This is a genomic window from Tamlana sedimenti (assembly GCF_038148895.1).
In the GTDB taxonomy this organism is placed as follows: Bacteria; Bacteroidota; Bacteroidia; order Flavobacteriales; family Flavobacteriaceae; genus Tamlana.
The window spans coordinates 287,640-345,310 of sequence record NZ_JBBVGQ010000001.1 but is presented as its reverse complement, the minus strand read 5'-3'; the positions used below and the strand labels follow the sequence as shown (position 1 = coordinate 345,310).

The 57,671-nt window shown below is 36.9% G+C and carries 43 protein-coding genes and 2 tRNA genes (2 of these 45 cut by a window edge); 26 read left to right on the top strand and 19 right to left on the bottom strand.

Annotated elements, in window-relative coordinates; translation table 11 throughout:
• From WJN01_RS01510 to WJN01_RS01470, 9 genes are all read left to right on the top strand, one after another.
• Positions 1-786: the 3' portion of an energy transducer TonB gene (locus WJN01_RS01510; protein ID WP_445195390.1), read on the top strand. It extends 69 nt beyond the left edge of the window; 786 of the gene's 855 nt are visible here — the last part of the coding sequence; the start codon falls outside the window, past its left edge; the stop codon is at positions 784-786.
• Positions 787-791: 5 nt separating this feature from the next.
• Complete coding sequence (locus WJN01_RS01505; RefSeq protein WP_445195389.1) at positions 792-2,009, top strand: bifunctional folylpolyglutamate synthase/dihydrofolate synthase; 1,218 nt, start codon at positions 792-794, stop codon at positions 2,007-2,009.
• A gap of 61 nt (positions 2,010-2,070) precedes the next feature.
• Positions 2,071-2,145 (top strand) — tRNA-Val (locus WJN01_RS01500).
• Positions 2,146-2,218: 73 nt separating this feature from the next.
• Positions 2,219-2,293 (top strand) — tRNA-Val (locus WJN01_RS01495).
• An 83-nt stretch (positions 2,294-2,376) separates the two neighbouring features.
• Positions 2,377-3,147 carry a LuxR C-terminal-related transcriptional regulator gene (locus WJN01_RS01490; RefSeq protein ID WP_445195388.1) on the top strand — a complete coding sequence of 257 codons (771 nt, stop codon included), beginning with the start codon at positions 2,377-2,379 and terminating at the stop codon, positions 3,145-3,147.
• A gap of 548 nt (positions 3,148-3,695) precedes the next feature.
• Entirely contained in the window at positions 3,696-4,178 is a 483-nt protein-coding gene (locus tag WJN01_RS01485) for a T9SS type A sorting domain-containing protein (RefSeq protein ID WP_445195387.1), read from the top strand.
• A 6-nt stretch (positions 4,179-4,184) separates the two neighbouring features.
• A complete protein-coding gene (locus tag WJN01_RS01480) occupies positions 4,185-4,916 on the top strand; it encodes a DUF8740 domain-containing protein (RefSeq protein WP_445195386.1) in 732 nt (243 codons plus the stop codon).
• A 30-nt stretch (positions 4,917-4,946) separates the two neighbouring features.
• On the top strand, positions 4,947-6,527 hold the full coding sequence (locus WJN01_RS01475) for a hypothetical protein (protein ID WP_445195385.1): 1,581 nt from the start codon (positions 4,947-4,949) through the stop codon (positions 6,525-6,527).
• A 243-nt stretch (positions 6,528-6,770) separates the two neighbouring features.
• A complete protein-coding gene (locus WJN01_RS01470; RefSeq protein ID WP_445195384.1) occupies positions 6,771-12,794 on the top strand; it encodes a BspA family leucine-rich repeat surface protein in 6,024 nt (2,007 codons plus the stop codon).
• Between the two features lie 50 nt (positions 12,795-12,844).
• Here the strand turns inward: WJN01_RS01470 and WJN01_RS01465 are convergent, their stop codons facing one another.
• A complete protein-coding gene (locus WJN01_RS01465; protein WP_445195383.1) occupies positions 12,845-14,128 on the bottom strand; it encodes a UDP-N-acetylmuramoyl-tripeptide--D-alanyl-D-alanine ligase in 1,284 nt (427 codons plus the stop codon).
• A gap of 88 nt (positions 14,129-14,216) precedes the next feature.
• On the bottom strand, positions 14,217-15,911 hold the full coding sequence (gene gldJ / locus WJN01_RS01460) for a gliding motility lipoprotein GldJ (protein ID WP_445195382.1): 1,695 nt from the start codon (positions 15,909-15,911) through the stop codon (positions 14,217-14,219).
• Positions 15,912-16,173: 262 nt separating this feature from the next.
• Here gldJ and porU point away from each other — a divergent pair, with 262 nt between their 5' ends.
• From porU to WJN01_RS01415, 9 genes are all read left to right on the top strand, one after another.
• Positions 16,174-20,058: a type IX secretion system sortase PorU gene (gene porU, locus WJN01_RS01455; protein ID WP_445195381.1), complete on the top strand. Its 3,885-nt coding sequence runs from the start codon at positions 16,174-16,176 to the stop codon at positions 20,056-20,058.
• Positions 20,059-20,092: 34 nt separating this feature from the next.
• A complete protein-coding gene (gene porV / locus WJN01_RS01450) occupies positions 20,093-21,301 on the top strand; it encodes a type IX secretion system outer membrane channel protein PorV (RefSeq protein ID WP_445195380.1) in 1,209 nt (402 codons plus the stop codon).
• 95 nt (positions 21,302-21,396) lie between these two features.
• Positions 21,397-21,879 (top strand): cytidine deaminase, encoded by a 483-nt coding sequence (gene cdd / locus WJN01_RS01445; RefSeq protein WP_445195379.1) that lies wholly within the window; start codon positions 21,397-21,399, stop codon positions 21,877-21,879.
• A 199-nt stretch (positions 21,880-22,078) separates the two neighbouring features.
• A complete protein-coding gene (pdhA, locus tag WJN01_RS01440) occupies positions 22,079-23,077 on the top strand; it encodes a pyruvate dehydrogenase (acetyl-transferring) E1 component subunit alpha (protein ID WP_445195378.1) in 999 nt (332 codons plus the stop codon).
• Between the two features lie 3 nt (positions 23,078-23,080).
• Entirely contained in the window at positions 23,081-24,724 is a 1,644-nt protein-coding gene (locus tag WJN01_RS01435; protein WP_445195377.1) for a pyruvate dehydrogenase complex dihydrolipoamide acetyltransferase, read from the top strand.
• 87 nt (positions 24,725-24,811) lie between these two features.
• Positions 24,812-25,294 (top strand): hypothetical protein, encoded by a 483-nt coding sequence (locus WJN01_RS01430; protein ID WP_445195376.1) that lies wholly within the window; start codon positions 24,812-24,814, stop codon positions 25,292-25,294.
• Between the two features lie 10 nt (positions 25,295-25,304).
• Entirely contained in the window at positions 25,305-26,270 is a 966-nt protein-coding gene (locus tag WJN01_RS01425) for a M28 family metallopeptidase (protein WP_445195375.1), read from the top strand.
• Positions 26,263-26,946: an SDR family NAD(P)-dependent oxidoreductase gene (locus WJN01_RS01420; RefSeq protein ID WP_445195374.1), complete on the top strand. Its 684-nt coding sequence runs from the start codon at positions 26,263-26,265 to the stop codon at positions 26,944-26,946. Before WJN01_RS01425 ends, WJN01_RS01420 begins: the two co-directional genes overlap by 8 nt.
• A 75-nt stretch (positions 26,947-27,021) precedes the next feature.
• Positions 27,022-30,264, top strand: coding sequence for an FIDD domain-containing protein (locus WJN01_RS01415; protein WP_445195373.1), 3,243 nt, complete (start codon positions 27,022-27,024; stop codon positions 30,262-30,264).
• 142 nt (positions 30,265-30,406) lie between these two features.
• Here the strand turns inward: WJN01_RS01415 and WJN01_RS01410 are convergent, their stop codons facing one another.
• Together WJN01_RS01410 and WJN01_RS01405 are read right to left on the bottom strand one after the other, a co-directional pair.
• A complete protein-coding gene (locus tag WJN01_RS01410) occupies positions 30,407-30,979 on the bottom strand; it encodes a hypothetical protein (RefSeq protein WP_445195372.1) in 573 nt (190 codons plus the stop codon).
• 71 nt (positions 30,980-31,050) lie between these two features.
• Complete coding sequence (locus WJN01_RS01405) at positions 31,051-31,689, bottom strand: YdeI/OmpD-associated family protein (protein ID WP_445195371.1); 639 nt, start codon at positions 31,687-31,689, stop codon at positions 31,051-31,053.
• Between the two features lie 92 nt (positions 31,690-31,781).
• On the opposite strand from WJN01_RS01405, the gene WJN01_RS01400 reads away from it, so the two are divergent.
• From WJN01_RS01400 to WJN01_RS01385, 4 genes are read left to right on the top strand one after another with little or no spacing between them, the layout of a single operon-like run.
• Positions 31,782-32,378 (top strand): SprT-like domain-containing protein, encoded by a 597-nt coding sequence (locus WJN01_RS01400; RefSeq protein WP_445195370.1) that lies wholly within the window; start codon positions 31,782-31,784, stop codon positions 32,376-32,378.
• A gap of 4 nt (positions 32,379-32,382) precedes the next feature.
• Complete coding sequence (locus tag WJN01_RS01395; protein ID WP_445195369.1) at positions 32,383-33,462, top strand: mannose-1-phosphate guanylyltransferase; 1,080 nt, start codon at positions 32,383-32,385, stop codon at positions 33,460-33,462.
• Positions 33,463-33,464: 2 nt separating this feature from the next.
• The gene (locus WJN01_RS01390; RefSeq protein WP_445195368.1) at positions 33,465-34,934 is read left to right on the top strand and encodes a DUF389 domain-containing protein; all 1,470 of its coding nucleotides are present in this window, start codon (positions 33,465-33,467) and stop codon (positions 34,932-34,934) included.
• Between the two features lie 3 nt (positions 34,935-34,937).
• Entirely contained in the window at positions 34,938-35,693 is a 756-nt protein-coding gene (locus WJN01_RS01385; RefSeq protein ID WP_445195367.1) for a DUF6090 family protein, read from the top strand.
• On the opposite strand, the gene WJN01_RS01380 is transcribed toward WJN01_RS01385, so the two are convergent.
• Both WJN01_RS01380 and WJN01_RS01375 read right to left on the bottom strand, forming a co-directional pair.
• Positions 35,687-36,454, bottom strand: coding sequence for an ABC transporter ATP-binding protein (locus WJN01_RS01380; RefSeq protein ID WP_445195366.1), 768 nt, complete (start codon positions 36,452-36,454; stop codon positions 35,687-35,689). The two genes, WJN01_RS01385 and WJN01_RS01380, sit on opposite strands and share 7 nt — an antisense overlap.
• Positions 36,454-37,191 (bottom strand): MlaE family ABC transporter permease, encoded by a 738-nt coding sequence (locus WJN01_RS01375; RefSeq protein ID WP_445195365.1) that lies wholly within the window; start codon positions 37,189-37,191, stop codon positions 36,454-36,456. Before WJN01_RS01375 ends, WJN01_RS01380 begins: the two co-directional genes overlap by 1 nt.
• Before the next feature lie 106 nt (positions 37,192-37,297).
• Here WJN01_RS01375 and pafA point away from each other — a divergent pair, with 106 nt between their 5' ends.
• Complete coding sequence (gene pafA / locus WJN01_RS01370; protein ID WP_445195364.1) at positions 37,298-38,971, top strand: alkaline phosphatase PafA; 1,674 nt, start codon at positions 37,298-37,300, stop codon at positions 38,969-38,971.
• 28 nt (positions 38,972-38,999) lie between these two features.
• Here the strand turns inward: pafA and WJN01_RS15440 are convergent, their stop codons facing one another.
• The 9 genes from WJN01_RS15440 to gcvP all read right to left on the bottom strand — a co-directional run bounded on the left by WJN01_RS15440 (position 39,000) and on the right by gcvP (position 50,368).
• Positions 39,000-39,092: a T9SS type A sorting domain-containing protein gene (locus WJN01_RS15440; RefSeq protein WP_508493502.1), complete on the bottom strand. Its 93-nt coding sequence runs from the start codon at positions 39,090-39,092 to the stop codon at positions 39,000-39,002.
• A gap of 16 nt (positions 39,093-39,108) precedes the next feature.
• Complete coding sequence (locus WJN01_RS01365; protein WP_445195363.1) at positions 39,109-41,250, bottom strand: rhamnogalacturonan lyase family protein; 2,142 nt, start codon at positions 41,248-41,250, stop codon at positions 39,109-39,111.
• Positions 41,251-41,569: 319 nt separating this feature from the next.
• Positions 41,570-42,688 carry a hypothetical protein gene (locus WJN01_RS01360; RefSeq protein WP_445195362.1) on the bottom strand — a complete coding sequence of 373 codons (1,119 nt, stop codon included), beginning with the start codon at positions 42,686-42,688 and terminating at the stop codon, positions 41,570-41,572.
• Positions 42,689-42,898: 210 nt separating this feature from the next.
• Positions 42,899-43,867 carry a Gfo/Idh/MocA family oxidoreductase gene (locus WJN01_RS01355; protein ID WP_445195361.1) on the bottom strand — a complete coding sequence of 323 codons (969 nt, stop codon included), beginning with the start codon at positions 43,865-43,867 and terminating at the stop codon, positions 42,899-42,901.
• A complete protein-coding gene (locus WJN01_RS01350; protein ID WP_445195360.1) occupies positions 43,864-44,451 on the bottom strand; it encodes an acyltransferase in 588 nt (195 codons plus the stop codon). The genes WJN01_RS01355 and WJN01_RS01350 overlap by 4 nt, the downstream gene beginning before the upstream one ends.
• 128 nt (positions 44,452-44,579) lie before the next feature.
• A complete protein-coding gene (locus WJN01_RS01345) occupies positions 44,580-45,761 on the bottom strand; it encodes a glycosyltransferase (RefSeq protein WP_445195359.1) in 1,182 nt (393 codons plus the stop codon).
• A 71-nt stretch (positions 45,762-45,832) separates the two neighbouring features.
• Positions 45,833-46,351, bottom strand: coding sequence for a class I SAM-dependent methyltransferase (locus WJN01_RS01340; RefSeq protein WP_370477864.1), 519 nt, complete (start codon positions 46,349-46,351; stop codon positions 45,833-45,835).
• 8 nt (positions 46,352-46,359) lie between these two features.
• On the bottom strand, positions 46,360-47,418 hold the full coding sequence (locus WJN01_RS01335; protein ID WP_445195358.1) for a 3-oxoacyl-ACP synthase III family protein: 1,059 nt from the start codon (positions 47,416-47,418) through the stop codon (positions 46,360-46,362).
• Between the two features lie 106 nt (positions 47,419-47,524).
• Positions 47,525-50,368, bottom strand: a complete 2,844-nt coding sequence (gcvP, locus tag WJN01_RS01330; RefSeq protein ID WP_445195357.1) for an aminomethyl-transferring glycine dehydrogenase — start codon at positions 50,366-50,368, stop codon at positions 47,525-47,527.
• A gap of 121 nt (positions 50,369-50,489) precedes the next feature.
• Here gcvP and WJN01_RS01325 point away from each other — a divergent pair, with 121 nt between their 5' ends.
• Positions 50,490-51,410 carry a UbiA prenyltransferase family protein gene (locus WJN01_RS01325; RefSeq protein WP_445195356.1) on the top strand — a complete coding sequence of 307 codons (921 nt, stop codon included), beginning with the start codon at positions 50,490-50,492 and terminating at the stop codon, positions 51,408-51,410.
• Between the two features lie 174 nt (positions 51,411-51,584).
• Here WJN01_RS01325 and WJN01_RS01320 read toward each other — a convergent pair whose 3' ends face one another.
• Positions 51,585-52,139, bottom strand: a complete 555-nt coding sequence (locus WJN01_RS01320; protein WP_445195355.1) for a sigma-70 family RNA polymerase sigma factor — start codon at positions 52,137-52,139, stop codon at positions 51,585-51,587.
• 261 nt (positions 52,140-52,400) lie between these two features.
• Here WJN01_RS01320 and WJN01_RS01315 point away from each other — a divergent pair, with 261 nt between their 5' ends.
• Positions 52,401-53,240: an aldo/keto reductase gene (locus tag WJN01_RS01315; protein WP_445195354.1), complete on the top strand. Its 840-nt coding sequence runs from the start codon at positions 52,401-52,403 to the stop codon at positions 53,238-53,240.
• Positions 53,241-53,266: 26 nt separating this feature from the next.
• Here the strand turns inward: WJN01_RS01315 and WJN01_RS01310 are convergent, their stop codons facing one another.
• The 3 genes from WJN01_RS01310 to WJN01_RS01300 all read right to left on the bottom strand — a co-directional run bounded on the left by WJN01_RS01310 (position 53,267) and on the right by WJN01_RS01300 (position 57,102).
• Positions 53,267-55,315 (bottom strand): M3 family metallopeptidase, encoded by a 2,049-nt coding sequence (locus WJN01_RS01310; RefSeq protein ID WP_445195353.1) that lies wholly within the window; start codon positions 55,313-55,315, stop codon positions 53,267-53,269.
• 147 nt (positions 55,316-55,462) lie between these two features.
• The gene (gene purE / locus WJN01_RS01305) at positions 55,463-55,945 is read right to left on the bottom strand and encodes a 5-(carboxyamino)imidazole ribonucleotide mutase (RefSeq protein WP_445195352.1); all 483 of its coding nucleotides are present in this window, start codon (positions 55,943-55,945) and stop codon (positions 55,463-55,465) included.
• Between the two features lie 2 nt (positions 55,946-55,947).
• Complete coding sequence (locus tag WJN01_RS01300; protein WP_445195351.1) at positions 55,948-57,102, bottom strand: 5-(carboxyamino)imidazole ribonucleotide synthase; 1,155 nt, start codon at positions 57,100-57,102, stop codon at positions 55,948-55,950.
• 140 nt (positions 57,103-57,242) lie between these two features.
• Between WJN01_RS01300 and WJN01_RS01295 the strand changes: the two genes are divergently transcribed.
• Positions 57,243-57,671, top strand: the beginning of a protein-coding gene (locus WJN01_RS01295; protein ID WP_445195350.1) for an adenylate kinase. Its footprint extends 681 nt past the window's final position; 429 of the gene's 1,110 nt are visible here — the first part of the coding sequence; it begins with the start codon at positions 57,243-57,245; its stop codon lies off the right edge, out of view.

The window sequence follows — 57,671 nt, the reverse complement described above, 5'->3', positions numbered from 1 at the left end:
TTGTTGCTTTTATTTGTTGTTGGTGCAAAATATATGGATCCACCAGAGGAATATGGTGTTGCCGTTAATTTTGGAAATTCAGATTTTGGAAGAGGTAACATACAACCTTTAAAACCCGTAAAGTCCGAACCTCGAAAGGTTGATGAACTTCCACAACCCGACATTTCTAAGGCTGAACCCGAGCCTGCCAAAACCTCAGAAGTTAAAGAGGAGGTGTTGACCGCGGACAATGCTGAAGAAATAGCCATTAAAAAACAAAAAGAAGCCGAGGCCAAAGCTAAAGCTATTGCAGAAGCTCAGGCAAAAGCAGAGGCCGAACGAATTGCCAAGGAAAAGCGTGAACAAGAGGAAAAGAAAAGGAAACTGGATGCTTTAATAGGTGGTGTAAGCAAATCTGAAGGTAGCGAAGCAGGCAGCGAGGGTAACGATAATCAATCTGGCGATAAGGGCCAATTGGATGGCAACCCTTATGCGCCGAGTTACTTTGGTGGACAAGGCACAGGTAGTGGGGGTGTTGGTTATGGTCTGGGTGGAAGAGGAACGCCATCTAGGTCCATATTCAAACAAGATTGTAATGAGTCAGGACTTGTTGTGGTTAGAATCGTGGTTAATCAAAGTGGCAATGTAATTGAAGCCATACCAGGAATAAAAGGAACCACAAACAATGCGCAATGTTTATTGGAACCTGCTAAAAAGATTGCCTTATCACATAAATGGCCGGCAGATTCAAATGCGCCGGCGCGCCAAATAGGGTTTGTTAGTGTTAATTTCCAATTAAGTCAATAAATTCAATGACTTACTTAGAGACATTGGAGTGGATGTTCGCTCAACTTCCCATGTATCAGCGCCAGGGTAGCGCAGCTTTCAAAAAGGACTTATCAAACACATTAAAATTATCGGAGCATCTTGGTTTCCCTGAAATGGATTTTAAGTCTATTCATGTTGCAGGCACAAATGGCAAAGGTTCAACCAGCCATATGCTAGCATCTATTTTACAGGACGTAGGTTATAAAGTAGGGCTATACACATCACCGCATCTAAAAGATTTTAGGGAACGAATAAAAATTAACGGAAAAGAGGTTAGTAAGCAATTCGTTATCGGTTTTATGAAGCGAAATAAACCGTTTTTTGAAAAGCACCAATTATCATTTTTTGAAATGACCGTTGGCATGGCTTTCGATTATTTTTCAAGAGAAAAAGTAGATATTGCCGTTGTTGAGGTCGGTTTGGGTGGCCGATTGGATTCTACAAATATCATCAACCCCGAAGTATCGGTTATTACCAATATTGGGTTGGACCACACACAGTTTTTGGGAGACACTTTAGAGCTAATCGCTTATGAAAAGGGCGGTATAATTAAACCTAATGTACCAGTGGTTATAGGGGAAACGCAAAAGGAAACGGAAACGGTTTTTAGGGAATTGGCACAAAAGAACCATGCTGAAATTACGTTTGCTGATGAGCAAATAAGCGAAAACTATGTCTCTGATTTGGTTGGTAGTTATCAATCAAAAAACATTAAGACCGTCGTTCAAACCACTAAAGTTCTTCAACAGAAAGGATTTCATATTCCAAAGGAAAACATAAAAGAAGGTTTACTCAATGTGGTTAAAAACACAGGTTTATTGGGGCGATGGCAGAAATTAAGCAAAGAACCCAAAGCCGTTTGTGATACGGGTCATAACAAGGAGGGTTTAACCTATGTCATAAACCAAATTAATGAAGAGCAATTTGAACAACTTCATATGGTTTTTGGGGTCGTTAACGATAAAGATATAACTTCAATAGTGGATTTATTGCCAAAGGATGCTACTTACTATTTTTGTAAACCTGATATCCCGAGGGGATTGGATGCCGTGGTTCTAAAGGAGCGATTTTCAAAGTATGGATTACTTGGTAAGGCTTATGGTTCGGTTAACGAAGCATATAATTCAGCCATTGAAAATGCAAAAAAAGATGATTTTATTTTTGTTGGTGGCAGTACGTTTGTGGTGGCAGAAATAATTTGAATTTTTATTGAAAAAGTTTTTGCAATTTTAAAAACTAGCTTATATTTGCACACCTATTTAAGGGCGCATAGCTCAGTTGGTTCAGAGCACTTGGTTTACACCCAAGGGGTCGGGGGTTCGAATCCCTCTGCGCCCACAAAAGCTTCTAGAAATGGAAGCTTTTTTATTTCCTGTGATTAAAAAATCATATATTTATTAAATCATTTATAGGGTCATTAACTCAGTTGGTTCAGAGTGTTACCTTGACAGGGTAGAAGTCACTGGTTCGAATCCAGTATGACCCACTAGTTTTGAATTAAGTTTTTAAAACTAATTCACGTTTTCGCAAGTTTTTTTATTACATTTAGTAGCGAAATCTCTCGTTCATATGACTAACGATAAAGTTAAGACTACCTACAAAGCAATATTCAAGTCATATTATAGCCCTTCTTTAGAAAAACATATTGAAAAAATAATTGAATTGGATGCCTTCCTTCCTTACAGTTCAACGTTTTTTTGCATCACCAATACCCAAGCCTTATCCTTTGAGTATGTCAGTAAAAATTTTAAGACGTGTTTAGGGTTAGATAAGAGTGAATTGGAGGTAAAGGGCATGCAATATTTTTGGAGTAGGATACACCCTGATGATTTAGAACAGTGGCTTAAAGCTTTGAATGAATTGATGAATTTTACATTGGCTGAAATTGATTTACAGGATAGGGTAAGAATGAGTTACACATGGAACTATCGGTTTAAAAATTCTAAAGACAAATACGTTAATATTATCCAAAACACAACGCCTTTAGAGTTTGATATGGATGAAAAGCCAATAATCGGGTTGGCACATTATACGGTTATTAATGCAGCATTAGAGATGCCAGTATGCGCTTCTGCAAAATTTTTAAACGATCATGATGAGTATGATACCGTTTACTACAATAATTTTTCACAAAAACTATTGGCTGATGGGATAAGTAATAGAGAACGCGATATCATTAGGTTGTTGGCATTAAATTATACCAGTAAACAAATTGCTGAGAAATTAAACATCAGTTCAAATACGGTAGATACACACAGAAGAAACATCTTGAAAAAACTCAATATCTCCTCAACAGGAGAGCTTGTAAGTATGTTAAAACTAAAAAATATGATTTTTTAGTAGAGAGCTTTTTTGCAATTCAATTCAAAAATAACCTAGTTATTTAGGGTTTTATTGAAGATAACCTTTATAAAAATGAGCGTAGTTTCTTAAGATTCCTGAATATTTGTTCTATCTCTTCTGCTTTTTTGTCCTTTTTAAAGGGCGTTTCAACGAAAAATATTAAAAAATAGCTTCAAATACTCAAATTGAGTATTGTTTTTTTGGGATTTCATCTGCAATTTTATCATGCTATTAATTAGTTCTTTGAGAGGGACCAATGATACAAGTGTCCGTTATATTGTATATGGCGGGCACTTTTTAATTAAATAAGTGTGTTTGGAATTTACTTGTGTGACTTATTTAAGTCTTATCTCTCTGATTGATTTTTTTCCAAGTTTACTTTTTACCTAACCTAGTTTCCAATTACAATAAAATCACTTTTTGTAGCTGGTGTACTTGTTGGTCAATTAACTTTTGTAAAATTTTTTAAGGTTAAGAAAAATATTAAACGGCATAATCTGCTATTTAAAAAATCAGGTTTAAATGGCAATAAAACTTTTAAGATAATGAAGTCATTTAAGCTAAATGCATTGCTTTTCTTTTTTGCAACTGGGGTATTTGCCCAACAAGCTACTTTAACTAGCGGAGGAACAGGTGTTGGAACTGGAGGAAGCTCCAATTATACCGTAGGGCAAATATTATATACTTCACAAACTGGCACAAATGGCAATAAGATCTCTGAAGGTGTTCAGCAACCCTATGAGATTTCTACTGTTTTAAGTGTTGCAGAAGCAAAAGGTATAAGTCTTGAATTTCTAGCTTATCCTAATCCTACCAGCAGTAATTTAATTGTAAAAGTGGAAAACTATACAAATCAAAATTTACAATATCAAATTTATAATGTAAATGGAAGTTTACTCCAAACTATTGAAGCTAATGGGGTTAGGGAATCGATAATTAATATGGAGAGCTATCCTAAAGCTGTTTATTTTCTAAAAGTAATAGAAGGTAAAAAAGAAATTAAGGTTTTTAAAATAATTAAAAAATAGACAAAAATGAAACGAATTTGTGCAACTGTAACGTCATTATTAATGACTTTAATATTATGGGCCCAAAGTCCAGAAATGATGAGTTATCAAGCGATAATCCGTAATGCAAGCAATGAATTGGTGGTTAATCAAGGTGTTGGTATGCAAATAAGCATTTTGCAAGGTAGCGCATCAGGAGCCGCAGTATTTGTAGAAACGCACCAAGTTAGCACCAATGGGAATGGGTTAATTACGGTTGAAATTGGGGCAGGAATAACATCTGATGATTTTTCTGCCATTAATTGGGGTGTAGGCCCTTATTTTATTAAAACAGAAACAGACCCCTCGGTTATAGGAGGTGTAAACTACACGATAACAGGGGTTAGCCGGTTACTAAGTGTGCCTTATGCCTTGCATGCTAAAACTGCTGAAGCGGTAACAGGAGTTATTGATGATGCTGATGCCGACCCTGCCAATGAAAAAATAACAAATGTTCAATTGAATGGTTCTATGTTGGAAATTACAGAAGGAGGCCAAACTTATTCTGTAGATTTAGGGTCATTAACATCTGAGGCATATAATAAGGGGTTTGCTGATGGCTATAATGCAGCTTATTCTGATGGTTATTCTGATGGATACACCGATGGTCAAATTGATGGTTATAACGATGGCTATAATGCTGCCTACGGCGGTGGCTATTCTAATGGATACAATGATGGCTATACTGATGGCTTTGTTGATGGAAGTAATAGTAATTAAACCATAATTGCGGATAAATAAATTATTGTCATGAAACCAACCAAAAAAATAATTTTAGTCTTGTTAAGCCTTGTTTTGTTTGCCTGTTCTAAAGACGAAGGAAAAGGTGAAGATAGCGGACAATTGGTTCAGGATAAGTTAACGAGGTATATAAATGAAAATAAAGAAGATAGATTAGTAAGTGAGGCCTTTGTAGCAGAAGATAATGCAACTACCTTTGTTTATGGCAAAACAGATGCCCTAGGAGAGATTGAAAGTGTTTCTTCCTTTGCCTATAGGCAAGTTAATTCTAAAGTTACCTACTACATTTTGCTGGATGATTTATCCCGTGTTACGGAAATATATTCTGAAACAGATGGGGTTAAGAATACTGAGGTTCAGGTTTTTTCATATCCGCAATATGGAATAGCCAATTCAATAGTAAAGGAACGAAATTGGTCAACAGGCGAAGAATCCATAAAACATTTCACCGCAGTTGAAATAGATGGAGACAATTTTAATGCCATTCCCATTTTAGGCAAAAGTCAATCTGCACAGGGCGTTAATTGGAATACCATAAAGGGTTGGTTGGGTATTGGGGTTGGTATTGCGGCGGCGGCAATTACTATTTATATTGCGCCAACAGTTTTGGCGGGCGTGCTGGCAGGCATATTGTTCGCTACGGCAGCATCGGCAGAAGAGCCTCCTTTAGTCAATACAAACCCTAACGCACCCATACCGCCGTTGCAGGTGGCAGACCCTTGTGTGAATTACAGTTTTAACGTTATAATTGGTGTAGACCCAGGAAACGTTCTTACCGCTATAGTTACTAATGGTAATTCTAGTAATTATACGTTTTATTGGTCAACAGGTGACAAAGCAACTACCTTAATAGGCCATACAATTACTGCCCCAGATGATAAAACATATTATGTTTTGGTTGTAGATGAAAATGGCTGTACTGCTTTTGCATCTTCACACCCATATGTTAAGCCTTTGGCTTGGTATAAAGGCACCTATACCTTAACCCCGTTCAGGACAGACGATACTGATTATTCTGAATGTGGTACACAGTTTGATGAAATCGGTCAATTTTATGTTTACCTCGCTGAGATTCAGGGTAAAAAGGAGGCTATAGTCTATTCTAAATCTATTATTGAAGGTATGCCTCATGTTTATAGCCATGCATCATATTGTTCTGATTGTACTACTATCAGTCAGTTTAATAAAGATGATTCCATCAATCCAAGACAATGGAGAGAAGTTATTGGAACAGATCCAAAAACTGGATTTGATATACCAAGGTTTTTCAGGATGTCTGAACTTAGGGTTAATGAAGCTGATAATTCTTTAATAGCAGATTCACCTAGCTGGCAAGGAGATGTAGGAGTGACGGGAAAAGGGGTGCAGACAAGTGATTCAAACATGAATTGTGCCGCGTATGGCTCCAACGCCACTTCTAATAAGATTCTTTTATTCAGTTATGACTTTATTTATAGACTAACAGACGTTAGTGCTTCTTATTTTGGTTTATTCCCCCCAGAAGAAATAACAGCTTTTGATGTGGCTAATATGGAATTTATTCTAGCACATAAAAATGAGGGTTTTTATCATATTGCCGTGGATAATTAATTATGAAGTTGTGCATTTTTAAGCTGGAAGTGTTTAAATTAATCTAAATGTTCTTTCATGTTATCTGTTGTATTCAACACTGTTGAAAACCCTCAATAAAATTAATAAACCGTCAAGAAAGGTATTTTATCGAAAAATATACATGATTGTAAATCTTATTAATAGTTTTAAGGACGCGGCTAAATGTCATTTAAGATTTTTCTCTGCACATAAACAACAACTATCTACAAGGAGGGATTGCCCATGGTAAGAAATTACTATATAGCTCTGTTGCTATTTTTTATGCTGTTTTCAGGTATTTTGAAAGCACAAATTATCTTTACAGAAGATCTCACGGTGCCTTTCGATGACGTCACTCATGGCGATTCTGCCTTTGCTGATGTAGATGGGGATGGGGACTTAGATGTATTAATTACTGGCACAAACAATTCAGGGGTTAGAATAGCTGAACTCTATTTAAATGATGGAGTTGGTAACTTTACCTTAGATGCAGGAGCACCATTTTTAGGGGTATATCAAAGCTCTGTAAATTTTGCCGATGTAGATGCAGATGGGGATTTGGATGTACTTATAGTAGGATTTAGTGTACTTAACACCTACATAGCCCAGCTCTATACTAATGATGGGTTAGGCAACTTCACTTTGGTAGCAGGAACACCCTTTATAGGAACTGCAACTGGAAACAGTGATTTTGCAGATATTGACGGAGATAATGATTTGGATTTAATAATTATTGGGAGTCAAAGTTTAGTAGAAGTGGCCAGACTCTACACAAATGATGGGGCAGGTAACTTTACCGAAGTTTTGGGTACTCCGTTTTCAGGTGTACGTTTCAGCGATTGTAAATTTGCTGATATTGATGGTGATAGTGACATGGATTTACTAATAACAGGGGTAACTTCTGCTCAAGAGATAGCCTATTTATATAGTAATGACGGAGCAGGGAATTTTAGTTATCTATCAAACCTACCGGGGGTTCAAGAGGGATCGATTGATTTTGGGGATGTAGATAATGACGGTGATTTAGATATTCTAATTTCAGGAGCAAGTGCCGGATTGCATTTAGATATTTATGAAAATGATGGTTCGGGACAATTTACTTTATCACCCAATAGTAGTGTTTTGGCAGGGTTATACCGTTGTTCTGTTGGCTTTGAAGATATAGATGGGGATGGAAATTTAGATGTGCTCGCAACAGGCACTGAAACTTCTGGACCTTCAGCATCATTATACTCTAGTGATTGCCATGGGAATTTTACCGAAATTACTGGTTTACCTTTTACAGGGGTAACTTATAGTAATCTTACTTTTGCCGATGTAGATGGGGACGGAGATCAAGATGTCTTGATTACAGGAAATACTGGAGCTGCTTACACTAACAAAGTAACTGCTTTATACTTAAACAACTCCACTCCCCAGGAACCTAGTCCCTTCATCACCACTTGGCAAACCACGGTGACTAATGAGACTGTTAAAGTTCCTATTTGGGGGACTATCACCTCTGTAGATTGGGGTGACGGTACCATAACAACAGATGGTGTACAAACACCTTCACATATTTATGCTAGTCCAGGCACCTATCAAATAACAGTTACAGGTGCTTTAACCAAGATTGACTTTTTTGCTGTTGGTTTGAGTGCTCCTAATATTTTGTCTGTAGAGCAATGGGGCTGTAGCCAATGGACAACTATGAAAGGTGCTTTTACAGCCTGTAGTAGTTTAGTAATAAATGCTCTAGATGCACCAGACCTTTCTAATGCAACGGATATAAGTAGAATGTTTTTGGACTGTACTTCTCTTGGTGGAGGAACAGGTAATTGGAATTGGGATACCGGTACAGCTACTACCATGAATTCTATGTTTTCGGGAGCTTCAAATTTTAATCTGGATATTGGGACTTGGGACACTAGTAATGTGACTGATATGGCCTTTATGTTTTGGAATGCCACCAACTTTAATCAGGATATAGGAGCTTGGGTCACTAGTAATGTAACCACCATGGCAAATATGTTTTATTTTGCATCTACTTTTAATCAAAATATTGGGGCTTGGGATACAAGTAGTGTGACCACTATGCAATGGATGTTTTATTATGCTTCTGCTTTTAATCAGGACATTGGCGGATGGAATACTGGAAACATTATCTATATGATGAGCATGTTTAGTAATGCTATTTCTTTTGACCAAGATTTAGGATCTTGGGATGTAACCAGTCTTCTTTCTGCTGGAAGTATGTTTACGGGAGTTACCTTATCTATTGCTAATTATGATAGCTTACTCATTGGTTGGGATGCGCAAAATTTAAATCCTGGAGTCCCTTTCAGTGGAGGTTTTAGCCAGTATTGTGCTGGAGCTGCTGCCCGTGCCAATATGATAGCCAGTGATGGCTGGAGTATAGCCGATGGCGGTTATGCCGGGGCCACCATTACTGATTTAGCAGACCAAACCGCAGTGGACAGCTTTACGCTTCCTGCTATCACGGGCACTAACCTCTCTGGTAATGAAGCTTATTATACCTTGCCCGGAGGGAATGGTACGATTTATAATATTGGTGATGTTATAAATTATGCCGATTTCCCGAGTTACCCTATCACCCTTTATATTTATGATGAATCCTATCCTGGTTGTGCCGATGAGCAGGACTTTTTGTTGACCTTAACAGACCCTTTATGTGATTTTATTACGACTTGGCAAACCACTACAGCTAATGAAGAAATTAGTATTCCGCTTAGTGGAACTATTTCCAGTATCGATTGGGGAGATGGTATTGTAACCACTGATGGCGTGCCTACACACACGTATGTAAATTCTGGATACTATCAGGTCATTATTTCAGGGCAGCTTAATCAAATAGATATGGGAAGTGATTCCATAGATGCTCTTAAATTAATTTCTATTGACCAATGGGGTTGTAGCCAGTGGACCACTATGCGAGAGGCATTTAAAGATTGTACTAATTTAATTATTAATGCTGCAGATGTTCCAAACCTTGGGAATGTAACAAGTATGAATGCCATGTTTAACAGTTGTAACAGCTTAGGTCAAGGAACAGGAAGTTGGAATTGGGACGTAAGCAATGTAATCGATATGTCTGGCGGTCTTTTTTTAAACGCTGCTTTATTCAACAAAGATATCAGCAGTTGGAATGTAAGCAATGTAACAAATATGGGCGGCTTATTCTACGGTTGTAGCACCTTTAATCAAAATATTGGAAATTGGGATGTAAGTAAGGTTATCAATATGGATAGTGTGTTTCAAGGTGCCAGTGTTTTTAATCAGGATATTGGAAATTGGAATGTAAGTTCGGTTACCAATATGCGCACTATGTTTTTGGCAGCCAGTGCTTTCAATCAGGATATTGGAAACTGGGATGTTAGTAGCGTTACTGATATGCATCAAATGTTCGGTGCAGCTACTGCTTTTAATCAAAATATTGGTAATTGGGATGTAGGAAATGTTGAGACTATGTTTAGAATGTTTAATGCTGCAAGTGTTTTCAATCAAGATATTGGTAACTGGAATGTGAGTAATGTCACAATTATGTATGGAATGTTTTGGGGAGCTAGTAATTTTAATACAGATATTGGAAATTGGAATGTAGTAAATGTGACAAATATGGGAAACATGTTTCGCGATGCTGTGGCATTTGATCAAGATTTGGGCAATTGGAATGTTGGCAATCTTACCTCGGCAGACAACATGTTTTTAGGAGCAACACTTTCAGTTTCCAATTATGATAGCCTATTAATCGGTTGGGATGCTCAAAACCTTAACCCTAGTGTGCCCTTCGGAGGTGGTTTTAGCCAATACTGCGCTGGGGAAGCTGCCCGCGCTAATATGATAGCCAGTGATGGTTGGTCTATTACAGATGGTGGCTATGTTGGGGCTACTATAATAGACTTGGCTAATCAAACGGCTGTTGACAGTTATACGCTACCTGCTATTAATGGTACCAATCTTTCAGGTAGCGAGGCTTATTATACCGGAATTGGTGGCACAGACACCATGTATAATGCAGGTGATTTGATTAATGCAACCGACTTCCCAAGTTACCCAATAACCCTTTACATTTATGATGAAGTCTATCCAGGTTGTGCCGATGAGCAGGACTTTTTATTGACTATAACCTGCAGTACCCTTTGGTATGCCGATGTAGATAGTGATGGCTATGGAGATTCCAGTAATAGTATTGTGGCTTGTACACCGCCACCAGGTTATGTTTCGGACAATACCGATTGTAATGATACAAACCCGTCAATTAATCCAGGGGTACTAGAACTTTGTGATGGCATAGATAATAATTGTGATGGCCAGATAGATGAAGGTTTTAGTGATACGGATGGTGATGGCATTGCGGATTGTATTGATGCAGAAGAATGCGATGGGTTGGATAATGATGGCGACGGACAAATAGACGAAGGCTTTCCTGATACTGATGGTGATGGCATTGCAGATTGTATGGATACAGAAGAGTGTGACGGATTGGATAATGATGGCGATGGTGCTGTAGATGAAGGTTTTCCGGATACCGATGGCGATGGTGTTGCCGACTGTATTGATGTGGAAGTATGTGATGGTTTAGACAATAATGGCGACGGACAAATAGACGAAGGCGTAACCACAACCTACTATGCGGATTTGGATGGCGATGATTTTGGTGATTTCGCCAATCCAATCGAAGCTTGTTCACCTCCCGTTGGATATGTGACAGATAATACCGATTGCGATGACGCCAACAACACCGTTTATCCAGGAGCTGCGGAGCTTTGTGATGGGTTGGATAACAATTGTGATGGCATAATTCCGCCCAATGAGATTGATGATGATGGTGATGGTTTCTCAGAATGTCAGGGTGATTGCAATGATACAGATAATACCATTTATCCAGGGGCACCAGAGCTATGTGATGGCTTGGATAATGACTGCGATGGAGTAATTCCGCCCAATGAAATTGATAATGATGGCGATGGTTTCTCAGAGTGCCAAGGTGATTGTGATGATACAAATGCAACAGTTTACACCGGAGCGCCTGAACTTTGTGATGGACTTGATAATAACTGTGATGGTACCATTGATGAAGGTGTAACCACAACCTATTATACAGATGCAGATGGCGATGGGTATGGAGATGTTAACGACCCTGGCATGGAAAGCTGCACGCAACCACCGGGGACTGTTACTGATAATACCGATTGTGATGATGCCGATGTAACCGTATACCCTAATGCACCCGAGATTTGCGATGGCTTGGACAATGATTGTGATGGTCAAATTGATGAAGATGTAACCACAACCTACTATGCGGATTTGGATGGCGATGGTTTTGGTGATTTCGCCAATCCAATCGAAGCTTGTTCACCTCCCGTTGGATATGTGACAGATAATACCGATTGCGATGACGCCAACAACACCGTTTATCCAGGAGCTGCGGAGCTTTGTGATGGGTTGGATAACAATTGTGATGGCGTAATTCCTGAACCCCAGATACTAGATTTAGAAAATCAAACGGTTATCAACAGTTTTACATTCCCAAGTATCGATGGGTTAAATTTATCAGGTAATGAAGCATATTATACAGAACCAAATGGTAATGGTACGGTATACTACCAGGGGGATAAAATTTATTTCACTGATTTTTCAGGCTATCCTATAACATTCTATATTTATGATATTGGCAGTTCAGGATGTGATTCTGAGGAAAATTTTGAACTCATTGTCATAGAATTGCTTCCGTGTACTTCAATAAATAATCCTGCGCCAAATGAAACAGCTGTTCCCATTGATACTGATTTGTCTTGGCAATCCGTGCCAAATGCCACAGGGTATATATTGTCCGTAGGAACAAGTCCTGAAGGAACAGATATTGTTGATGCATTAGATTTAGGCAATGCCCTAAGCTTTGATTTTTCAGACGACTTGCCTTATAATACAGAAATTTATGTTAATGTAATACCGTATAATGACACACAAATGGCTGATGGGTGCTCTGATAGTTTTGTAACTGAAAGGGAACAAGTTCCCCCACGTTTTTTTACACCAAATAATGATGGTAATAATGATACATGGGTTGTTCCAGATAGATTAAAAATTATCAGTCATATAGATATATATGATCGTTACGGTAAACTTCTAAAGGAGATAAGAGATACTGAATCAGGCTGGGACGGAACTTACAAGAACCGTTTGATGCCTGACAGCGATTATTGGTATGTAATTGTATATTATGATGGTAAGATGTTGAAAGGTCATTTTAGTTTGGTGAGATAAATATCAATTTTGTTTCAACGTACTTTGACCAAACTTAATAAGCTATAAAGTTAGTTTAACAGTTCTAATGTCCTTTCCAAAGCCATGCCACGCGAGCCCTTAATTAAAAGCGTGGCGTTCTCAATATTTGACAAATCGAAATTAGATTCAAATTCAGAAAACGACTTGTATTGTTTGGCTTTTTTAGAAGAGACTATGGCCTGATAAAAATTTTCACCCACAAAAATAATTTCGTCAATTCCCATTGAGGTTGCCAAATCTGCAATATTTTGGTGCTCTTGTTTGGCTTCTTTGCCTAGTTCAAACATATCTCCCAAAATAGCTATTTTTTTTCCTGTTTGTTGTTCAAAATTCAAAAGGGCGGCATTCATGCTGGTAGGATTAGCATTGTAGGCGTCCAAAATAATTTTGGTCGAACCTTTTTGAATAATCTGAGAGCGGTTATTGGAAGAGGTATAACTTTCAATGGCCGTTTTTATAAGGTTGTCTTCAACCTTAAAATAGTTACCTATAGCAATGGCTGCTGAAATGTTATTGAAATTATAGTCACCTATAAGTTGGCTTTTTATTTCCAGTCCATTATAACTACATCTTACAAGGGGCAGGGCAGCAACAAATTCAATGTTTACATCTGAGGTTTGATTGCTCTTTCCAAATGAAAATGTTTTGGCATTTTTGGTTTTTTCAACTTGAATAGCATCATTTGTGTTAATGATGATGGTTTTGTTATGCGCAATGAGGTGGTCATACATTTCACTCTTTCCTTTAATCACGCCTTCAACACCGCCAAAACCTTCTAAATGGGCCTTGCCAAAGTTTGTGATATAACCATAGTCGGGTTTCGCAATATTACATAAAAACGTAATTTCCTTTAAATGATTGGCACCCATTTCAACAATTCCTATTTCTGTTTTGTTGGTCATGGATAAAAGGGTTAAAGGAACACCAATATGGTTATTCAAATTGCCAATGGTGGCCGTTGTTTCATATTTTTGGGAAAGAACGGCGTTTATGAGTTCTTTTGTTGTGGTTTTTCCATTACTGCCTGTTAAGGCAATTATAGGAACGTTTAAGTATTCTCTATGGAATGAAGCCAATTCTTGAAGTGTTTTTAGAACATCATCAACCAAAATGGTTTTGGATGAAGTATTGTAAGCTGCTTCATCAACTATGGCATAATCTGCGCCCATTTCAAGTGCTTTTTCAGCATATTCATTACCATTAAAGTTTTCGCCTTTTAGACCAAAGAACATATCATTTTTTTGAAGTTTCCTTGTATCGGTGCAAACAGCATTGCATTTTAAGAAAAGGCTGTGTAAGGTTTTTAGTTCCAAATGACAATTTTTTTGATTAAAAACTAAATGTATTAAAAAAGTCCTGACTTTAGGCCAGGACTTTTTTAAATTATTTTAAAACTAAGGTTTAGTTTTTCTTTTTGGTTTTTGATTTGCTTTTTGAGCCTACACGAGACATAGCACATCTAAATCCAATATAGTCTGTTGCCATATCTTGTGGGAAGTAGCGTCTTTGAGCTGGGTCTAACCAATATTCTCTATCTTTCCAAGAACCACCTTTATAAACTCTAACCTCATCGTTGATTAGAGAAGATCTATCATTCGCTTTATCGTACTCTCTTACAATATTTCCAAGAGAATCTCTTGTAATACTGTGTTTTGGTGAGTTGTACATCTTTCTGGTTTGAGAAGCTTCACCTTCTTCATTTTCCTCGTCATCGTTAAAACTTTCGTAGTGACGAGATGAACGTTTATCTCCGTCTCTAAAGTTTATTTCATTGCTCTTATCAAAGTTTGTTCTTAAATAAGTTTCGTTTATGTCAACAGGAACCTGTAAAATTTCACCAGGTAAGTTTCTAGCAACAACTTTACCATTCGATAAAGTATCATATACAATATCATCAACAGTAACAACTTTTACGGTGCCGTCTTCATTAACTGCGTTTTTAGTATAAACGTTACCACGGTAGTAGTTAAAGTCGTTAAACTCGTCATCTACAATAGGTCTGTAAACGTCAGCAACCCATTCGGCAACGTTTCCTGCCATGTCGTACAAACCATAATCGTTTGGCTCATAAGATTTAACGGCATTTGTGATATCTGCGCCATCATCAGACCAACCTGCGATTCCGCCGTAATCACCTTTACCTTGCTTAAAGTTAGCTAATTGGTCGCCACGGTATTTTCTAGAACCGTTACGGGTATATTGTCCATCCCAAGGGTATTTTTTACGTCCACGATATAAGTTGTAGCTTCTAATTTCACTTAAACCTAAAGCTGCGTATTCCCACTCAGTTTCAGTTGGTAGCCTATACTTGGGTGAAATAATTCCAGTCTCACGAGTAGCATAAATTCCAGTTTCGTTACCATCAGCGTCAACTCTTACATTTCGTCTTCCACGACCATCTGGTCTTGTAATTTCTTCATTGCCACCATAGGTTAATGACGGAGCGTTAATGTAAGTGTCAGTACTGAAAGTTTGTTCAGCATCTACATCAGTAACTTTGGCATCTCGTTTTAAATAACCAGCTTTTTCCAAATTGTACTCATTAACACGGTCTGAACGCCAGTTTGCAAATTCAACCGCTTGAATCCAACTTACACCAACTACGGGGTATTCTCCATAACCTGGGTGACGTAAGTAGTTGTCTGTCATAACTTCGTTGAACCCTAAACGATTTCTCCAAACTAAAGTGTCTGGTAAGGCCCCTTGGTAAATGGCTCTAAAATTATCTTCAGAAGGTGGATAAACACGTTTAATCCAATCTAAGTATTCCATGTACATGGCATTGGTAACCTCAGTTTCATCCATATAAAAAGACTGAACGTGCTGCTGATTAGGGCTATTGTTCCAATCATGCATAACGTCGTCTTGAACACGTCCTTTAGTAAATGTACCGCCTTCAATAAAAACTAAACCTGGGGAAGTTTCTTGTTCTTTGAAATCGGTATTGTATTGAAATCCGCCTTCTCTGGAATTGATTTGCCATCCAGTAGCTCTGGAGCTGTTCTTAGAACTTGAAGATTTCTTGCAACTAGTTGTAGAAACTATTAGCGCTAAAACTAATAGAAACTTTAATGCTACTACGTTTTTCATATCCATACTTTTAAGTAAGCTAATAAATTTTGGTGGTGCAATATAATAATTAAACCTTACAATGCAAGCTATTTTTTGCATTTTAACCAAAAAAAAGTGTATTTCATCCTATTTTTTAGTCCGTACATCGATGTTTTTGCTGTTTTTCACCGTTGTTTTGTGTTGTATTAACGTGTGTTTTCCAAATTTATTATTGTATTTTTGGCTCAGTTTTACAAATTGTTGTTTTCTTTAATAATAACAAGGTGTTCATGACGTTATTTTAGCAATGAAAAAGAAAATTCTATTAATACTGCTGATGGTATCGGCTGTAGTGTTTGCCCAACAAAAAAAGTATAGCATAGCTTGGGAAGCATCCAAAACACTAGCGGTTGGTAGCAAATCTTTGCAGGTTCCTTCCTTTGAAAAGGATCGTTTTGTTTACAATTTTGATACTGGCTTGCTGTTTGTCGACCAATGGGAAACGAAAAGTTCAATTGATGAAAATTCGGTTTCACTAACAAATATTTCCTATCAATCCATTTCCAAAAACGAACTAAAGGACTTGGATTTAAACAGCATACCGAATGAATTGTCTTTTAGTCTAAAGAATTCTTCTTCTAGAAATAAAACATATGCCATGTTTCAATTATCTCCAATCGTAAAGGATAATAATGGAACATATAAAAAAGTTGTTGGTTTTCAGCTTAATTATAAAATCGGATTGAGCAATGTTAATTCTTCAATTTTAAAAAAAGGATTGAGCAATACGGAAGCATTATCTAATTCGGTTTTAAATTCTGGGGAATGGTACAGATTTTATGTTGAAAATTCGGGAGTTTTTAAATTGTCAAGAGGTTTTTTGCAACAATTGGGTGTTAATGTTAATAGCGTTGACCCGAGAACCATTAAGGTTTTTGGCCATGGTGGACGCATGATCCCTCATTCCAATGCAGTACCTTATCCGTACGATGTCCCAGAAAATGCCATTAAGTTCGTGGGAGAAGAAGATGGTGTGCTAAATAATGAAGATTATATTTTGTTTTACGCCGAAGGCCCAACGGGTTATAACACAGACAGTAAAACGCATATTAATTGCTATACCGATAAGACCTATTATTATATTAATGTAAGTCCGGGTAATGGAAAACGTATTCAGGAGTTTTCTCAACCAACAGGTGCTCCCGATATGTTTATAGACACTTTTGAAGACTACCAGTTTCATGAAATAGATGAACATAACCTAGTTTCCTTGGGTAGGCGTTGGTTTGGAGATCGGTTTGACGTAAGCAATAAGAAGGAGTTTGAGTTTGATTTTCCTGATTTGGTTACATCACAGCCCTTAAAATTGACCGTAATTGTAGCTGCGGCAGCAAAATCGGCCAGTGCCATGAATGTTAGTGTTAACGGAAATAGTCTTGCCACGCTCTCACTTTCAGGGGTAAGTAGTCCAACATATGCCAGTGGTGCTACGTATCCTAACAACAATGTTAGCGTTAGCTCGCCAAAAGTTACGGTTGAGCTTGATTTTGATAACAAGGGAAACCCAAGCACTTTGGGGTATTTAGATTATATTTCGGTTGAAGGCATCAGAAATTTGAATTTCAACAATAAGCAATTTAAATTTAAGAACAGTGAAGTTGCAACGGCATCAGGTATTGTTCAATATAACATTAGTAATGCTCAAAATCTATCGCAAGTTTGGGATGTAACAGATATTTATAATGTATCAAGCGCTGCAAATAATGATAAAAGTGTAAACTTTAGCTTCAATGCGGCACTAGGAAGTTTAAAGACTTATGTGGCTGTGGCGCCTTCGGATTATTATACGCCAAAACTTGATGGAAAAACAACCGTGGCGAACCAAAATATAAAGGGCTCTATTTTACAAAATGAACAAGGAGAGTTTGTTTTAGATTACATTATTGTGGCTCCAGATAATATGATGGCTCAAGCAGAGCGATTGGCTCAAATTAATAGAGACCAATATAATTTAAATGTCATGGTTTTTGCACTGGATGAGATTTATAATGAATTTAGTTCCGGAAACCCAGACATTGGTGCGATAAGAAATTTGGTGAAGTATGTTTATGATAATCCTAGCACTGATAGACCTTTGAAGTATTTGTGCCTGTTTGGTGATGGCTCTTTTGATTATAAGGATAGAACACCAAACAATACCAATATTGTGCCTTCATGGTATTCTTATGAAAGTTTTAGTTTGGCGACTTCATTTGTTTCCGATGATTTTTATGGAATGATGGGCAATAATGAAGGGACAATGGGTACTTCAGATGGTTTGGATATAGCCGTGGGAAGAATTTTGGCCGATACACCACAGCGTGGCAAAGAGTTGGTTGATAAAATTGCAGCATACCATGCCAAGGAGTCTTTAGGCAGTTGGCGAAATAATTTTGTGGTCATTTCTGATGATGTTGATAAGGATTGGGAAGGATTGCTTCAGGAAACTACAGATATGGTTGGTAATTTGGTTTCTGATAATAAACCATTCATCAATGTGGTCAAAATACATTCTGATGCTTTTCAACAAGAGTTCTCAGCAGGTGGGGAAAGATATCCTGAGGTAACCACAGAAATTGCCAATGCGGTTGACAACGGTGCTTTAGTCGTTAATTACTTTGGGCACGGTGGTGAAGATGGTTTAGCGGAAGAGCGAATTTTGCTCAAACCTGATGTAGAGAATTTCCGAAATTACAATAAATTGAACTGTTTTGTTACTGTAACGTGTGAGTTTACCAGGTTTGATAATCCCTACAGGCAAACGGCTGGCGAATTTACGTACTGGAATAAACAGGCAGGGGCCATTGGCTTAATTAGTACCACACGTCAGATTTTTGTGAGCTTTGCCATTTCATTTAACAGTGTTTTAGGACAGTATTTGTTTTCATATAGTGATAATGATGCATATGGGGATTATGAATATCCATCAATGGCTGAAGCACTTAGGTTGGCCAAAAGTGACCCAGGAGTTTCTGGATCTAGTCAAAAAAGGTTGGTGTTTTTTATAGGTGATCCGGCCATGAAGCTGACATTTTCAAAACCGGAAATAAGACTTACCAAAATAAATGATGTGCCAATTGCCCAAGCTGCTGATACCTTGAAAGCCTTGAGTTATGTGAAAATGGCTGGTGATGTTACAGATTTATCAGGCAATGTTTTAACTGATTTTAACGGAACCCTTTCAACAACCATATATGATAAAGAAATTGAAAGGCAAACACTGGCCAATGACGGCACTAGATTAAATGGACAACTCGTTCAAATGGATTTCACGACCCTTGGTGAAATTATTTTTAGAGGTCAAGCATCTGTTAAAAGCGGACAATTTGAGTTCGATTTTGTTGTTCCCAAAGACATTGGTATTCCTGTTGGTTTTGGAAAGGTTAGCTTTTATGCTAAAAACGAAGAATTGACCCAAGACCGGGCAGGAGCGAGTGTAGATATGGTGAAAATTGGGGGTTTGAATGAAAATGCCCCAGAAGACAATACGGGACCGGTTATTGCGCTATATATGAATGATGAGAGTTTTGTGTCAGGTGGTATTACCAATGAATCCCCTACTTTGCTTGCCAAACTTGAAGATGCTAATGGAATTAATACTGCAAGCGGCATTGGGCATGATATTGTGGCCATAATTGATGGTGATGAAACTAACCCCATTATTCTAAACGATTATTATCAAACCGATGTGGATGATTACACCAAAGGTACTTTAAGCTTCCCGTTCAGGGATTTAGAACCTGGTTTGCATACCTTAACCCTCAAAGCCTGGGATGTTTATAATAATTCATCAATTACAGAAATTCAATTTATAGTTTTTGATAAAGATCAAGATTTAGTCATCAACAATGTGCTTAATTACCCAAATCCGTTTGTTAATTACACAGAATTTTGGTTCAATCACAATAGTTCGGAACCTTTGGACGTTTCAATACAGATATTCACAGTCTCTGGAAAATTAGTGAGAACTTTAAATGGACAAACAACAGGTGGGTTTACATCACCTAGTTCGTTGTCTAGAGATATTGTTTGGGATGGAAGGGATGATTTTGGTGATAAAATAGGTAAAGGGGTGTATGTGTACAAAATGAGGGTACGTTCCAACTTATTGAATAAGACCGTAGAAAAAATTGAGAAACTTGTAATACTATAATAAAAATTTATATTTGCTAACTAAAAATCAATTCATGAAGAATAAAGTACTGTTAATTTTGGCATTGGCTTTTTTGATCAAAATTAATGCACAAGAAACTATTGTCTTTCCAAATCAGGAAAGAAGGGTTGTAACAACAGGGGTTCCTTTTTTATTAATTGCGTCTGATGCACGTGCTGCGGGTATGGCAGACATGGGTGTTGCTACCAGTGTAGATGCTTTTTCACAACAATGGAACTCATCAAAATATGCGTTTTCTGAAGCAAAATCTGGTATTGGGGTGAGTTATACTCCGTATTTAAGTAAATTGGTGAATGATATTTTTCTTGGAAATGTGTCTTATTTCAACAGATTGGATGAGCGAAGTGCTTTTGGAGCTAGTTTAAGATATTTTTCATTGGGAGATATCGAATTTGTTGAGAATGCGAATGATCAACCACGAATCCAAAGACCAAGTGAGCTTTCTCTTGACTTATCTTATGCGCTGCGTTTGTCAGATCAGTTTGCCATGTCTGTGGGCATGCGTTATTTACGTTCAGATTTAAGGATACAAGGTGTAGATGGTGATGCTTCTGCAGCAAACACTTTTGGCGTAGATATCTCAGGATACTATCAAAGTGAAGAACAAGCCTATTCTGATTATAACGGAAGATGGCGTGCAGGATTTGCTATTCAAAATATTGGTCCAAAATTCAAATATGATGATGGCGGTTTGGATAATTTCCAACCAACGAATTTAAGATTGGGGGCAGGCTTTGATTTTATTTTTGACGATTATAACAAAGTTGCTGTTACTGCCGAGGTTGCCAAACTTTTAGTGCCAACCCCGCCTATTTACGGCTATGTAGATGCTGACGGAGACCAAACACAGGCTTCGGACGGAAGCGAGCCAACCATTATTGTTGAGGGGAAAGATCCAGATGTTAGTTTTTTAACAGGGATTTTTCAATCTTTCGGTGATGCCCCGGATGGTTTTAGTGAAGAGTTGAAGGAGTTTACATGGGCTTTAAGTGCAGAATATACATATCAAGATTCATTTGCTTTTAGAACAGGTTATTTTAATGAAAGTGAAGATAAGGGTGCAAGAAAGTTTTTAGCCTTAGGAGCTGGCTTTAAAGCCAATGTGGTAAACATCGATTTATCCTATTTATTTTCGGCATCAAAAGTTCAAAGTCCGTTAGAAGGAACTTTACGTTTTTCATTGACATTCAACATTGGTGCAGGCGAATATTATGAGTATTAAAAAGATTTAAATAAATTTATTTTGAAAAACTATTGCCAAACGCAATAGTTTTTTTGTTTCAAAGAGTTTAGTATTTTTACTAAACAAGATTATCAATGAAAGAAATAAAAATAGAGTCTATACTTCAGGTGTTTCAAAGTTTGGACAAATTGCCGCCCGAAGTTTACAACCTAATGAAAAGTGCTGTAAAAGCAAGAGGGCAAGCTTATGCACCATATTCAAATTTTAGTGTTGGTGCTGCCATTTTATTGGATAACGGTGAAATTGTTTTAGGGAATAATCAAGAAAACGCCTCATATCCTTCAGGTTTGTGTGCCGAGCGAACAGCTATCTATTCAGCTGGGGCACAATTTCCAAATGCCAAAATTTTAAAAATCGCCATATGCGCTGGCTCGAAAATTACACCTACAAATAAGCCCATTCCTCCTTGTGGAGCTTGTAGGCAAGCTATTGCGGAATATGAAATCAAGCAAAAATCACCCATCGAAATTTATTTTATGGGTGAATCTGGAGCGGTGGCCAAATCAAAATCCCTAGAAAACCTATTGCCTTTTATGTTTGACAAATCGGTTCTATAGTCAAATCAAATCAGTCTTTTGTAATCGATTGAATTTTGAATAAAAATATCATATATTTAATTTCATTGGCAAATCTTTAAATTAGAAAGAAAGAAGTAAATTATTTGTATTTTTTTAACTTTAATGAAATATGGGTTTTTTCAATACAGCACAATGTCTTACTTTTGTATCTCGCTTGTTTAAACTATAATAATATTCCATGCAAAAAATCACAAAAGAGGTTTACCTCAAATGGTATGAAGACATGTTATTCTGGAGAAAGTTTGAAGACAAACTGGCTGCAGTATATATCCAACAAAAAGTAAGAGGATTTCTTCACTTGTACAATGGTCAAGAAGCGGTGTTGGCAGGAGCATTACACGCCATGGATTTGACCAAAGATAAAATGATAACCGCATATCGTAATCACGTTCAGCCTATAGGCATGGGGGTAGACCCAAGACGTGTTATGGCAGAATTGTATGGAAAGGGAACAGGGACCTCTCAAGGCCTTGGTGGTTCGATGCATATTTTTTCAAAGGAATTCCGTTTTTTTGGTGGCCATGGTATTGTTGGTGGTCAAATTCCTCTAGGGGCTGGTATTGCGTTTGGTGATAAATATCACGGTAGTGATGCGGTAACCTTATGTTGCTTTGGTGATGGTGCTGCCAGACAAGGCTCACTTCATGAATCATTCAATTTGGCAATGCTTTGGAAACTTCCTGTAGTATTTGTTTGCGAAAATAATGGTTACGCTATGGGTACATCGGTTGAAAGGACAGCAAACCACACAGAAATCTGGAAACTTGGTTTAGGTTACAATATGCCTTGTGGTCCAGTTGATGGTATGAACCCTATTAAAGTTGCTGAAGCTTTTGATGAAGCTATTCAAAGAGGTCGTCGCGGTGAAGGCCCAACATTCTTAGAATTGAAAACCTATCGTTACAGAGGGCACTCTATGAGTGATGCACAACATTATAGAACAAAAGAAGAAGTTGAGGAATATAAGAAAATAGACCCAATAACACAGGTTAAAGATGTTATCCTTGAAAAGAAATATGCTACAGAGGCAGATATTAAAGTAATAGATAAAAGAGTTAAAGATCGCGTTGCAGAATGTGAAAAATTTGCTGAGGAATCGCCTTGGCCAGAAAAGAATGTAATGTACGACGTGGTTTACGAACAAGACGATTATCCATTTATTCAACACAAATTATAAACTATGGCAATAGTAGTAAATATGCCGCGTTTAAGCGATACCATGGAAGAAGGTACCGTTGCGGCTTGGTTAAAAAAGGTAGGAGATAAAGTAGAAGAAGGCGATATTTTAGCTGAAATTGAAACTGATAAGGCCACAATGGAGTTCGAATCTTTTAATGAAGGGACGTTGCTCCATATTGGTGTTCAAGAAGGTGAAACAACTAAAGTAGATGAGCTTTTGGCCATAATAGGTGAAGAAGGTGAGGATATTTCAGGTTTGTTGAATGGTGGCGGTAGCGCTTCCGCGCCAGCTAAAGAAGAAAAAGCAGAAGAAGCAGCTCCATCAAATGAAGCACCTGAAACACTAAAAGAAGATTCTGGGTCAGCTGGTGAAGTTGAACTTCCCGAGGGTGTAATCATAGTTACTATGCCACGTTTGAGTGATACCATGGAAGAAGGTACGGTTGCAACTTGGTTAAAGAAAGTAGGAGATAAAGTTCAAGAAGGCGATATTTTAGCTGAGATTGAAACTGATAAAGCGACTATGGAATTTGAATCATTTCAATCAGGAACTTTATTGGAAATAGGGTTACAGGAAGGTGAATCGGCAAAAGTAGATTCGCTATTGGCCATAATTGGCCCTGCAGGAACTGATGTTTCTGGCATTGCAGCTAAATTTTCGGCAGCTGCACCTGCAAAAAAAGAAGAAGCTCCTAAAAAGCCGGAAGCTAAAGCAGAAGCACCAAAACCTGCTGCGACAAGTCCTTCAAAACCTAAAACGAGTGCACCTGCGCCAACTCCAGTTACAGAAAGTGGACGTGTATTTGTATCTCCTTTGGCAAAAAAATTGGCTGAAGAAAAGGGAATTAATTTAACCAAAGTGCAAGGTTCTGGTGAAAACGGTCGTATTGTAAAACGCGATATAGAAAACTACGAGCCAGCGGCAGGAGCTGCAGCAGTAGGTAAGTTTGTTCCTATGGGACAAGAAGATTTTGAAGATGTTCCAAACTCGCAAATGCGTAAAGCGATTGCTAAGTCATTAACCAAATCTAAATTCTCAGCACCGCATTATTATTTGGCTGTAGAGTTTGATATGGAAAATGCTATTGCTTTCCGCACGCAGTTTAACACAATTCCTGATACCAAAATATCATTCAACGATATGGTGGTTAAGGCTTGTGCATTAGCTTTAAAACAACATCCACAAGTAAACTCGCAATGGTTTGATGATAAAATGCGCTTAAACAACCATGTACACATTGGTGTGGCGGTTGCCGTGCCAGATGGATTGGTGGTACCAGTGGTGCGTTTTGCCAATGAACAAAGCTTACCTCAAATAGGTGTAGAGGTTAAAGAATTAGCCGGCAAAGCAAGAAATAAAAAATTAACACCGGACGAAATGTCGGGCAGCACATTTACCGTTTCTAACCTTGGTATGTTTGGTATTGATTATTTTACTTCGATTATAAATCAACCTAACTCAGCAATTTTGTCTGTTGGGGCAATTGTTGAAAAACCTGTGGTTAAAGAAGGAAAAATTGTTGTTGGAAACACCATGAAACTAACATTGGCATGCGACCACAGAACGGTTGACGGTGCCACTGGAGCACAATTCCTTCAAACATTAAAAGGATATATTGAAAACCCGGTGACTATGTTGGTTTGATAAAAAAGGAAAACACTATTTTAAATATAAAGCCCGTTTCATTTTTGAAACAGGCTTTTTTTTATCTTTAGTTTTTAAATCTTAAATATGAATAAAATCAAAAGCTATCTCACTATTATATTATTGATACTAACGGGCGTTTCTTGTAGTAAGGAAGAAAGAAATGAATCTGATTCAAATGCAATCTTAAAATTCGGCTGGTTTGCAAGTTCTACGTGTTCTGGTGATTGTGGTCAAATATATAAGATGAAAGATGGTAAAATGTTTAGAGATATAGATTACAACCAAATTGAAGGCGATGTTTTTGTAGGTAATTTTCAAGAAATGGAAAATGTTGATTACAAGAATTATGTTGAGTTATTTAATTTACCAAGCGAAATTTATAATGAACCCAATGGCTATTTAGAGTGTTCAGGCTGTTTAGAGGTGGATTCAGGTGGTTTTTATATTGAATACGAGTCGAGTACCATGCATAAATCATGGCGGTTTCGCAATGCGCAATATCCTACCTATATTGAGTCTTATAGAAGTTTACTGCTCAGTAAAATAGAAGAATTGAATAGTTTTTAAAAAAGTGTAAATGAATAAGTTTTTAGTTGTAGGGCTCGTTTATTTACTGTTGGGTTGTGGATTCCAAAAGCGGAATTCAGAAAATAGCATCAAAAATTCAGGGGACAAATTGTCGAAAAACGACATGAAATCAACTTTGGAATACTTGGCCTCTGATGAACTGGAAGGCAGGAAAACCGGAACACAAGGTATAGAGAAAGCGGCTGTATATATTGAAAATGTTTTCAAGAAAAACAAAATAAAGCCATATTTCGAGACTTACAGGGATAGTTTTAACCTTGATAGTATTGTCGGTTATAATATTGTGGGCTATTTAGAAGGGAATGACCCTAAACTAAAAAAAGAGTTTATTATTCTTGGAGCCCACTACGACCATATTGGAACAGCCAAAGCAGTTAATGTCGATACTATTGCCAATGGTGCCAATGATGATGCTTCGGGTACTGTTGCTGTTTTGGAGTGGGCAAAACACTTTTCCAAAACAAAAAACAATAAGCGGGGTATACTTTTTACTTTATATTCTGCTGAGGAAATGGGTTTGAAAGGTTCGGAGCATTTAGCAAATAGAATGAAAGCCACGAATACGAACCTATATGCTATGGTAAATTTTGAAATGATAGGCGTGCCACTTAAGGATAGGGATTATTCAGCATTTTTAACCGGATACGATGTCAGCAATATGGCTAATGTTTTAAATGGATATGTTGGGGAAAAGATTCTCGGGAAATCTGATATAGCCATGAAGTATGAATTGTTCAAACGATCGGACAATTATCCGTTTTATGAGCTGTTTAAAGTTCCTTGCCAAACCATTTCATCTTGCGATTTATCTAATTTTGATTACTACCATCATGTAGATGATGAAGCAGATAAAATAGATTATAAGCACATGGCTAATTTCTTAAACCAAATAATTCCTGCATTGGAAGGCATGATTAATGCACCAACAAAAGAAATAAAATTAAACAATGAGTAAAAACGTTATCATAACAGGAACAAGTAGAGGCATTGGGTTCGAGTTAGTTCAATTGTTTGCAAAAGCAGGACATAATGTATTGGCGCTATCTCGGAATGAAAAGCCAATCCGAGATTTGAATTTGGTTAACGTTACTTGTTTTTCTTTTGATTTGGGTGATGAAGGGGCATATTCAAAAGTTGAAATGTTTATCATCGAAAATTGGAAACAAGTTGATATTCTGATAAATAATGCCGGCAAATTGGTGAACAAACCTTTTTCAGAAATTACCATGCAAGACTTTGAAGAAGTTTATAAAACTAATGTCTACGGGGTTGCAGAACTCACACGAACAGTTTTGCCTTTTATGACTGATGGAAGTCATGTTGTGACCATAAGTTCTATGGGCGGTGTACAGGGCAGTATGAAATTCCCAGGATTGACGGCTTACAGTTCCAGTAAAGGGGCAGTGATAACACTTACGGAACTTTTGGCAGAAGAATACAAAGAATCAGGGATCTCATTTAATGTGCTGGCATTAGGTGCGGTGCAAACAGAAATGCTCCAAGAGGCTTTTCCGGGCTATCAAGCCACAACAACGGCCTCAGAGATGGCTGAATATATCTTTAACTTTTCGCTAACGGGGAACAAATACTACAACGGAAAGTTGTTGCAGGTTTCAAATTCTACGCCTTAATTGTTTTAGCGTTTTTTTTAGTATTAAGACGGAAAACGAGAATTAATTTTCAGAACTTTTTTTATTTTAGCTCGAATGAAGAATATTCTTTCTTTTTTGTTACTTATTTCAAGCCTAAACTTATCGGCTCAAATAACCTTAACCCATAATGTTGGAAATGCCCCAATAAATACTGGAATGATGAACTGTGAATATGAAGAATATTGGGCAAGAGCATTTACTCTTTCTGAATTTGGAATTACCACAAATGAGCAGTTTATCATTAAATCAGGGCAAGTAGCTATTAGTAATGCATATAATGGTGCCAGAGTTAGCTTTGGAATTTTAAGTATAGATGACCGATTTCCAAACTCCTCGCCTATTAGTATTGGCGGGGAAACCGTGGTTACGAAAGAAATAGGAAGCACTCCAGAAATAGTTGAAATAGTTTTCCAGACACCAATTGTTATTCCTGCTGGTGTAGAAAAAATCTTGGTTGTGGTATCTCAAGACAGTGACCCATACAATCCTGATTATAGAGAATTTATAATCGCGGGGACAGAAGAAGACAATGATGTCTCTTGGTTTAGTGGTTGTAGGGAATATTACAATTATATATCAACAATAGATTTAGCTGACCCAGTGCCAAATGCTAATTTTTTTATTAATGTTACGGGAGAGAAATTTAATAACAAGAGTTTGGGTGCTGTGACTACTTTAACGCATAATGTTTGTGATGTCGTTGTCAGGACTAATTTTCATTCTTGTTCTTCAGCAGAACAATCGTGGGCTAGACTTTTCGATATGGAAGATTTTGGTATATCGATTAATGAAGAATTTATTGTTAATTCTGGTCAAATAGGTATATCGAGTACAGGAGGTGGGGCAACGATAACTTTTAATATTTATGAAGTTGATGAAAATTTTCCAGATTCTTTTTCAGAAACTAATCTATTAGGGAGTAGTGAGACAATCCAAATCCCCTATATAAGTGGTTCAAATGATGTAACAAGAATTTTCACACTTAATTTTAGTCCACCAGTTGTTGTGGCCGCTAGTGTAAAAAAAATACTCGTGGTTTCCAGTGTAGGAAGAGTATGGGGAGATGGAGTTATTTTTCCAGGAGGCTCTCTTCAGGATAACGATGTTTCGTGGTATAAAGGATGTGCTAATGTTAATGGTGGTAGGCTGTATGATTTTGTCACCACTGAGAGTTATGGTTACCCAGATGCACGCTTTTACATCAATGTAACGGGAAATGTAAACCACGTAACCAACAATTTCGAAATGAATATATCCAATATTTGTTCAGAGTTTTTAAAGGAATTCAGTGTTGAAAAGAAGGAAGATGTAGCATCAGTAGTTTGGAATTTTGGAGATCCAGCTTCAGGTGTAACAAATACCTCAACAGATGTGTCGCCTTTTCATGATTTTTCAGAGGATGGAATTTATACCATAACAGCTACTGTAAAGGGCATTAATGGCATAACTGAAGTGTTAACAGAAACAATACATGTTAAAGAACCTCCAAACGCATATGGAATTAACAATATTTATGCATGTGAAGATAATTTCGCTACAGGTTTTTCTTCGTCTTTTGATGTTTCTACAGTTCAGCAACAAATTTTAGGTGGGCAAACAGATAAGTTGGTTACTTACATTGATGGTTCAGGGAACACATATAACGAATTACCAAATCCTTTTGCTAATACGGTTGCGAACACAGAAACTATTACAGTACGTGTGGCACATACCGACAACCCTTGCTGCTATTCTGAAATTACATTCGATTTAATTGTAAACCCATTACCTAATTTATCTGAAATAGCAGATTTGATAGTTTGTGAAAGCCAAACCAATGGCTTTGCTTTTTTTGATTTACAGCGGGTGAAGGACGATTTAATTGGAGGTAATTCGGGAATTGATATTGTGTTCTTCTATGAAAATGGTCAGCAAATACAAGAACCTTTAAACACTGTTGAAAATTTGGTTGCAAACGAAGAGATTATAACGGTTCGCGCCACAAATACTTCAACAGGTTGTAATAACGAAACAACATTTAAATTGAAAGTAAATCCTTTGCCAATAGCAAGTCCGTTGACCGAACTAGTGGGGTGCGATGATAATAATGATGGTATTTCGGAATATTTTGATACATCTAATGTCGAGGCTGAAGTTTTGGGCAATCAAACAGGTATGGAAGTGTCTTTTTATAATTCCAATGGTGATATGCTCAGTGGCCCTCTGCCTAATCCGTTTACTAACTCAAAACCAAATCAAGAAATCATTACTGTTAGAGTAACTAATCCGGTAACGACCTGTTATGTTGAAACATCTTTAGTTTTAAATACTGCGGCGCAACCTAGAATAGGTAAACCTGATTCAATTTATGCCTGCGATGAGGGCGATGGGTTTGGAAGCTTTGACACATCTTTAATTGAAAGCCAACTTATAGGCAACCAGAACGGACTCAGTATTTTTTATTTTGATGCTAATGGAAATTCGTTGCCTAGTCCATTGCCAATCAACTTCAAAAACTCTCAGTCGTGGATTCAAACCATTTATGTCCGTGTTGAAAACGCATTGAACAATCTATGTTATTCTGAAACCAATTTTGATTTAATTGTAAATGAATTGCCCTTTGTCAATATTGATGAAAAGTATTTTTTATGCAATTTGGAACCTTCGATGCACTTAGGCTTTCCTGAGGATTTTGATACATATAATTTGGAATATCAAGATGGAACAGTTATTTCAAATATTAATAAAGCTGATTTGGTCGAGGCAGGAAATTATGTTTTAACCGTTGGAGAAATCAAAAACGGAGTACAATGCGAAAACAGTTTCAATTTTGAATTAATACGTTCAGAACTTCCAAAAATTACTGATGTTGAATACAAAGAACTGTCCGATGATAATTTTATAAAAATTATAGCTTCTGGGGATGGTGATTTTGAATATTCAATTAATGGACTAGATTATAAAAACGATAATTTGTTTGAAAATCTTATTGGGGGTATATACACAGCCTACGTTCGGGATAAAAAAGGCTGTGGGGAAGATTCAAAAAAAGTCGTTGTGATAGATTATCCAAAGTATTTTACACCAAACGGCGACGGAATCAACGATTTTTGGCAAATAAGAGGTGTCTCCGAATTTCCAAACGCCCAAATACGCATTTATGATAGATATGGTAAACTACTGAAGCAAATTTTTGCAAAGAATGAAGGCTGGGATGGTACTTTTAACGGTAAAAAAATGTCTGCAGCAGATTATTGGTTTACGGTTACGCTTGATGACAACTACAAATTTTCAGGTCATTTTGCTCTGAAGATATAATGCGACTAAAAAAGTGCATTATTAAAGACTTTGTTTTTCATCATGAATCCTAAGCAAGTATATTTCATTTTTTCACTAACCTGGAACAACTACTACAACGGCAAATTGTTACAGGTTTCAAATTCTACCCCTTGATATCGTTTTAATTTAAAGGAAAGGATAAGCCCAAAGCCGCTGCACCATTAACATGTTCCACGGTTGGGTGAACGAAGTAAACAAAAGCAACTTCAACATTGTGTTTTGGGCCCAAGGCTAACCCAATAGTAAAAGGTATGTGGTATAATAATCCCTTAGCTTCTTTGTTGGTATCGGGAGTATAGGTTGTGAACGAACCAATTGAAGCTCCAATGCCAATTTCAACATAAGGAGCTATCCAAGGTATTGGGGCAACAATTCTTGCCTTGGTTCCCAACAGAAAGGCACTAGAGGTTACTTCAAATGCCCTTAAATTTTCTGAAGTTACATCTTCATTTGGCGATGTGGTGATGAATCCGGCGTATGGTCTTAAACCAAACCATGTTTTTAATCCTAAAACATATTCTCCTTGAATATAAAAACCTGAGCCCGCAATTTCGTAATCATCATATGGAACACTTACTCCAAGACCAATATTGGCATTGATGAAATTACCCTTTTGAGGCTGAGCTGTGATGTTGTTAACTAATAATACGGTGAATATTATAGAGATAAATAAGCAGTTAAGTTTTGATACCATGTGCATAAAATAAGAAGTACGAAATATCTCATTTTATTTTTAATCTAAATGATTATCAACATAAAAAAGTATTATTTTTTTCTGGCCTTATATTTATCATGCAACCCTTCGCCATTTAAAATTTTGGGTATGCAATTTTCAATTCTGTTCGCTCGTGTTTTGGCTTGTTTGGGTGCTGAAAAATATAAAATGTAACCTCGTTGTCTTCCCGGAGTTAGTGCCTCAAAGGTTGATTTTAGCGTTGGGTCTTCATCAAATTTTTGTTCCAATTCTTCGGGTATGGGTTCGGGGTTCTTTTTAAATTCAACGTTCAGTCCTGCTTTTTCTATTTCAATGGACTCATAAATATAAGCTTTAATGTTTCCTTCTAAGGTTTTTATTTGTTTGCTATCAGTAAATTTAATCAAGCGCACGGCTTGGGAATTCTCTCCAGGTTTGTCCAAAATATTTTTGGTGTCATCCAATAAAGCACCTTTAAAAAAACTAATAGAGCAATGGTTTTTAAAAGCACTAATCATGAGTACATTTTTTCCATTAAAGGTATAAGTAGGCATGCCCCACTTACATTCCTCGGTTAAACCACATTGCAATACCATGTGTCTTAACAGTTCCAATTCGTTTATCCATGTGTGGACTTTGCAATCTGGTGTTCCACCAAGTGAACAGCGACCGCAGCCTCTAGCTAAATATTCTTCTACACTTTGGGTCATAATGTATAGTTTGTTTTATTTCTAACGAATTTCAACATTTTTTCACACAAAGTCAAGTTTGTCTTTGTTGTAAAACCTTTATTTTAGCGGTAATGCAAAAACAACTTCAAAATTACATCCCAGCGACCTCATTATCCCTGGTTTTAAGTTTATTGGAACACGATAATTTGGTGGTGAAAATTAAAAAGGAACGCAAAACGCGACACGGCGATTATATGCTTCTGCCCAATGGGAAACATCAAATAACCATAAATTCGAACCTAAACCAGTATCGTTTTTTAATTACCCTTATTCATGAAATAGCTCATTTTGAAGCTTATAAAGCTTTTGGTAGATTTATAAAGCCCCATGGGGTGGAATGGAAAAAAACATTTCAGCGTTTGATGCTGCCTTTTTTAAACCCAGAGGTTTTCCCAAATAATTTATTACCTTTATTAGCGAAGCATTTTAGAAATCCAAAAGCATCGAGCGACACAGATGCGCCATTAGCCTTAGCTTTAAAGCAATTTGACGAACCAAGTAATAAAACGTACGTTTTTGAAGTACCTTTGGATAGCCATTTTAAATTATATAACGGCAGAATTTTTAAAATGGGCAAAAAACGTGTAAAGCGTTTTGAGTGTGTTGAGGTTAAAACAGGAAAAATATATTTGTTCAATCCCAACGCAGAAGTAGAATTGATAAACTAAAAAAATGAATAAAAATTATTACGCCATATTAATGGCAGGAGGGGTAGGGTCTAGATTTTGGCCAGTTAGCACACAAGATTTTCCAAAGCAATTTCATGATATGTTGGGAACTGGCGACACCTTGATACAAAAAACGTTTTACCGTTTAGCCCATCTCATTCCAAAAGAGAACATCTACATACTAACCAATGAACGTTACAATGATTTGGTTTTGGTGCAACTACCTGATGTAACGCAAAAGCAGGTGGTTTTGGAGCCAGCTATGCGAAATACGGCACCATGTATTTTATATGCTTCATTAAAAATCCAAAAGGAAAATCCTGATGCGGTTATGATAGTAGCGCCAAGCGACCATTGGATTGAAGACGAGCAAACCTTTTCCAAAAATGTAAAACAAGCGTTCGAATTTTGTTCAAAAAATGATGCGTTGATGACTCTTGGCATACAGCCAACATTCCCAAATACGGGGTATGGATACATTGAGTTTGATAAAACTTCTACCGAAACCATAAAATCGGTAAACCAATTCAGGGAAAAACCAGATTATGAAACCGCAAAAGAGTTTATTGCCCAAGGAAACTTTTTGTGGAATGCCGGAATTTTTATGTGGAGTGTGAATAGTGTGGTGAAAGCTTTTATGAGCAACCAACCCGCTTTGTACAAACATTTTGAAGCAGGAATTTCAGTCTATAACACAAATAAGGAAGATGCATTCATTAAAGAAAATTATCCGAATGCTGAAAATATTTCGGTTGATTATGCCATTATGGAAAAATCGAACAACGTATTTGTTATCGCAGCCGAATTCGACTGGAATGATTTGGGAACTTGGGGAAGCCTTTATGATAAATTGGATAAAAATGAAAACGGGAATGCTGTTGTAAATGCCAGAACTTTAACCGAAGATGCCTCAGGCAATATGATACGAACTAAAAAGGATAAAATTGTGGTGGTTGATGGCATCAAAGATTATATTATTGTTGACAAAGACGAAGTTTTGCTTATCTTTCCTAAGGCAAAAGAACAAGATATTAAGAAAACCCTCCAGAAGGTTAAGGACAAGTTTGGAGAGCAATACGGTTAATTATGAGCGAAGAAAATAAGTTTAACTTTTCAGAGGATGAGGAAGTTAGACAAGAAGTAAACGTCGAGAAATCTAAAGAGGAAATAAAAAAGGAGGCACGGGGCTTATTTGCCAGCGTCAAAAAGTTTTTAAGTGAACTCTTGGATTTTCGGGAGGACACCGATAGAGATGCTACCATATTGGCCATAAAGGGCGATATACCTTTTAAAGGAGCAACAGCCTGGATTTTGGTCTGTTCCATCTTTGTGGCATCTATTGGATTGAACGCTAACTCTACAGCTGTCGTCATTGGTGCCATGTTAATTTCTCCGTTAATGGGGCCTATTTTAGGCGTTGGTCTTTCTATTGCCATTAATGATATTGATACTCTTAGAAAGTCGTTAATCAATTTAGCGACTATGATTTCACTGAGTTTATTGACAGCATTTTTGTTTTTTTGGTTGTTTCCGTTAAGTGAAGATACTTCAGAACTTTTAGGTAGGGTTAAGCCAGACATCCGTGATGTATTAATTGCATTTTTTGGTGGTTTGGCACTAATTATTGCGCGAACTAAGCGGGGTACAATTGCGTCGGTTATTTTTGGTGTGGCCATTGCAACCGCTTTAATGCCACCCTTATGTACGGCGGGTTATGGTTTAGCAAAGGGTAAGTTTGACTACTTTTTAGGGGCCATGTACCTCTTTACCATCAATACCATTTTCATCGCTATGGCAACATTTATCGTGTTAAAGGTGTTGCGATTCCCGATGCTTAAATATGCGAACTCTGCCAAACGAAGACGCATATCCAAATTCGCTACAATTATTGCCATTGTGGTAATGGTTCCAGCGGTGTGGACATTCATTCAAGTACTAAACGAAAGTAATTTTTCAAGAGATGCCAGTAATTTTGTTGAAAAGGAATTGGCCGCCCTGCCCCATGCAGAGTATTTAAAAAAGAATGCTACTTATAAATACATTGATAAGGATAATTCAGTTATAGAGCTAAACACGTTTGGTTTGGATGAAATACCCGAATCTACAATAGCCCTTTTGCAAAGCGATATGAAGGGGTACAGTGCCCTTGTAAATACAAAGCTTATTGTTAACCAGAACCAATCTAAAAATTTAGATAATTTTAGGTATATGGAAGAGTTGCGTACTAGAGATTCCCTCGACTTATTATCGCAAACCCAAAAAATAGCCTTTTTGGAAAATAAGGTTAGGCAGCTTTCAAAACTGGAGAAAAATTATATTGATTTTGATGAACTTACCAAGGAAGTAAAGGTAAATTATGAAACGGTAGAACAGTTGTCTTATGCCAATGTCATTAATTCAAATTTCTCCAAAATGGACACGGTTTCGGTTTTTTCGGTTAAATGGGTTGATTCTTTAACTAAAGAAGACTTTAGAAAAAAGAACACAGAAAAAATTGAAAAATGGCTGAAATTAAAATTAGATTTAGATACGTTGGTGGTAAAGCGTGTTAATTGATTGATGCTAAAGTTATTTCGAAAAATCAGGCAAAAGTTGTTATCTGAAAATAGGGTCAACAAATATTTGTTGTATGCCATAGGCGAAATCGTTTTAGTTGTAATAGGTATTTTAATTGCCCTTCAAATCAACAACTGGAATGACAAGAAAAAGGAAGAAGCTTTAGAAATAAAAATCTTAAAAGAAATTCATTCCAACCTCGGGCATGATTTATTTGAAATTCAGGATGATATTCGAGTAATGGATAGTGTGGATTTGGCATCCAAAAGTGTCATCCATTTTTTAAAAACCAAAGACGAACCCACCGAAGATTTTTACAATGATGTTGCCATCATTAAAGTGGCGCCCCATTTTGACTCCAATAAAAGTGGTTATGAACTTTTGATATCAAAAGGCGTGGAAATCGTATCGAATGATAGTTTACGTGGGGCTATTTCGGTGCTTTATGAATCGGCATATTCCTATTATAACAAGTATGAAGAGGAACGGATTAAATTCAAAGCTGAACAAATCCACCCTGTTTTATTAAAATATTATACTGCCCATGTTAGGCCAGAATTCCTCTGGAAAAGTTCATTTTACATTGCGCCAGAAGACTATGTGCAAATGAAAAAGGAAGGTGAGTTTTTAAGGCTTGTAAATGGTGTGAATTTTGAAAATTATATGGTTCATAATAGGGCAGAGCGAACCAAAAAATACATTCAAGATTTGACGAAATTTATCGAGGAAGAGTTACACAATAAAGGCGTTTACTATTGATTTTCATCCAAGTACATTTTACGTACTTTTTTAAATAATTCTGAAGAATACACAAAATCGGTAACCGCTTGGTTATCAGTTTTAAAAATAGTCTCTTTTGAGCCTTCCCATTCTTTAAATCCGTTTTTTAAGAACACAATTTTTTCGCCTATTTCCATTACCGAGTTCATATCGTGTGAGTTTATGACAGTAATGATTTGGTATTCATCGGTAATTTCTTGAATTAAATTGTCTATAACAATGGCCGTTTTTGGGTCAAGCCCCGAGTTGGGTTCATCACAAAACAAATATTTTGGATTGTTAACTATGGCTCGCGCAATGGCTACACGTTTTTGCATACCGCCAGAAGCCTCGCTAGGCATTTTTTTATGGGCGTCATCAAGATTAACACGCTTTAAAACAAAATCGGCACGATCTTGCATTTCACTTTTGCTCATTTTGGTGAACATTTGTAGCGGAAACATGACGTTTTCTTCAATGGTCATCGAGTCAAAAAGGGCGCTACCTTGAAAAACCATACCTATTTCGGCACGTAAATTCCGTTTTTGGTCTTCCGATAGTTGTGAAAATATTTTCCCGTCATAGGAAATACTTCCTTTTTCATAGTCAAATAAACCCAATAAGCATTTTAAAAACACGGTTTTACCAGAACCACTTTGCCCGATGATTAGATTGGTCTTTCCTTTTTCAAAGGTGGTGCTAATGCCTTTTAAAATATGGGCATCGCCAAACGATTTATGTAAATCTTTAACCTCTATCATCAGCCTAACATCATTTCAGTTAATAAATAGTTCAGTAAAATAATAACAACCGATGTCCAAACAAAAGATGTGGTACTTGCTTTTCCAACTTCAAGAGCACCTCCTTTCATATAATAACCATAAAACGAAGGTATGGTAGCAAGCACAATGGCAAAAACAAATGTTTTTATAAAAGAGTAAAAAACATGAAAAGTATCAAAATCGGTTTGAATACCTAAAACATAATCTTCAAATGATGAATAGCCACCAAAAACACAAGCTGCCATTCCGCCCAAAATACCCAAAAACATACCAATGGCTATAGCAAACGGATATAACATTAAGGCCATGGTTTTTGGGAAAACCAAATAGTTTAAGGAGTTTATTCCCATAACTTCCAAAGCGTCAATTTGCTCGGTAACGCGCATGGTACCTATGCTTGAGGTGATGAATGACCCAACTTTACCGGCCATAATTATAGAAGTAAAGGTTGGTGCAAATTCCAAAATAACAGATTGCCTCGTGGCAAAACCGACCAAGTATTTAGGTATTAAAGGGTTATCTATATTTAACGCTGTTTGGATGGTGATAACACCACCAACAAAAAATGAAATAAAAGCTATGATACCAAGGGAACCAATGATTAGGTCATCTACGTCTTTTAAGATAAGCTGCTTCATAACCGACCATTTAGTTGGTTTACGAAACATTTCAGCAATCATTAAAAAGTAAGCTCCTATATTTTGCAGGTAGGTCATATATCAATTTGTCTGTGCTAAAGTAAAAAAAAGTTAGTGGTATTTAACTTTAATTTTAAATTATGATGTTTTTAAATCAGTATTTTTGAATCAAAATAAAGCTTAAATGAAAAAAGTAATATTGGCTATACTTTTGTTGGCCGTTGGGGTTTCTTGCAAATCCCAAACCCAAATCATTTCAAACAAAACGGAAATGGAGTTTTCAAACCCAAAATTGGTCGTCGGTATTGTGGTAGATCAAATGCGTTACGATTATCTCACTCGGTTTTACAACAAATACGGTGATGGAGGTTTTAAACGTTTGGTAAATGAAGGTTTTAACTGTAAAAACAACCATTTTAATTATGTGACGACAAAAACAGGGCCTGGCCATGCCTCAATTTATACGGGAACAACCCCAAAGTACCATGGCATTATTGGTAACGACTGGTTTGATAAAACTTTAAAAAGGGATGTGAATTGTGTAGAAGACAATTCGGTAAATCCAGTTGGAACGAATAGTAAAGATGGAAAAAAATCGCCCCACAGAATGTTGGCAACCACATTTGCTGATGAAAACCGGTTGTTTACCCAGTTTAGGGCAAAAACAATTGGCATATCCTTAAAACATAGGGGTGCTATTTTACCAGCTGGCCATACGGCAAATGCAGCTTATTGGTTGGATTATGAACATGACGGTAATGGAAATTGGATTACCAGTACATTTTATATGGAAGAATTGCCTAAATGGGTGGACGATTTTAACAAATCGGATATCACGGAGTCTTATTTTAAAGAATGGCAAACCCTATATAGCATTGATACGTATTCAGAAAGTGGCGATGATGTAAGTCCTTATGAGGGTGGATTTAAGGGGAAGGAACCTTCTACTTTTTCTTATGATTTGAAGGAATTAAGAAAAAACAATGGCAACTTCGACGTTATTGCTGAGTCGCCCTATGGAAATAGTTTAATAACCGATTTTGCCATTGCAGCCATTGATGGTGAACAATTGGGTCAAGATGAAATTACCGATGTTTTAACGGTAAGCTATTCCAGTACAGATAAAGTAGGGCATACGTTTGGGCCAAATGCTAAAGAAATAGAAGATACTTATTTGAGGTTGGATTTAGACCTTGAACGCCTTTTTAAAACTTTAGACAGTAAGGTTGGTGTTGGTGAGTACACGGTTTTTTTAACCTCCGATCATGGGGCGCCTTACGCTCCAGGATATTTACAGTCTAAAAGAATACCGGCAGGTCTTTTTGACGAAAGTGCCATGCGCAAGGAACTGAACGCATTTTTATTGAATAAACATGGTGTTTCCAATTTGGTATTAAGCAGAATAAATAACCAAATATTCTTTGACCATGAAGCCATCAATGAAAACAATTTGGATTTAGAAGATTTAAAGGAAGAAGTTGCCTTAAAATTATTAGAATACGAATTGATTGATAAAGTTTATGTAACCTCCGAAATTAATCAATTGGAAGCTCCCGAAGGTTATATTGAAACCCTGCTCTCCAATGGGCATAGCCAAAAACGTTCAGGTGAAGTTTTGTTTGTCTATAATCCTTCTGTTTTTAAAGACACCTCTTGGAACAGAACAGGAACTGACCACCATACTGGGCTAACTTATGACACCCATGTACCCTTATTGTTTTTTGGTAAAGGCATTAAACATGGGCAAACATTACAAAAAACGGAGATTACTGATATCGCGCCAACCATGTCTGCTCTTTTGGGTATTAGTTTTCCAAATGCATCTATTGGTAATCCACTGGAGTTTGTTTTAGAATAGTTAATAAGTTTAATTTTGTTGTAAAACACTAATGCTTCACAATAAATTTCTTAATGAATGATTTTGAATCACTGTTCAGGTTTAAAATATAAATACCATAAGCTAAACTTAATTTAAGTATTACCTTTCTATCTAGATTAGTTTCCTATAACAATTTTTCTTACCGTAGTTTGTTCCAAATCATTTGAAAGTTTTAAAAAGTATATTCCAGACGGGATATTTGACACGTTTATTTCTAAATTGTTTGTGTTTTTCAGGGTTTCATGTTTTATCAATCTGCCGTTTACATCACTAATTGAAATTTCAGATAGATTATTGGATGATGAGCTTATATATAATACATCTTTGGTAGGTATTGGCCATACAGAAATACTATTTTCGAAACTTATATCTTCAGTTGAAAGCGTTCCTTCCACCAATTGAATATTAGGGGCTGGCGGTGTATCCATACCGCCACCAAAATAAAAACCAAGATTTGGAGGCTGGTTATATGAATTCATTTGCCATGCAATAGCTGACCTGTAGTTGGGGTCATGCATTAACGTGTACATTCTTTGGTCAGTCGTGAAAGGCGTCACAAAAACAACCATGCCTGTATTGTCTGAACGTCTAAATATAGCTTCTTCGCGCCAATCACCCAAAATATCAGCCATAAGGCAAGGATTGGATTTAGTTCCATTATTGTCGGAAATAGGTGCTATATTATACAATGTGGCCACCCTGTCTGTCCCACTTCCATTCCATTTGGTTATTACCGTTCTGTCTAGTAATTCACGTTGCAAATCACCATCCCACCAAATGCCAAAATTCATGGTCCATCCATTTCCAGCTGTTGTTGGATATGTTGATGAAATTAAGGTTCCTGTACAGCTACGAAGTCCAGAACCATCCCAACCCCATATTTCCATACCTTTATAGTTTGGGTCTATATCGGCTGCCATACATCTTCCAATATCACCACTTGACCAATTTGCCCATTGCACTGTGCCATCGGCAGCATTTCTTAAGGCTAAACCCGGTACTGTTGTACCATTAGCGCTCTCCATGCAACTATAATATTCTAAACCAGGTATATCAGGATTAATATCTGCTAAATGCGCAGCGTCGCCATGACCAAAAGTGGTAGAGTAAAGGCCATTGCCATTTTCATCAATGCACATGCCTCCATAGGTGATTTCGTCCCTACCGTCACCATCAACATCACCGGCAGCTAGGTTATGGTTTCCTTCCCCGTGGTAGTCAGAGGCTACGCCGTTAGGGCTGCTATCCCAAGCCCATTCCTGTGTCAATTCACCATTTCTAAAATGCCATGCTTCAAGTTTTATGCGTTCATAAATACCTCTGCCAATTACAAAGCTTGGATTTACACCATCCAGATAGGCAACAGCCCACATGCATTTGGTAGCTCTATGGGCAAGTTGAGCAGTGTTTTGACCCGGTAGCCCCCATTGTGCGATTGGCATAAGACTGATGTAAAAATCCCACGCAATTTCAGCACCCGTTTCACCATCAAAAATTGATATATAATCTGGCCCGTAGCTTCTGTACCAAGAGCTATTTTGTACTGCTGAAGCACTATAATCGATGTATCCGTCTCCATCTCTGTCGCCAATATTATTGCCTAAACCGTCAATCATACCATCTGAAGTTCTGGTAGCAACTTCGGCTTTTCCATCATTATCAAAATCGTAAACCAAAAAGTTTACCTCTACCGCATTTATCAAATTAGGGCCCAAATTAATGGCCCACATAAAAGTGCCATCAAGTTCATATGCCTCAAGATAGTGATAATAGGGTCGGGTAGGAGACTGATCATTTGAGAGTCTTTTTACAACAATTTCGTATTCGCCGTCTCCATCCAAATCGCCAACAGAGGCATCATTCAGTTGATGGGTATTATAACCGCCATTTAGCTCTCTAACGGGAATAGTGAAAAACTCTTCTTGCAAACGATCAACACCTGCAGAACGTTCCTGCTCTGTTCCATTAATGACAGCAGCCACACTATATTGACCGGGAAAGAATGCTTGGGTGTCAGTATAATTTGAAACACTTAGGTTGGAAGCAATTAATGATGACCCTCTGTATACATTGTAGGTAGCATTCTGGGCGTATTCAACACCGGTAATTCGCCAACTTATTAATGCTGAACTAGGTCCGTTTTGCAGGGCAATTACTCCTCTGCCAAGGTTTTCCATGTAACGCTGTCCATAAAGTGTTAAACTGCAAAGAGTAATCAGAGCAAAAAGCAATATTTTATTGTATTTAAGTAATTTCATTTTTTGTTTAGTTTTTAAGTGTTAAAATTACACTTATATCAGAGAGCCGCAATTTACAATTCAATTAAAGAAACTCTATCCTGTACTTTCCTGATTTAAATTATATATCCTAAAGTGTCTATATTGGCGCAATTATAAAGATAAGAAAAAAATAAATTAAGGCTACTTCAGAATTCGATTATCGTTCCTTGATCTTAATTTATTTTGAGCAATTATAAAATCAAATCAAATGAAGATTTAAAGTTGTAAATATGCTGTTATTTGATAATCAGTCCAAAATCATCTATTTTGAGTTAAAAACCAAAAGGAGGTTGTTCTTTTATTTTTTGTTGAAATATTCCAGATTCCATTTATTGGGAAAGTCATTATAGCGCAGAACTGCCCATGTTTGTTTTTTGCACTCATTGCTAAGCTTATAATAATTAAACATTAGAACTATGCCTTTCTTAGAAAGATAAAAATCGGGAAATTGAAAAATCTTTTCGTTAGAATAAGAACACTCTGAATTATTTATTTCCTTTGAATAGGAATCATTTATATATTTTTCTATTTTTTTTCCAAAAACTTCACGTCTGTAAGTAAAATATTCTTTAGATCCATTACGAGGGGTTTTTCCTTCTCCCAGCCAAAGTAAATCTTCAAGACTTAATTTTTTAAGTGTTTTTAAATCCAGGGTTAAATACGTAGTAGAAGTATTTGCTCTGGTATTGCTAATATCACTTTTTATTGACTCTACCATACTGATTATATTAGGAGTAACATAGCTAATGTTTATTTTTGTTTCGTAATATTTATAACTATAGCCGTTAAGTATATCATTTATAAAAAACCGTTCAAGGTAATTATTAATTTTAACCATTGTTGAATCTGAAAACCCCTCAATGATTCGGAATAATTTAATTTGGGATCCTGTTTCAGTGAGCCATTCCATTTTTATCCCGTTTTTGAACTTTTGAATCGATGTTGATTCATATTTTATATCACTAAGCAGACTATAATCATACGGCGATAATTCCTCTCTTGTTGTTTCGTTCTTTATGGCATGAGGTTCAGATTGAATTATTTTAATAGGGTGCAGAAAAACCTTATGAATCTTTCCGTCGGGAGTTCTTTGTTCCCCTGACCAATTATTCAACGAATCTTCAGTTATAACAATATGCTCAAGTAAGTCTCGATTTTTTGTGTCTAAATTGTATCGCAACAAATTGAAACAAAAAGTAATAGAATCGTATTCTACCTCCAGATAGTTAGATTTTTTTTCATCACGGAATGAGTATCTGCCACTATAATATCCATCAATATCAAGAATTTCCATAATTATTTCTCTATTACCTATAGTGCCTTCTAAACTGTATACCTTTTCTTTATGAGCTAATGCAGTAACAGGTGTAAGAGTAAATAATAGATATAAAAGAAATACTTTTTTAAAATTTGTCATAACAAATAGTGTAGTGAACTTTAGTTTATAGTTCAACAATTAATAATTAAAAAACAGAGTGGTCATTTTGTTTTAAGCTGAAACTCCAGAGCTTTATTTTTATTGTTCATAGATGGTATCAAGGTTGGTGCTTTAGCTAACCAAACTTTTTTAACACCCCTTTCCTCCGCAAATTACTGATAAATTTACCTTATTCATGATTCATAAATGCTATTTGAAAAATGGGTGGTTTGTAATTGGAAGTTTGGCCATAGGGTGAAAATCTCCAGTTAAGGCTTCTGGTTTTGTATGTCTTAAGTTATATGCTAGTTCTAACGATTTCAAGGTTTCGGAAACATTGAACCCATTCCCTGAGAGTATGTTTTTGTAAGATAACGTGTGTAAGTCTGTAAAACCATCACTAAATTCAAATTTTTCACTATCAATGGTTATTTCTCTGAAGGTGCGCTTTCCATTTTTCTTAGCCGATTCGGGTAAAACCTGTTCATTTATAGACAAAAACCAGCGAATGTTGGCGTTTTTCAATTGGAGAACTCCAGAGGCTCTATCGTGTTCCATGAGGTGAACAGTGTTTTTAACAACATCACCAAAAATCCAAATAAGCATATCAAAAAAATGTATACCTATGTTCGAACAAATACCGCCAGATTTTTCCAGAGAACCTTTCCATGAGGCATAATACCAATTGCCTCTTGAGGTAATGTATGTCAAGTCAATGTCATGAATTTTTTCATTGGATTGGTTGGCAATCTTTTCTTTTAAGGCAACTATTGAAGGATGTAAACGTAATTGCAAAATTGTATTTATTTTATTCGAAGATTGCTGTTCCATAACCATTAACTTCTCTGCGTTCCATGGATTCAAAACCAATGGTTTTTCACAGATGGCATCGGCATTATTTCTTAGGGCAAACCTAATATGGGCATCGTGCAAATAATTTGGTGTACAAATTGAAACAAAGTCAACAGGCTCTTCTTTTTCCAGTCTTAGTTTTTCCAGATGCCTATCGAAACGCTCAAACTCAGTAAAAAAATGGGTTTTTGGGAAATATGAATCTATAATGCCAACACTATCATTTGGGTCGAAAGCCGCAACAAGTTCATTGTTGGTTTCCTTAATTGCCTGTATATGTCTTGGAGCTACAAAACCTGCAACTCCCATTAAAGCAAACTTTTTCATATTCCTATGGGGGTAATTGTAGAATTATTCAGTTGATATTTTTCTCCACTTTCTGGGCAAGCAGCTACATCGTTATTTTCAAAAAAAAGTCTATGCCCATTTTTGCTTACCCAACCTATTTGTTTACCGGGGTTTCCAATAACGAGGGCATAGGGAGCAACGTCTTTGGTGATGACCGAACCTGCCCCGATCATGGCATAAGCCCCTATTCTGTTCCCACAGACAATAGTTGCATTAGCTCCTATTGTTGCGCCTTTTTCTACATAGGTTTCCATAAATTCTTCTTTCCGAACTATAAAACTTCTTGGGTTAATGACGTTGGTGAATACCATTGAAGGGCCCAGAAATACATCGTCTTCGCAAATAACTCCAGTGTAAACAGAAACATTATTTTGAATTTTTACACCATTACCAATAATAACTTTGGGAGAAATGACCACATTTTGGCCAATATTACATTGGTTTCCAACTATGGAATCTTTCATGATATGTGAAAAATGCCAAATTTTAGTGTATTCACCAATTATGGATGATTCCTCTATGACAGCAGTTGGATGTGCAAAATACTTTGTTTTATTGCTCAAGTTAAAATGATTTTTAAATAAAATGATTTTTGGTTACAAACCCTAAAAGTACGGAACTTTTGTAAAAGTTGTGGGTGAGTTTCTCTGTTGGAAGAGAACTTTTTTAATTTTGAAAGTAACGGAGTTATTTATCTGTATATCTTTAAAAATTGCCTGTCTACATTATTGTTGTAGAGTTCCAATAATTTCTTTTTGCCATTTGCTCCCAATTGACTTCTAAGTTTTTGGTTGTCCAGTAATTTTGAAAGTTGCTCGTTAAAATCGTTTTGGGTTTTATATAGCAAACCACATTCAGCACTTTCAATAAGGTCTTTTTGCGCTTTGCTTTTGGTGGCCAATATGGGAATTTCGCCATACATATATTGAAACAATTTATTGGCAACGCCAGAATCATGCTGTGGATTTACTTCAAAAGGGGCTAACCCAATAGATATTTTTTTAAGGTAGGATGGAAGATATTTAACATCAGACCACGGAATATACGTAATGTTGTTCTTTAATATGTTGTGATTCAAGTACAACTGGAAACGGGTTCTGTCTGCCTTGTCAATCGGACCTATTATAAGAGTATGGAATTGTTTTCCACTTTCTAGAATATCAATGATCCATGGTAAAAGTTCAATTATACCACGACGTTTAGCAACTACACCAAAGTAGAATAAGGTAGGGGATGGAGGTTCAAATTCCACTGGAAAATCATTTTTTTCAAAATCCTGAAAGCTCTCAAAATCGGGCATATTTGGGTGCACATATATTGGTATGTTTTTTAACGCAGGCATTCGCTCTTTTAAGTTTTCTTTAAAAGAATCACTTAAGACTACAAGATTGTCGGCATATTTCAAATATTCCTCTTCTTTGGCGTACCATTTTTTTGGTTGAACAACATATTTTCGCCATCCCTTTGTAGCCCATAAATAAGAGTTTATGGCAGCCGGATAATTTTCATGAAGGTCCAAGGTTAAGGGGATACTATAAAGACTTTTATTAATGCCTTTTTTGCTAGCTCTTGCCATGTAGAGGTCATGAACATGAAGCGCTTCTATCTTATTTTTATTTATAAAATTGGTAATGTTTTTTTGCCATAAACGTTCATAAAAACTAAAGTTTGTATGAAGAAGGACAAGAAGATCTTTAAATTTTTTAAAGATTTTTATTCTTGTAACTTTTATGTTGTTATAGGTTTTGTAATCGTTGTTAAAATCGAAGCACAAAACAAAAATAGAGTGGCCCTCGTTCAATAACAAACGTATTTCTTTTTGCACCCTGTGGTCGTTATCAAATTCGTTATCGACTACTATTCCAATATTCATGTAAAACTATTAGAAATCATTATTGCGAGAATAGGTTTTATTGATTTAAAAGTAGAAAAGATGCTCAAGGCTTAAATCCGTTCTGCATATACAATGTAATATCTTGGGGTAAACCACCTTAAAATAGGACGAAAACCAATTTTTCGGGTCGGATTAGTCCATTTTTTTCTATCAATAATCTTCCATCCGGTTTTTTCCAAAAGCCAGTCAAATTGCCAATCTTCAAATTCATGATAATGTCTGTCTAACATGTCCGTTTTGCTTTTGTAAGCTGAAGAAAACCATAATCTTAATGGGATACTGGCAACCAATTTGTCCGATTTTATGGATTTTAAAACGGTAAATGGAGAAAGTAAATGTTCAAAAATTTCAAAAGCCGTAACAATTTCTGCTTTAGAATGTTCAATAGTCGAAGTGTCAATATCTAAGTCTTCTCCTTTAGTGTTTTCAACCTTAAAACCATTTTGTTTCATGATGTCTGAAAAATGATTTTCAACTCCTAGGTCTAAAATGGTTTCTTTGTTGGAAACGTGTTCTTTCAAAAATTCTAAAGTGTATTTAAAACGCTTTTTATAAGTTCTATCGTACATTGTTTTTACTAAAATTGATACGTTATGGCATTGATATGCATGCCAGCACCAACACTTGCAAAAATAACAATATCTCCCTTATTTAGATTATGGTTTTCAAGTTGGTTGCGTTTTACCAAATCAAGTAATGTAGGTACTGTGGCCACCGAACTATTCCCTAGTTTTTGAATGCTCATGGGCATTATATTTTTGGGAATCTCAGTTTTGTAAAGACGATAAAAACGCTTCAAAATGGCTTCATCCATTTTTTCATTGGCCTGATGTATGAAAATCTTTTTAACATCTTTTATCCCAAAACCGCTGTTGTCCAAACAAGTTTTCATGGCTTGAGGCACTTGTGTAAGAGCGAACTCGTAAATTTTTCGCCCGTCCATTTTAATGTAACGGGTATCTTTGTCCAATTGAGGATTATTGGATTTTCCGAAGAACAAATAATAAGCCTCGTCATAGGTAAAGCTGGCCGTTTCATGTGCCAATATGCCTCCTTCTTCTTTAGTGGCTTCAACTATTGTGGCACCTGCACCATCGGAAAAAATCATGGCGTCTCTGTCGTGCTTATCGGTTACACGTGATAGGGTTTCGGTACCAATAACCAAACAGCGTTTTGCCATGCCCGCTTTTATAAAGGCTTTGGCTTGTATAACACCTTCCACCCAGCCTGGACACCCAAACAAAATATCATAAGCTATACATTTGGGGTTTTTAATGCGCAAACTATGCTTAATCCTTGATGCCAACGAAGGCAACATGTCACTTTGTATGGTGTTGTATTTTACATCGCCAAAATTGTGTGCGACGATGATATAATCTATGGTTTCGGGGTCTATTTTGGCGTCTTCAATGGCTTTTTCAGCAGCAAAAAAACCGAGGTCTGATGAGTTTAAATGATTCTTAGCATAACGACGTTCAGCTATACCGGTAATCTCTTTAAATTTTTCAACAATAACTTCGTTGGGTGAGTTTATTTCTGAACCATCAGTATTTAAAAAAACATGGTTATGAAAAGCCGTGTTCTTCTCAACAGTGCTGGGAATGTAGCTGCCAGTACCCGTTATCTTAATATTCATAAATCAATTTGCCTTAAATATTTTAGTACAGGGCAAGATAATTGCTTTTTACAAAATGCCAATTTGATACTATTGGAATTTACGATGTTCAACTCTCGTTTTATGCCTAGGCATAAGCCTCAATTGGTGTGCACGAGCAAATTAAATTCCTGTCTCCATAAGCGTCATCAACACGTCGAACGCTTGGCCAAAATTTATTATTCTTAATGTATTCTAAAGGAAAGGCTGCTTCTTCTCGCGAATATGGGAAATGCCAATCGTTGGCGGTTACCATGGCTAAAGTATGCGGTGCATTTTTTAGTACATTGTTCGCGTCTTCTTTAGACGCATTATCGATTTCTTTTTTAATTGAAATCATGGCATCGCAAAAACGGTCCAGTTCAGCTTTGCTTTCACTTTCAGTGGGCTCAATCATGAGCGTTCCGGCTACGGGGAAAGAAACTGTTGGTGCATGGAATCCGTAATCCATCAATCGTTTGGCAATATCGGTCACTTCTATGCCATTGGCCTTAAAGGGACGACAATCTACAATCATTTCGTGAGCAGCTCTGCCTCGTTCACCAGAGTAAAGAGTGTTATAGCTTCCTTCCAATCGGTGCTTGATATAGTTGGCATTTAAAATGGCTACTTTGGTAGACTCTGTTAAACCTTCAGCCCCCAGCATTTTTATATATCCATAGGAAATCAAACAAGCCAAGGCCGAACCAAACGGCGCTGCAGAAATTGCGGCAATGGCTTTTTCGCCTCCCGTTTTTAAAACTGGGTTTCCAGGTAAAAAAGGAACGAGTTGTTTGGCCACACAAATAGGGCCAACACCCGGACCACCACCACCATGTGGAATGGCAAAAGTTTTGTGCAGGTTAAGGTGGCACACATCGGCACCAATATTTCCTGGGTTGGTTAATCCTACTTGCGCATTCATGTTGGCGCCATCCATGTAAACTTGCCCACCATTATCATGGATGATTTTTGTGATTTCTTTTATCGCTGATTCATAAACACCGTGCGTGGACGGATAGGTTACCATTAAAGCCGATAAATTATCTTTATGCAATTCTGCTTTTTCACGTAAATCGTCAACATCAATGTTGCCTTCGTCGGTTGATTTGGTTACGATGACTTTCATGCCCGCCATAACAGCACTTGCGGGATTTGTGCCGTGTGCCGAGGATGGAATCAAACAAATATTCCTATGGTGGTCTCCACGCGATTCATGATAGGCTTTTATAACCATGAGTCCGGCAAACTCACCCTGAGCACCAGAATTTGGTTGCAAAGATGTGGCTGCAAAACCAGTAATTTCGGTAAGTTGATCTTCCAGTTCTTTTAGAACGATTTGATAACCTTTAGCTTGTTTTAACGGAGCAAAAGGATGAATGTTGGCCCATTTGTAAATACTTAAAGGCAACATTTCTGATGCGGCATTCAATTTCATGGTGCAAGAGCCCAATGAAATCATGGAATGGTTTAAGGCCAAATCTTTGCGCTCTAAAGATTTGATGTAGCGCATCAATTCGGTTTCAGAATGATAAGTGTTGAATACGGGTTCGGTTAAAAACTCCGTTGAGCGTTTTGAGGACGCTTCAATATGGTTAGCTTCAGTAATTTCAGAAATGACAATGGTTTCCTTTTTTGCGCCTTCAGCAAAAACAGCAATCAAATAATTAAGATCTCTTATTGAGGTTGTTTCATTCACTGAAATGGTTACTGTTTCCTTATCAGGATAATATAAATTCACCTTTTTTTCAGTGGCAACCTTCTTTATTTTTTTTGCCTTTGTTTTTATTTGAAGCGTATCAAAGTATGAGGTGTTGATTTGTTTGTAACCCAATTTTTCCAAAACATGGGCTAAGGTTACAGTTTTGTTATGGACTTGATTAGCAATAAACTTCAACCCTTTTGGGCCGTGGTAAACGGCATACATGCTGGCCATAACGGCCAAAAGCACCTGAGCAGTACAGATGTTAGAGGTGGCTTTATCTCGTTTTATATGCTGCTCTCGCGTTTGAAGCGCCATACGTAGTGCACGGTTGCCATTCGCGTCTTTGGTGACTCCAATAATACGTCCTGGCAAATCACGTTTGTAAGCTTCTTTAGTCGCAAAATAAGCAGCGTGGGGACCGCCATAACCCATAGGAATACCAAAACGTTGGGTAGTACCTACCACAACATCAGCTCCGAATTTACCTGGTGCCTCGAGCTTTACCAAACTTAAAATATCGGCAGCAACAGCAACCTTTATTTGGGCATTGTTGGCTTCCTGTATAAACGATTTAATATCGGTGATTTGTCCGTCTTTGCCTGGATATTGTAAAATGGCTCCGAAGAATTCTTTGGAGAAATCAAATTCATCCTCTTTACCAACTACCAATTCAATGCCAATTGGGTTTGCTCTTGTTTCAAGAACGGATAGTGTTTGGGGTAAAATGTTTTCGGAAACAAAAAACTTATTGATGTTTTCCTTTTTCTGTTCGCGCTCCCGAACTGCAAAAAGCAAACTCATGGCTTCAGCGGCTGCTGTGCCTTCATCAAGCAAAGAAGCGTTGGCAATTTCCATACCGGTTAAATCGATGACCATGGTCTGGAAATTTAAAAGGGCTTCCAATCTGCCTTGGGCAATTTCAGCTTGGTATGGCGTGTAAGCCGTATACCAACCCGGATTTTCAAGAATATTACGCTGAATTACGGCTGGCATTATGGTAGGGTGGTAGCCCAAGCCAATATATGTTTTATACGCTTTGTTCTTTTTTGAAAGTTCATGAATGTGCAATAAATATTCATGTTCCGTCATGGGTTCGTCAAGATTCAAGCTATTTTTTAATCGAATGTCGTCTGGGATGGTTTCATAGATTAATTGGTCTAAACTATCTAATCCCAGTGTGTTTAACATAAGTTTTTGGTCATCTTCTCTAGGGCCTAAATGACGCAGTGCAAAAGCGTTTGTGTTCATTCAAAAGTCGATTTAAAATACAAAGTGCAAAAATACACAATATTTAATGCTCATAATCAAGTGCCGAGATAAGTTTTTAACGGTTTAAAGGCTTTATCAACACTTTGATTACTTTTGCTTTATGAAGGTGCTGAAACAGCTTTTTAATTTTTACATCAATAGTAGTATTCATGTGGCTTTGGCCGTTGTTTCCTTGGCTTGCGTTACTTTTTTTGAATTTGACATTTCCGTTGATAAAGCTACATTGCTATTTCTGTTCTTTTCGTCCATTACCGGATATAATTTTGTTAAGTTTTTTGGGTTGGTTAAATTTCATCATAGAAGTCTAACAAATTGGTTAAAATATGTTCAGGTTTTCTCTTTTTTCTCCTTTGTCTTTATGTGTTTTTTTGCTTTTGAAATGCAGATGAAAACCTTGTTGAGTGCCATTGGTTTTGGTACTGTTACATTTTTTTATGCCATTCCATTTCTGCCAAAGGATTGGTACGTGGGTAGCAAGTCGAGCTTAAGAACGGTTAGCGGCCTTAAAATTTATTTAATTGCAATAACATGGAGTGGTGTTACGGTGCTATTGCCCCTGATAGAAAATGACTGTCCTATAAACATGGATGCGCTAATAACAAGCATACAGCGCTTTGCTTTGGTGATTGTATTCATGTTGCCATTTGAAATTAGGGACTTGAGGTACGATAGTTTGGCACTAGCCACGGTGCCACAGAAAATAGGTGTTAAACGGACAAAACAATTAGGTATTTTGTTGTTGGTTTTTGTTATCCTTTCGGAATTTTTTAAAGATGAAACGTCCGTTAGGTTTATCATCCCATTAGTCGCAATTTGTATGGTTACAGCATTATTTGTGCTTTTTTCAAAAATGGAACAGGGGAAGTATTACAGCTCTTTTTGGGTGGAAGCTTTGCCAATTTTATGGCTAGGGTTGTTGCTTTTTTTTTTTAGGCGGATTGTTCTTTTATGGCTTTGTCCACCTCTTTTTTCATGGACTCTTTGCAGTTTTTGTCCAGGCATTCTATTTTTGAAGTTCTAACCGATTTGGTCAATTTGGTATTGTTTTTCGTGTATTCCCGACAGGCTTTACAATAAATTAAATGGACATTTAGTTTTATCTTTTCCCAAAGGGAGGCTTCTTTATACTGTGTTTTATCGCAAACATGGTTTGCTTTTTCGCAAGGAAGAAACACCTTAAATTTTGCACTCATAATTAAAACCAGTTTTCTTTTAGGCAGTCTGCCAGAGCAGTGCGCGCTCTGTGAATTATTACCCAAAGGTTAGACGCTGTAATATTTAGTTCATTACAAATTGTTTCGGTTTCATGGCCAAGTATGGTTTTCATTTTAAAAACCTCAGCCTGTTTTTGAGGTAATTTTTCCAAGCAATTATAGATGGCTTCCCCAAGTTCCATGTTTTCCAATTGGTCTTCGGCTGTTTTGTCAAAGGGGTCTGCCACGCGCTCTTCCAACCAATCGCCATCAGATTCATCATCTGAATTATAGGTCATTCTAACTTCGGCCTTTCCTTTGTTCGAATTTATTTTTCGATAATAATCAATGATTTTTCGTTTTAAGATGGAGATGAGCCAAGTGCGTTCGCTTGCTTCCCCTTTAAAATTTTTCATTGATTTTAAACCTGCCAAAAATGTATCCTGAACCAAATCTTGCGCAATAACCCTATCGCTAACCCGCGAAATGGTGTAATTGAAAAGATAGTCAGAATAAAGGTCAACCCAATTATTTGGATTTATTTCATGGCTTGGCATCAACGTGCAATTTTTCTTTTCTCAAAAATAGGATAAATAAATGGATTTTTTAGTCATTCAAATAGTTGTGCAGTTTGAATGTATGATGATGATTTCTCACTAAAATTAATCAATCAATTATTTTGATTAAATTTAAGAGAAAAAATCCCGTTTATTAAATTATTAAGTTTGACTTCTGAAAGTTATAATAGAAGAGATATTTTGAAAATCTATGGTCTATCAGGCCTAGGCTTAATGGCATACCCCATATTTTTTTCGTTTATGGAAAAAGAGCAAATTTTAGAACGCCCCATTCCTTTAAGTAATCAACGGCTGCCTGTTGTTGGTTTAGGGACTTGGCAATCTTTTGATGTGGGCAATTCTGTTGAAAAACGAAAAGTGCTCGCCGAGGTCTTATCGAAAATGAACAATTACGGTGGGCGAGTTATTGATTCTTCACCCATGTATGGAAGTTCAGAAGCCGTTGTTGGAGATTTAACTTTTGATGCAGATTTCGCAAAAAGCTTTTTTTACGCTACCAAAGTCTGGACGGTGGGCAGGGATGCTGGAATTAACCAAATGGAAAATTCCTTAAAACTTTTAAAGCGCCAACAAATGGATTTAATGCAAATCCATAATCTGGTGGATTGGAAAACCCATGTAAAAACTCTCAAATCTTGGAAAGAACAAGGGAAGATTAAATACTGGGGCATTACCCATTACACCGATGTAGCCCATTCAGATTTAGAGAAAGTAATAAAATCTGAAAATCCAGATTTTGTGCAATTTAATTATTCAATATCATCAAGACACGCCGAAAAATCCTTGTTTGACGTAATAAGAAAACATAGAACAGCTGTTTTAATTAACCGTCCATTTGAAGGTGGCAATTTGTTTCGGATGGTAAAAGGGAAACCTTTACCATTATGGGCAAAAGACTTCAATATAACAAGTTGGGGACAATATTTTCTTAAGTTTATCTTATCCAACGAATTGGTTACCTGCGTTATTCCCGGAACTTCAAAACCCCACCATATGATCGATAACATGATGTCTGGTTATGGTCCCATGCCAGATAAACGTACGAGGGAATTAATGGTTGCCTACTTAAAAAAGTTGTAAGTGTTTGACTTAACTGCTTTGCTGCCTTATTTGTTTAACTCAATTAATCCCGCTCGTTTCAACAAAGCTTCTGGTTCTGGTTCTTTTCCGCGGAAGCGTTTATAAAGCGTCATTGGGTTGTCTGTTCCACCTTGCGACAGTACATTATCCTTAAATTTATTGGCAACGGTTTTGTTGAATATGCCTTCCTCCTTAAAATATTCAAAGGCATCGGCATCTAAAACTTCGGCCCATTTATAACTATAATAACCTGATGAATAGCCACCTTGAAAAATATGCGAAAAGGAGGTGCTCATGCAATTTTCGGCAACATCAGGATAAAGTTGGGTGCTTTTAAAGGCTTTGAGTTCATGGGCTTTTACATTTTTTATTTTATCTGGGGACTCACCTGCGTGCCAGCTCATGTCCAACAATCCAAAACTAATTTGGCGTAGAGTCTGCATGCCTTCGTGGAATGTAGCCGACTCTTTTATTTTTTCAATCAAATCCATGGGGATTACCTCGCCTGTTTGATAATGCGTGGTAAATAATTCAAGGGCTTCCTTTTCATAACACCAGTTTTCCATAACTTGGCTAGGCAACTCAACGAAATCCCAATAAACACTAGTTCCCGATAAGCTTGGGTAAGTGGTATTGGCCAACATGCCGTGCAACGCATGGCCAAATTCATGGAATAAGGTGGTTACTTCGTTAAACGTTAATAGCGATGGTTTGCTTTTGGTAGGTTTCGTGAAATTGCAAACTATGGAAACTTGCGGTCTGCTATTTTCACCATCTTTTATGTATTGCGATTTGTATGATGTCATCCAAGCACCATTGCGTTTACCAGGTCTTGGGAAAAAATCGGCATAAAAAATGGAAACCAAATTACCTTTGCTATCGGTTACTTTATAAGTTAAAACATCTTCATGATATTTGTCAATATCATGGATTTCCTCAAAATTCAAATCGAATAATTTATTGGCAATAACAAACGAACCTTTAATTACATTTTCCAATTTGAAATAAGGTTTTAGTAATTCGTCATCAAGATTGAACAGCTTTTGTTTTAATTTTTCAGAATAATAAGCGCCATCCCATTTTTCAAGATGGTCTATGCCGTCCAAACCTTTTGCGAAGTTTTCGAGGTTCTTAAATTCACGTTCTGCGGCTGGCTTCGCTTTTTCCAGCAGTTCATCCAAAAACGATTGAACCTTTTCAGGTATCTCTGCCATACGTTCTTCAAGAACAAAATGTGCGTGCGTTTTATAGCCTAACAATTGAGCGCGTTGATGTCTTAACTTTATAATGTCGAGCACGATGTTTTGATTGTCCAATGTATCACCTTTAAAACTTTTTGCACCTGCGGCCAAAGCCAGTTTTTTGCGCAGATCGCGATTATCGGCATAAGTCATGAACGGAATATAGCTCGGGTAGTCCAATGTGAATAACCAACCTTCTTTGTCTTTGCTTTCGGCCAATTGTTTTGCTGCTTCAATAGCGCCTTCTGGAAGGCCAGATAAATTGACTTCATCTGTTATCAGCATTTCAAATTTGTTGGTTTCGGCCAAAACATTTTCACCAAATTTCAATTTTAACTGACTTAATTTTTTATCAATTTCCCTTAGCTCTTTCTTTTTGTCTTCCTGTAAATTAGCACCGTTTCTTGAAAAACTTTTATACTTTTTATCGAGCAGCGTTTCTTGCTCAGTAGTTAAATTTAGAGTGTTTTTTGAGTTGTAAACAGATTTAACACGTTTGAATAAATCTTCATTTAAAGTGATATCGTTACTGAATTCTGATAATAAAGGAGAAACTTCTTGAGCAATTTTTTGGATGGTCTCATTGGTTTCGGCAGAATTTAAATTGAAAAAAATGCTTGATATTCTATCCAATTGCTCACCAGAGAAATCTAAAGCCTCAATGGTATTTTCAAATGTAGGAAGCTCTGGGTTGTTGACGATGGTATCAATCTCTTCTTTGGCCATTTTGATGGCTTCTTTAAAAGTAGGAAGAAAATCATCGTTTTCAATTTTTGTGAACGGAGGCGTATTATATTTGGTTTTAAATGGAGTAATCAGCGATTTTTTTATCATTTTTTCAAATAATGTGTTAAATATTGTGTTTGCTGTGCGCGCATAATAAAATTTTTCTATTTTTGCCCGCGACAATAAGAAGAGTGACTAACTCATGAGATTTATTTGTTAATAGCTGGAAAGCCCTGAATTTTATTCGGGGCTTTTTTATTTCAAATCCTTTGCAGATTCGTGAACTTTAATTTTGAGGCCTTCTTTGTAAGCTACAATTTTATCGAGTACATATTTATCGCTTGCACCAATAATTTGCGCTGCCAAAATACCAGCGTTTTTTGCACCATTAAGGGCAACAGTGGCTACAGGAACCCCACCAGGCATTTGCAAAATAGATAAAACGGAGTCCCATCCATCAATAGAATTGCTGCTTTTAACAGGAACACCAATAACAGGCAAAGGAGATAGCGATGCAATCATGCCAGGTAAATGGGCGGCACCACCAGCGCCAGCAACAATAACTGAAAAGCCGCGAGTGTGGGCATTTTTACCATAATCGAATAATTTTTCTGGTGTACGATGTGCCGAAACAATATCTACCTCAACTTCAATATCAAAACCTTTTAAGACGTCTATGGCATCTTGCATAACAGGAAGATCGCTTTTGCTTCCCATAATAACTCCTACTTTACTCATAATTATTCACTTATAACTTTTATTGTGCTCTTTACCTGTTCGGCAATTTTTCTGGCTTCATTTAAATCCTCGTTAACGATGGTTACATGCCCCATTTTTCGGAAAGGCCTTGTTTGTTTTTTACCGTAAATATGTGGGGTAACACCATCCATGTGCATAATGGTTTCAATGTTTTGGTAAACTACGTTGCCTTTATAACCTTCAGCTCCTACCAAATTTACCATAACACCACCAACTTTACTATCGGTTCTGCCCAATGGCAAGTTTAAAATGGCTCTGATGTGCTGTTCAAATTGCGATGTGTAGCTTGCCTCAATACTTTGATGCCCTGAGTTGTGAGGACGTGGCGCTACTTCATTTATTAAAATTTGGTCATCTTTGGTCTGAAACATTTCAACAGCCAAAAGCCCAACATGGTTAAATGCCTGTGAGGTTTTTAAAGCCACCTCTTGAGCTTTTTTCGCGACGTTATCATCTATTCTTGCTGGGCAAATAACATATTCCACTTGGTTGGCTTCAGGGTGGAATTCCATTTCTACCACTGGATAGGTTTTGGTTTCACCTGATGCATTTCGGGCAACAATAACGGCAAGCTCGTTTTTAAATGGCACCAAGGTTTCAGCAATGCATTCACCCTTTGGTAGTCCTTCCAAATCTGAAAGTTTTCTAACAACCTTCACGCCATTGCCATCGTAACCAAACTGGGCAGCTTTCCAAACAAAAGGAAAATTTAGGCCTCCGTTATTTATGGCATCTTCAATTTCTGATAAATACGCAAAACGTGAAAAGGGTGCTGTAGGCAAATTGTGGTCCACATAAAACAGCTTTTGTTTCGCTTTATTTTGAATGGTTTGTAATGTTTTAGAAGATGGGTATACCTTTACGCCTTCCTTTTCAAGGTCTTCCAAGGCATCAACATTTACATTCTCAATTTCAATAGTCAATACATCAACCTGCTTTCCAAAATTGTAAACAGCATCATAATCCAATAAATTTCCCAGATGAAATTCATCGCAGGCAATTTTACACGGTGCATCTTCAGCGGCCTCTAAAACACAGGTATAAATATCAAATTTTCTAGTGTTGTAAAGTAGCATTTTACCGAGTTGGCCACCGCCAAGAATACCAAGTTTAAAATTTGAGGAGAAATAATTCATTTGAACAAAAATTAACTAAAATCGCGTAAATGTTTCGCAAAAATACACTTAAATCTTAAATTAGTTCCCAAATCATAAATCAAAAAAGAGATAATCGAGATTCTATTGATTATCTTTGCAACTTTCAAAAAATAGTAACCGTGATAAAGCTACATGATAAATATTTTAAGCCATTTATTTCGGCTAAGCAAATAGATGAGGCTTTGCAGCACATGGCAGACCAAATTGCTAAAGATGTGGGTGATGAAATCCCAGTATTTGTAGGCATTTTGAATGGATCGTTTATGCTAACCAGTGATTTTGTAAAAAAGTATCCAAACACTTGCGAGGTTACTTTTATTAAATTGGCGTCTTATGAAGGTTTGAAATCGTCTGAAGACATTCAGCGTTTAATTGGCCTGACCCAAGATTTAACTGGGCGCACTGTTATTATTTTAGAGGATATTATTGACTCTGGAAAAACCCTGGCCGAAGTGCACCGCATTTTTAAGAACGAAAAGGTGAAGTCCTTGAAGATCGCAACACTTTTTTACAAACCAGAGGCCTACAAGAAAGACTTTAAACTACAT

Excerpts from the sequence above, each read along its gene's own strand:
- WJN01_RS01505 (WP_445195389.1), top strand. The coding sequence starts at position 792 with ATGACTTACTTAGAGACATTGGAGTGGATGTTCGCTCAACTTCCCATG.
- WJN01_RS01490 (WP_445195388.1), top strand. The coding sequence starts at position 2,377 with ATGACTAACGATAAAGTTAAGACTACCTACAAAGCAATATTCAAGTCA.
- WJN01_RS01485 (WP_445195387.1), top strand. The coding sequence starts at position 3,696 with ATGAAGTCATTTAAGCTAAATGCATTGCTTTTCTTTTTTGCAACTGGG.
- WJN01_RS01480 (WP_445195386.1), top strand. The coding sequence starts at position 4,185 with ATGAAACGAATTTGTGCAACTGTAACGTCATTATTAATGACTTTAATA.
- WJN01_RS01475 (WP_445195385.1), top strand. The coding sequence starts at position 4,947 with ATGAAACCAACCAAAAAAATAATTTTAGTCTTGTTAAGCCTTGTTTTG.
- WJN01_RS01470 (WP_445195384.1), top strand. The coding sequence starts at position 6,771 with ATGGTAAGAAATTACTATATAGCTCTGTTGCTATTTTTTATGCTGTTT.
- gldJ (WP_445195382.1), bottom strand. The coding sequence starts at position 15,911 with ATGGATATGAAAAACGTAGTAGCATTAAAGTTTCTATTAGTTTTAGCG.
- porU (WP_445195381.1), top strand. The coding sequence starts at position 16,174 with ATGAAAAAGAAAATTCTATTAATACTGCTGATGGTATCGGCTGTAGTG.
- porV (WP_445195380.1), top strand. The coding sequence starts at position 20,093 with ATGAAGAATAAAGTACTGTTAATTTTGGCATTGGCTTTTTTGATCAAA.
- cdd (WP_445195379.1), top strand. The coding sequence starts at position 21,397 with ATGAAAGAAATAAAAATAGAGTCTATACTTCAGGTGTTTCAAAGTTTG.
- pdhA (WP_445195378.1), top strand. The coding sequence starts at position 22,079 with ATGCAAAAAATCACAAAAGAGGTTTACCTCAAATGGTATGAAGACATG.
- WJN01_RS01435 (WP_445195377.1), top strand. The coding sequence starts at position 23,081 with ATGGCAATAGTAGTAAATATGCCGCGTTTAAGCGATACCATGGAAGAA.
- WJN01_RS01430 (WP_445195376.1), top strand. The coding sequence starts at position 24,812 with ATGAATAAAATCAAAAGCTATCTCACTATTATATTATTGATACTAACG.
- WJN01_RS01425 (WP_445195375.1), top strand. The coding sequence starts at position 25,305 with ATGAATAAGTTTTTAGTTGTAGGGCTCGTTTATTTACTGTTGGGTTGT.
- WJN01_RS01420 (WP_445195374.1), top strand. The coding sequence starts at position 26,263 with ATGAGTAAAAACGTTATCATAACAGGAACAAGTAGAGGCATTGGGTTC.
- WJN01_RS01415 (WP_445195373.1), top strand. The coding sequence starts at position 27,022 with ATGAAGAATATTCTTTCTTTTTTGTTACTTATTTCAAGCCTAAACTTA.
- WJN01_RS01410 (WP_445195372.1), bottom strand. The coding sequence starts at position 30,979 with ATGGTATCAAAACTTAACTGCTTATTTATCTCTATAATATTCACCGTA.
- WJN01_RS01405 (WP_445195371.1), bottom strand. The coding sequence starts at position 31,689 with ATGACCCAAAGTGTAGAAGAATATTTAGCTAGAGGCTGCGGTCGCTGT.
- WJN01_RS01400 (WP_445195370.1), top strand. The coding sequence starts at position 31,782 with ATGCAAAAACAACTTCAAAATTACATCCCAGCGACCTCATTATCCCTG.
- WJN01_RS01395 (WP_445195369.1), top strand. The coding sequence starts at position 32,383 with ATGAATAAAAATTATTACGCCATATTAATGGCAGGAGGGGTAGGGTCT.
- WJN01_RS01390 (WP_445195368.1), top strand. The coding sequence starts at position 33,465 with ATGAGCGAAGAAAATAAGTTTAACTTTTCAGAGGATGAGGAAGTTAGA.
- WJN01_RS01385 (WP_445195367.1), top strand. The coding sequence starts at position 34,938 with ATGCTAAAGTTATTTCGAAAAATCAGGCAAAAGTTGTTATCTGAAAAT.
- WJN01_RS01380 (WP_445195366.1), bottom strand. The coding sequence starts at position 36,454 with ATGATAGAGGTTAAAGATTTACATAAATCGTTTGGCGATGCCCATATT.
- WJN01_RS01375 (WP_445195365.1), bottom strand. The coding sequence starts at position 37,191 with ATGACCTACCTGCAAAATATAGGAGCTTACTTTTTAATGATTGCTGAA.
- pafA (WP_445195364.1), top strand. The coding sequence starts at position 37,298 with ATGAAAAAAGTAATATTGGCTATACTTTTGTTGGCCGTTGGGGTTTCT.
- WJN01_RS01365 (WP_445195363.1), bottom strand. The coding sequence starts at position 41,250 with ATGAAATTACTTAAATACAATAAAATATTGCTTTTTGCTCTGATTACT.
- WJN01_RS01360 (WP_445195362.1), bottom strand. The coding sequence starts at position 42,688 with ATGACAAATTTTAAAAAAGTATTTCTTTTATATCTATTATTTACTCTT.
- WJN01_RS01355 (WP_445195361.1), bottom strand. The coding sequence starts at position 43,867 with ATGAAAAAGTTTGCTTTAATGGGAGTTGCAGGTTTTGTAGCTCCAAGA.
- WJN01_RS01345 (WP_445195359.1), bottom strand. The coding sequence starts at position 45,761 with ATGAATATTGGAATAGTAGTCGATAACGAATTTGATAACGACCACAGG.
- WJN01_RS01340 (WP_370477864.1), bottom strand. The coding sequence starts at position 46,351 with ATGTACGATAGAACTTATAAAAAGCGTTTTAAATACACTTTAGAATTT.
- WJN01_RS01335 (WP_445195358.1), bottom strand. The coding sequence starts at position 47,418 with ATGAATATTAAGATAACGGGTACTGGCAGCTACATTCCCAGCACTGTT.
- gcvP (WP_445195357.1), bottom strand. The coding sequence starts at position 50,368 with ATGAACACAAACGCTTTTGCACTGCGTCATTTAGGCCCTAGAGAAGAT.
- WJN01_RS01325 (WP_445195356.1), top strand. The coding sequence starts at position 50,490 with ATGAAGGTGCTGAAACAGCTTTTTAATTTTTACATCAATAGTAGTATT.
- WJN01_RS01320 (WP_445195355.1), bottom strand. The coding sequence starts at position 52,139 with ATGCCAAGCCATGAAATAAATCCAAATAATTGGGTTGACCTTTATTCT.
- WJN01_RS01315 (WP_445195354.1), top strand. The coding sequence starts at position 52,401 with ATGGAAAAAGAGCAAATTTTAGAACGCCCCATTCCTTTAAGTAATCAA.
- WJN01_RS01310 (WP_445195353.1), bottom strand. The coding sequence starts at position 55,315 with ATGATAAAAAAATCGCTGATTACTCCATTTAAAACCAAATATAATACG.
- purE (WP_445195352.1), bottom strand. The coding sequence starts at position 55,945 with ATGAGTAAAGTAGGAGTTATTATGGGAAGCAAAAGCGATCTTCCTGTT.
- WJN01_RS01300 (WP_445195351.1), bottom strand. The coding sequence starts at position 57,102 with ATGAATTATTTCTCCTCAAATTTTAAACTTGGTATTCTTGGCGGTGGC.